At 65.3% G+C, this 56,969-nt stretch carries 53 protein-coding genes (2 of these 53 only partly in view); 26 read left to right on the top strand and 27 right to left on the bottom strand.

Features of this window, described 5'->3' with window-relative positions:
• Positions 1-1,924 carry the 3' portion of a flagellar biosynthesis protein FlhA gene (gene flhA / locus AC0Z35_RS11270; protein ID WP_120154990.1) on the top strand. The gene continues 194 nt to the left of window position 1, outside the view, so the window shows 1,924 of its 2,118 coding nt (coding positions 195-2,118); its start codon lies off the left edge, out of view; its stop codon occupies positions 1,922-1,924.
• The gene (flhF, locus tag AC0Z35_RS11265; protein ID WP_485131977.1) at positions 1,924-5,169 is read left to right on the top strand and encodes a flagellar biosynthesis GTPase FlhF; all 3,246 of its coding nucleotides are present in this window, start codon (positions 1,924-1,926) and stop codon (positions 5,167-5,169) included. Before flhA ends, flhF begins: the two co-directional genes overlap by 1 nt.
• Positions 5,170-5,364: 195 nt before the next feature.
• Here flhF and AC0Z35_RS11260 read toward each other — a convergent pair whose 3' ends face one another.
• The 3 genes from AC0Z35_RS11260 to flgA form a co-directional block, all read right to left on the bottom strand.
• Positions 5,365-5,844, bottom strand: coding sequence for a flagella synthesis protein FlgN (locus tag AC0Z35_RS11260; protein ID WP_046807750.1), 480 nt, complete (start codon positions 5,842-5,844; stop codon positions 5,365-5,367).
• A 37-nt stretch (positions 5,845-5,881) separates the two neighbouring features.
• Positions 5,882-6,175: a flagellar biosynthesis anti-sigma factor FlgM gene (flgM, locus tag AC0Z35_RS11255; RefSeq protein ID WP_046807748.1), complete on the bottom strand. Its 294-nt coding sequence runs from the start codon at positions 6,173-6,175 to the stop codon at positions 5,882-5,884.
• 127 nt (positions 6,176-6,302) lie between these two features.
• The gene (flgA, locus tag AC0Z35_RS11250) at positions 6,303-7,019 is read right to left on the bottom strand and encodes a flagellar basal body P-ring formation chaperone FlgA (protein ID WP_485131976.1); all 717 of its coding nucleotides are present in this window, start codon (positions 7,017-7,019) and stop codon (positions 6,303-6,305) included.
• 177 nt (positions 7,020-7,196) lie between these two features.
• Here flgA and flgB point away from each other — a divergent pair, with 177 nt between their 5' ends.
• From flgB to AC0Z35_RS11150, 20 genes are all read left to right on the top strand, one after another.
• Positions 7,197-7,604: a flagellar basal body rod protein FlgB gene (flgB, locus tag AC0Z35_RS11245; protein WP_006219042.1), complete on the top strand. Its 408-nt coding sequence runs from the start codon at positions 7,197-7,199 to the stop codon at positions 7,602-7,604.
• Between the two features lie 22 nt (positions 7,605-7,626).
• Positions 7,627-8,046, top strand: coding sequence for a flagellar basal body rod protein FlgC (flgC, locus tag AC0Z35_RS11240; RefSeq protein ID WP_046807746.1), 420 nt, complete (start codon positions 7,627-7,629; stop codon positions 8,044-8,046).
• 20 nt (positions 8,047-8,066) lie between these two features.
• Positions 8,067-8,765: a flagellar hook capping FlgD N-terminal domain-containing protein gene (locus AC0Z35_RS11235; RefSeq protein WP_046807745.1), complete on the top strand. Its 699-nt coding sequence runs from the start codon at positions 8,067-8,069 to the stop codon at positions 8,763-8,765.
• Positions 8,766-8,834: 69 nt separating this feature from the next.
• Positions 8,835-10,304: a flagellar hook-basal body complex protein gene (locus tag AC0Z35_RS11230; protein ID WP_485131975.1), complete on the top strand. Its 1,470-nt coding sequence runs from the start codon at positions 8,835-8,837 to the stop codon at positions 10,302-10,304.
• Between the two features lie 33 nt (positions 10,305-10,337).
• Positions 10,338-11,099 (top strand): flagellar basal body rod protein FlgF, encoded by a 762-nt coding sequence (locus AC0Z35_RS11225; protein ID WP_046807743.1) that lies wholly within the window; start codon positions 10,338-10,340, stop codon positions 11,097-11,099.
• A gap of 64 nt (positions 11,100-11,163) precedes the next feature.
• Entirely contained in the window at positions 11,164-11,949 is a 786-nt protein-coding gene (gene flgG / locus AC0Z35_RS11220; RefSeq protein WP_006219047.1) for a flagellar basal-body rod protein FlgG, read from the top strand.
• Complete coding sequence (locus AC0Z35_RS11215) at positions 11,949-12,638, top strand: flagellar basal body L-ring protein FlgH (RefSeq protein WP_046807742.1); 690 nt, start codon at positions 11,949-11,951, stop codon at positions 12,636-12,638. The genes flgG and AC0Z35_RS11215 overlap by 1 nt, the downstream gene beginning before the upstream one ends.
• Positions 12,639-12,640: 2 nt before the next feature.
• Complete coding sequence (locus AC0Z35_RS11210; RefSeq protein WP_046807741.1) at positions 12,641-13,777, top strand: flagellar basal body P-ring protein FlgI; 1,137 nt, start codon at positions 12,641-12,643, stop codon at positions 13,775-13,777.
• A gap of 5 nt (positions 13,778-13,782) precedes the next feature.
• On the top strand, positions 13,783-14,760 hold the full coding sequence (gene flgJ, locus AC0Z35_RS11205; RefSeq protein WP_046807740.1) for a flagellar assembly peptidoglycan hydrolase FlgJ: 978 nt from the start codon (positions 13,783-13,785) through the stop codon (positions 14,758-14,760).
• A gap of 73 nt (positions 14,761-14,833) precedes the next feature.
• Entirely contained in the window at positions 14,834-16,507 is a 1,674-nt protein-coding gene (flgK, locus tag AC0Z35_RS11200) for a flagellar hook-associated protein FlgK (protein WP_046807739.1), read from the top strand.
• Positions 16,508-16,552: 45 nt separating this feature from the next.
• A complete protein-coding gene (gene flgL, locus AC0Z35_RS11195; protein WP_046807738.1) occupies positions 16,553-17,812 on the top strand; it encodes a flagellar hook-associated protein FlgL in 1,260 nt (419 codons plus the stop codon).
• A 143-nt stretch (positions 17,813-17,955) separates the two neighbouring features.
• A complete protein-coding gene (locus AC0Z35_RS11190) occupies positions 17,956-19,956 on the top strand; it encodes a methyl-accepting chemotaxis protein (RefSeq protein ID WP_485131974.1) in 2,001 nt (666 codons plus the stop codon).
• Positions 19,957-20,066: 110 nt separating this feature from the next.
• Positions 20,067-21,932, top strand: coding sequence for a methyl-accepting chemotaxis protein (locus tag AC0Z35_RS11185; RefSeq protein WP_485131973.1), 1,866 nt, complete (start codon positions 20,067-20,069; stop codon positions 21,930-21,932).
• A 29-nt stretch (positions 21,933-21,961) separates the two neighbouring features.
• Entirely contained in the window at positions 21,962-22,429 is a 468-nt protein-coding gene (locus AC0Z35_RS11180; protein ID WP_046807735.1) for a hypothetical protein, read from the top strand.
• A gap of 138 nt (positions 22,430-22,567) precedes the next feature.
• Positions 22,568-24,298 (top strand): methyl-accepting chemotaxis protein, encoded by a 1,731-nt coding sequence (locus tag AC0Z35_RS11175; RefSeq protein ID WP_046807734.1) that lies wholly within the window; start codon positions 22,568-22,570, stop codon positions 24,296-24,298.
• A 352-nt stretch (positions 24,299-24,650) separates the two neighbouring features.
• Entirely contained in the window at positions 24,651-26,246 is a 1,596-nt protein-coding gene (locus AC0Z35_RS11170) for a methyl-accepting chemotaxis protein (RefSeq protein WP_120155000.1), read from the top strand.
• Between the two features lie 84 nt (positions 26,247-26,330).
• Positions 26,331-28,928 (top strand): type VI secretion system Vgr family protein, encoded by a 2,598-nt coding sequence (locus tag AC0Z35_RS11165; protein ID WP_485131972.1) that lies wholly within the window; start codon positions 26,331-26,333, stop codon positions 28,926-28,928.
• On the top strand, positions 28,925-30,637 hold the full coding sequence (locus AC0Z35_RS11160; protein WP_485131971.1) for an esterase/lipase family protein: 1,713 nt from the start codon (positions 28,925-28,927) through the stop codon (positions 30,635-30,637). Before AC0Z35_RS11165 ends, AC0Z35_RS11160 begins: the two co-directional genes overlap by 4 nt.
• Positions 30,634-31,833 carry a T6SS immunity protein Tli4 family protein gene (locus AC0Z35_RS11155; protein ID WP_485131970.1) on the top strand — a complete coding sequence of 400 codons (1,200 nt, stop codon included), beginning with the start codon at positions 30,634-30,636 and terminating at the stop codon, positions 31,831-31,833. Before AC0Z35_RS11160 ends, AC0Z35_RS11155 begins: the two co-directional genes overlap by 4 nt.
• A 110-nt stretch (positions 31,834-31,943) precedes the next feature.
• Complete coding sequence (locus AC0Z35_RS11150) at positions 31,944-32,894, top strand: T6SS immunity protein Tli4 family protein (protein WP_485131969.1); 951 nt, start codon at positions 31,944-31,946, stop codon at positions 32,892-32,894.
• 97 nt (positions 32,895-32,991) lie between these two features.
• On the opposite strand, the gene fliR is transcribed toward AC0Z35_RS11150, so the two are convergent.
• From fliR to fliF, 13 genes are all read right to left on the bottom strand, one after another.
• Entirely contained in the window at positions 32,992-33,780 is a 789-nt protein-coding gene (gene fliR, locus AC0Z35_RS11145; RefSeq protein WP_046807478.1) for a flagellar biosynthetic protein FliR, read from the bottom strand.
• 34 nt (positions 33,781-33,814) lie between these two features.
• Positions 33,815-34,084, bottom strand: coding sequence for a flagellar biosynthesis protein FliQ (gene fliQ, locus AC0Z35_RS11140; RefSeq protein WP_006219058.1), 270 nt, complete (start codon positions 34,082-34,084; stop codon positions 33,815-33,817).
• Between the two features lie 16 nt (positions 34,085-34,100).
• A complete protein-coding gene (gene fliP / locus AC0Z35_RS11135) occupies positions 34,101-34,892 on the bottom strand; it encodes a flagellar type III secretion system pore protein FliP (RefSeq protein WP_082134665.1) in 792 nt (263 codons plus the stop codon).
• A 27-nt stretch (positions 34,893-34,919) separates the two neighbouring features.
• A complete protein-coding gene (gene fliO, locus AC0Z35_RS11130) occupies positions 34,920-35,243 on the bottom strand; it encodes a flagellar biosynthetic protein FliO (protein WP_006219060.1) in 324 nt (107 codons plus the stop codon).
• A gap of 12 nt (positions 35,244-35,255) precedes the next feature.
• Positions 35,256-35,822 carry a flagellar motor switch protein FliN gene (gene fliN / locus AC0Z35_RS11125; protein WP_046807477.1) on the bottom strand — a complete coding sequence of 189 codons (567 nt, stop codon included), beginning with the start codon at positions 35,820-35,822 and terminating at the stop codon, positions 35,256-35,258.
• A complete protein-coding gene (gene fliM, locus AC0Z35_RS11120) occupies positions 35,815-36,822 on the bottom strand; it encodes a flagellar motor switch protein FliM (RefSeq protein WP_485131968.1) in 1,008 nt (335 codons plus the stop codon). Before fliM ends, fliN begins: the two co-directional genes overlap by 8 nt.
• Positions 36,823-36,824: 2 nt before the next feature.
• Positions 36,825-37,442: a flagellar basal body-associated FliL family protein gene (locus AC0Z35_RS11115; RefSeq protein WP_104145628.1), complete on the bottom strand. Its 618-nt coding sequence runs from the start codon at positions 37,440-37,442 to the stop codon at positions 36,825-36,827.
• Positions 37,443-37,612: 170 nt separating this feature from the next.
• On the bottom strand, positions 37,613-38,995 hold the full coding sequence (locus AC0Z35_RS11110; RefSeq protein WP_485131967.1) for a flagellar hook-length control protein FliK: 1,383 nt from the start codon (positions 38,993-38,995) through the stop codon (positions 37,613-37,615).
• A gap of 24 nt (positions 38,996-39,019) precedes the next feature.
• Positions 39,020-39,469, bottom strand: coding sequence for a flagellar export protein FliJ (gene fliJ / locus AC0Z35_RS11105; protein WP_046807473.1), 450 nt, complete (start codon positions 39,467-39,469; stop codon positions 39,020-39,022).
• Positions 39,462-40,895 carry a flagellar protein export ATPase FliI gene (gene fliI, locus AC0Z35_RS11100; protein ID WP_485132135.1) on the bottom strand — a complete coding sequence of 478 codons (1,434 nt, stop codon included), beginning with the start codon at positions 40,893-40,895 and terminating at the stop codon, positions 39,462-39,464. The genes fliJ and fliI overlap by 8 nt, the downstream gene beginning before the upstream one ends.
• A 62-nt stretch (positions 40,896-40,957) precedes the next feature.
• A complete protein-coding gene (gene fliH / locus AC0Z35_RS11095) occupies positions 40,958-41,701 on the bottom strand; it encodes a flagellar assembly protein FliH (protein ID WP_046807472.1) in 744 nt (247 codons plus the stop codon).
• Positions 41,694-42,704 carry a flagellar motor switch protein FliG gene (fliG, locus tag AC0Z35_RS11090; protein WP_046807471.1) on the bottom strand — a complete coding sequence of 337 codons (1,011 nt, stop codon included), beginning with the start codon at positions 42,702-42,704 and terminating at the stop codon, positions 41,694-41,696. Before fliG ends, fliH begins: the two co-directional genes overlap by 8 nt.
• Positions 42,694-44,373, bottom strand: coding sequence for a flagellar basal-body MS-ring/collar protein FliF (gene fliF / locus AC0Z35_RS11085; RefSeq protein ID WP_219992260.1), 1,680 nt, complete (start codon positions 44,371-44,373; stop codon positions 42,694-42,696). Before fliF ends, fliG begins: the two co-directional genes overlap by 11 nt.
• 320 nt (positions 44,374-44,693) lie before the next feature.
• Here fliF and fliE point away from each other — a divergent pair, with 320 nt between their 5' ends.
• Positions 44,694-45,026: a flagellar hook-basal body complex protein FliE gene (gene fliE, locus AC0Z35_RS11080; protein WP_046807469.1), complete on the top strand. Its 333-nt coding sequence runs from the start codon at positions 44,694-44,696 to the stop codon at positions 45,024-45,026.
• A 97-nt stretch (positions 45,027-45,123) separates the two neighbouring features.
• On the opposite strand, the gene AC0Z35_RS11075 is transcribed toward fliE, so the two are convergent.
• The 7 genes from AC0Z35_RS11075 to AC0Z35_RS11045 form a co-directional block, all read right to left on the bottom strand.
• The gene (locus AC0Z35_RS11075) at positions 45,124-45,924 is read right to left on the bottom strand and encodes a flagellar brake protein (RefSeq protein WP_104145631.1); all 801 of its coding nucleotides are present in this window, start codon (positions 45,922-45,924) and stop codon (positions 45,124-45,126) included.
• Positions 45,925-45,948: 24 nt separating this feature from the next.
• Complete coding sequence (locus AC0Z35_RS11070; protein WP_485131966.1) at positions 45,949-46,290, bottom strand: EscU/YscU/HrcU family type III secretion system export apparatus switch protein; 342 nt, start codon at positions 46,288-46,290, stop codon at positions 45,949-45,951.
• Positions 46,290-47,633 carry a flagellar hook-length control protein FliK gene (fliK, locus tag AC0Z35_RS11065; protein ID WP_485131965.1) on the bottom strand — a complete coding sequence of 448 codons (1,344 nt, stop codon included), beginning with the start codon at positions 47,631-47,633 and terminating at the stop codon, positions 46,290-46,292. The genes AC0Z35_RS11070 and fliK overlap by 1 nt, the downstream gene beginning before the upstream one ends.
• Entirely contained in the window at positions 47,630-47,986 is a 357-nt protein-coding gene (locus tag AC0Z35_RS11060; RefSeq protein WP_104145683.1) for a flagellar protein FliT, read from the bottom strand. The genes fliK and AC0Z35_RS11060 overlap by 4 nt, the downstream gene beginning before the upstream one ends.
• A gap of 47 nt (positions 47,987-48,033) precedes the next feature.
• Positions 48,034-48,462 (bottom strand): flagellar export chaperone FliS, encoded by a 429-nt coding sequence (gene fliS, locus AC0Z35_RS11055; protein ID WP_046807466.1) that lies wholly within the window; start codon positions 48,460-48,462, stop codon positions 48,034-48,036.
• A gap of 19 nt (positions 48,463-48,481) precedes the next feature.
• On the bottom strand, positions 48,482-49,870 hold the full coding sequence (fliD, locus tag AC0Z35_RS11050) for a flagellar filament capping protein FliD (protein WP_046807465.1): 1,389 nt from the start codon (positions 49,868-49,870) through the stop codon (positions 48,482-48,484).
• A gap of 144 nt (positions 49,871-50,014) precedes the next feature.
• Positions 50,015-50,392, bottom strand: a complete 378-nt coding sequence (locus AC0Z35_RS11045) for a flagellar protein FlaG (protein WP_046807464.1) — start codon at positions 50,390-50,392, stop codon at positions 50,015-50,017.
• Positions 50,393-50,535: 143 nt separating this feature from the next.
• On the opposite strand from AC0Z35_RS11045, the gene AC0Z35_RS11040 reads away from it, so the two are divergent.
• Positions 50,536-51,273: an IclR family transcriptional regulator gene (locus AC0Z35_RS11040; RefSeq protein WP_046807463.1), complete on the top strand. Its 738-nt coding sequence runs from the start codon at positions 50,536-50,538 to the stop codon at positions 51,271-51,273.
• 25 nt (positions 51,274-51,298) lie between these two features.
• On the opposite strand, the gene AC0Z35_RS11035 is transcribed toward AC0Z35_RS11040, so the two are convergent.
• The 4 genes from AC0Z35_RS11035 to AC0Z35_RS11020 form a co-directional block, all read right to left on the bottom strand.
• Positions 51,299-52,465, bottom strand: coding sequence for an acyl-CoA dehydrogenase family protein (locus AC0Z35_RS11035; RefSeq protein ID WP_046807462.1), 1,167 nt, complete (start codon positions 52,463-52,465; stop codon positions 51,299-51,301).
• Positions 52,465-53,697: a CaiB/BaiF CoA transferase family protein gene (locus AC0Z35_RS11030; RefSeq protein WP_485131964.1), complete on the bottom strand. Its 1,233-nt coding sequence runs from the start codon at positions 53,695-53,697 to the stop codon at positions 52,465-52,467. Before AC0Z35_RS11030 ends, AC0Z35_RS11035 begins: the two co-directional genes overlap by 1 nt.
• Positions 53,694-54,665 (bottom strand): Bug family tripartite tricarboxylate transporter substrate binding protein, encoded by a 972-nt coding sequence (locus AC0Z35_RS11025; protein WP_219992265.1) that lies wholly within the window; start codon positions 54,663-54,665, stop codon positions 53,694-53,696. Before AC0Z35_RS11025 ends, AC0Z35_RS11030 begins: the two co-directional genes overlap by 4 nt.
• Before the next feature lie 71 nt (positions 54,666-54,736).
• Positions 54,737-55,153 carry a cupin domain-containing protein gene (locus AC0Z35_RS11020; protein ID WP_319300999.1) on the bottom strand — a complete coding sequence of 139 codons (417 nt, stop codon included), beginning with the start codon at positions 55,151-55,153 and terminating at the stop codon, positions 54,737-54,739.
• 164 nt (positions 55,154-55,317) lie between these two features.
• Between AC0Z35_RS11020 and folC the strand changes: the two genes are divergently transcribed.
• Both folC and AC0Z35_RS11010 read left to right on the top strand, forming a co-directional pair.
• Positions 55,318-56,628 carry a bifunctional tetrahydrofolate synthase/dihydrofolate synthase gene (gene folC, locus AC0Z35_RS11015; RefSeq protein ID WP_485131963.1) on the top strand — a complete coding sequence of 437 codons (1,311 nt, stop codon included), beginning with the start codon at positions 55,318-55,320 and terminating at the stop codon, positions 56,626-56,628.
• A gap of 63 nt (positions 56,629-56,691) precedes the next feature.
• Positions 56,692-56,969 carry the 5' end (the start) of an SPOR domain-containing protein gene (locus AC0Z35_RS11010; protein ID WP_046807480.1) on the top strand. The gene runs 574 nt beyond the window's last position, so the window shows 278 of its 852 coding nt (coding positions 1-278); the start codon lies at positions 56,692-56,694; the stop codon falls past the right edge of the window.

Here is a 56,969-nt window from a genome sequence, read left to right as displayed (position 1 = left end):
GCTGGACTTTGCCGCCTTTCCGGCCGTGCTGCTGTTTGCAACGTTGCTGCGCCTGTCGCTGAACGTGGCGTCCACCCGCGTCGTGCTGCTGCACGGCCACACCGGCCCCGACGCGGCGGGCAAGGTGATCGAGGCGTTTGGCCACTTCCTGGTGGGCGGCAACTTTGCGGTCGGGATCATCGTGTTCGTGATCCTGACCATCATCAACTTCATCGTTATCACCAAGGGTGCGGGCCGGATTGCCGAAGTGGGCGCGCGCTTTACCCTGGACGCGATGCCCGGCAAGCAGATGGCCATCGACGCCGACCTGAACGCGGGCCTGATCGGCGAAGACGAAGCGCGCAAGCGCCGCGCCGAAGTGTCCCAGGAATCCGACTTCTTCGGCTCGATGGACGGCGCCAGCAAGTTCGTGCGCGGTGACGCGATTGCGGGCCTGCTGATCATGGTGATCAACGTGATCGGCGGCCTGATCGTGGGCGTGGCCCAGCACGATATGTCGATGGCCGAGTCGGGCCGCGTCTACACGCTGTTGACCATCGGTGACGGCCTGGTCGCGCAGATTCCGGCGCTGGTGATTTCGACGGCGGCCGGTGTGGTGGTGTCGCGCGTGTCGACCGACCAGGACGTTGGCCAACAGATCATGAGCCAGCTGTTCTCGAACCCGGCCGTGCTGTTCCTGACGGCCGGCATCATCGGCATCATGGGCCTGATCCCCAACATGCCGCACGTGGCGTTTCTGACGCTGGCTGGCGCGCTGGGCTACGGTGGCTGGGCCTTGCACAAGCGGCGCCTGGCGGCCGCGCAAGCCGCCGAAGTGGTGCCGCCGGCCGCGATCACACAGGCGCAGGCGGCAGCCGCCGAAGCCAGTTGGGACGACGTTTCCATGGTGGACCAACTGGGGCTGGAAGTGGGCTATCGCCTGATCCCGCTGGTGGACCACGCGCAGAACGGCGAGCTGCTGCATCGCATCCGCAGCCTGCGCAAGAAGTTTGCGCAGGACGTGGGCTTCTTGCCGCCTGTCGTGCACATTCGCGACAACCTGGAGCTGAAGCCCAACGATTACCGCATCCTGCTGTCCGGTGTGGAAGTGGGCCATGGCGTGGCGATGCCGGGCCAGTGGCTGGCCATCGACCCGGGCGGCGTCACCATCCAGATCAAGGGCACGCCCACCACCGATCCGGCGTTCGGCTTGCCGGCGCTGTGGATCGACGGGGGCTTGCGCGATCAGGCGCAGGTGGCCGGTTACACGGTGGTGGACGCGGGCACGGTGGTGGCCACGCACTTGAATCACCTGATGCACCGCCACGGTTCGAACCTGCTGGGCCGTCAGGAAGTGCAGCAGTTGCTGGACCGCATCGGCCGCGACGCGCCCAAGCTGGTGGAAGACCTGGTGCCCAAGACGCTGTCGCTGACGGCGTTGCAGAAGGTGCTGCAAGGCTTGCTGTCGGAAGAAGTGCCGATCCGCGACATGCGCACCATTATCGATACGCTGTCCGAGCACGGCCCGCGCCTGGCGGCGCAGGCGGCGGCCACGGGCGGTCAACCCGACATCAACGAACTGATCATGCTGACGCGCCGCTCGCTCGGCCGCGCGATTACGCAGCAGTGGTTCCCGGGCGAAGGCGAGTTGCGGGTCATTGGGCTGGACGTGAAGCTGGAACGCGTGCTGTCGCAGGCAATGACGACCAGCGGTGGCCTGGAGCCCGGCCTGGCCGACACGCTGCTGCGCGAAACGCAGGCGGCGGTCGAGCGCCAGGAAGCGCAGGGCAATGCGCCGGTGCTGCTGGTGTCGCCAGTCTTGCGCGCGCCGTTGTCGCGCTTCCTGCGCCACCATTTGCCGCAGCTGGGCGTGTTGTCGAATACGGAAATACCGGATGAGCGCATGGTCCGCGTGACCGCGCTGATCGGCGGGAGTAATGGGTAATGAAGATAAGCCGCTTTGTAGGCGCCAATAGCCGTGACGTGATGCGCCAGGTGCGCCTGGCCCTGGGGCCGGACGCGCTGATCGTATCGAACCGCAGCGTGGACGGCGGGGTGGAAGTGCTGGCCACGTTGGACGGCGCGTTCGAGGATTCTGCGTCGGACACGCCGCAACGCGATATGTCGTCGCACGCTGGGGCGTCCGGAGCGGCGGCTGCCGCGCCTTCGGATTCGCGTCCGCAGGGGCCGGCGGTCTCACCCTACGGCGCGCAGCCCACTGCACCTTACGGCGCGCAGCCCGCCGCACCTTATGGCGCGCAGTCCCCCGCAGCTTATGGCGCGCAGCCCGCTGCAGCTTATGGCGCGCAGCCCCCCGCAGCTTATGGCGCCGCGCCCGAGCGGCAAGAAGCGCGCCCCTACACGGCGGCGCCGCCCGCCATGCCGCAACCCGGCTACACGACCCCGTCGCGTTCGATTGCCGCGTATCAATCGGCATTTGCATCGTCGGCCCAGCCGGAAGAAGAAGGCTCGCCCGCTGAGGCAAGTGCGGCAGCGATGCCGTTGGCGGCGTCGTATCCCACGCCGCTGCAACCCGCGACTGCGCAATCGTCGGCCGCGCAACCTGTTGCTTCGCAACCGGTTTCCACGCCGGTCACCCCGCTGGTAGGCGCCGCGACCCGCGTCGAGCTGCCGGCCTTGGCGCCCGCCCGTCCAGGCGCGCCGACGCACGCCACGCCGATGGCTGCCGCGTCGCCGCTCGCTGCGACTTCCGCCGCGATACCCGCCGCGATACCCGCCGCGTATTCGCCCGCATCGTCGGCCCTCGCGCATGCCGCATCGTCGGCCAATGCACCCGCCGCTTATGCGCCCGTCTCATCCCCGGCCGCCGCACCCGCCGCGTATGCGCCCGCTGCCTCCCCGGCCGCCGCACCCGCCGCTTATGCGTCCGCTGCATCCCCGGCCGCTGCACCCGCCGCGTATGCGCCCGTCTCATCCCCGGCCGCCGCACCCGCCGCATCTTCGACCACCGCGCGCGCCGCGGTCACCGCAGCCGCTGCGTCCGCACCCGCGCCGTCCATGGCGCGCATGCCGGATGCGCCGTTGCGTCAGGCACCGCCGTCGTTGCCTCCGGACACCACGGCCGGCTTGCAGGACGCCATCAGCGCCTTGCGCGGCGCGCTGGAAACGCGGATGGACGGACTGCTTTGGGGTGGTCGCCCCGGCGCGACTCGTGAAGCCGCCGCCGCCGCGCTGTTCCGCAGCCTGCTGGATGCCGGGTTCAGCACAAAGCTGGTGCGCACGCTGGTGGACCGCCTGCCGCAAGGGCTGTCGTCCGACGCCGCGCAGGCGTGGGCGCGCAATGAACTGGTTACCCACCTGCCCGTGGTGGCCTCGGAAGACGAATTCCTGGCCGGCGGCGTGTACGCGCTGGTCGGCCCGACGGGCGTCGGCAAGACCACCACGCTGGCCAAGCTGGCCGCCCGTTGCGTAGCCCGCGAAGGCCGCGATCAGGTCGCGATGTTGACGACCGACCTGTTCCGGATCGGCGCATTGGAACAATTGCAGATCTACGGCCGCCTGATGGGCGTGCCCGCGCATTCCGTGCGCGACGCCGGCGAACTGCGCCGCATTCTTGCCGAACTGGGCAACCGCAAGATCGTGCTGATCGACACCACCGGCATCAGCCAGCGCGACCGCCTGGTGGCCGAGCAGGCCGCGATGTTGACCAGCGCCGGCAAGCCCGTGCGCCGCCTGCTGGTGCTGAACGCCGCCAGCCAGGGCGACACGCTGGACGAAGTGGCGCACGCCTATCGCAACGGCGTGGGCGAAGACGTGGCCGGCTGCATCATCACCAAGCTGGACGAAGCCACCCGCCTGGGCGCGGCGCTGGACACGGCCATCCGCCACCGCCTGCCCATCCACTACATGTCGGTGGGGCAGAAGGTGCCGGAACATATGGAACTGGCGCGCGCCGACGTGCTGATCGACCGGGCCTTTGCCATGGTCGAGCGCGCGCGCGCCCTGTACACGCCCAGCGAGGCGGACCTGGCGTCGCTGGTGCCGGCCGCGCGCGAGGCCGATGCCGTTGATCCTGCCCGCCGCCGCCAATTGCTGGCCTCGGCCATCCTGCGCCCGCAAGGCGGGTCGGCGTCGATCGCCGCCGCGCAACATCTGGACGACACGATTGCCATGCTGGACAGCGACCCGGCCTGCGTACAAGCCCGGGCGTCGTGGCGCGAGTATGTCGGCGACGGCGCGGGCGCCAGTCTGGCGGCCTTGGGTGGCGACCCGCTGGCCATGGTGCGACGTGAATTTTCGGCCACCTGCAACCGCCATCTGCTGGCCATGCATGGCAAGACCAGCATGAAAGGCGAAGGTTTGCCGGGTGGTGTGTTGATGGGGTCGCTGCTGATGAGCGACCGTGGCGTGGCCCTGGCCGCGCCCGCGCAGCAGCTGGCGTTGGCCCACGGCATGTTGACCTCGTTCGCGCCCGGCGCGGCGGGTCTGGCGGATGCCGGCCCGGCGCTGCAAGCGCGCGTGCGCTGGCTGGGCGAACAGCTGCCGCGCCTGCCGATGGTGCATCTGCTGGAGGCCGGCACGTCGGCCTTGTGGCAGTCGTTAAGCGAGCAGGGCGCCTCGTGGGTGGCGCGCTTCCCGGGCGGCATGCGCGTGGTGCAGGACGAATGCCCGACCAATCTGAATGCCGTCGGCAAAAGCGTGGGCTATCTGCCCGTGGGCCAGCCTGGCGACATGCCCGGTTTGACGCGCGAGCAGGGCGGCCAGACCGTGCCGCTGGCGCTGTGGGCCTCGGGCACCGAAATCAGCCTGCCGGGCCGCTCCGAAACCGCGCCGATCCGCCTGGTCTGCGCGCGACTGATCGATACGGTCAGTGGCGAAATTGCCGCACAGCTGTTCGGGCTGACCAACTTGCCCGCGTCCCAGGCCGACGCCGCCACCGTCGCACGCTGGCTGGTATTGCAGGACGAAGCCAAGGCCGGCTTCCGCTACATGGCCAACGCCTGGCAGGCGCTGCCCGCCGTCGACGGCGCCCACACGCTGGCGCGCCAGTCATTGATGGCCGGCCAACTGGGCGCGGCCTGCTGGCAGATGGCGCATTCGCCGTCCGCCGCCGTCGTGCGCGGCCCGCTGTCCGGCATCATGGGCTCGGAACGCAAGCTGTCTGGCCGCCTGCTGCCCGTGGCGATCCTGAAAATGTTCGCCATGCTGGAGATGGCCGCGGGCGGCTGAAGTCCAGGGCCGAAGCCAAGGCAAAGCCCCAGCGCCCCAAAGCCCCAGAGCCCCAGAGCCAGGCTCAAGCCCAGCCGAAGCCCCGGCACTCCTGTCCAGCAAAAAGCGCGCGGTATCCCGTCAGGGATCCCGCGCGCTTTTCACGAGAATTCGCGTATTTTGGCGCGCATGCCGCGCCAGGGACTATACGCCGGATCAGCCGGCGACGATCGGTTTGCGATTAGGCGCGCCGCGCGCACCTCGGCCGTACGCGTCATAGGTCGCATTCTTGCTGCCTGCGCCGTTCACGTCGCGCAGCGCGTCCAGCGACTGCTGCGTGTAGCGCAGATGCACATCGATCAACGCCCCATTGCGCAGGTTGATCTCGTTGGCCGATGCCGACTTGGTCAACAGCGCCTGCCAGATCCCCGACAACTGCGGATGCAGCACGGCAGCCTGCTCGGTGCCGGCGTGGCCGATGGGCAGGCCGATTTCGGCCAACAGGCCGTCGCGCGTGCCGCTCAGGTCAACCAGCTGCTGTGCCACGCGCGACTTGCGTTCGGTAATGGCTTGCAGCGCGCCGACGTTGCCCGGGCCGACCAGAACCTCGGTCTCTTCTTCCAGAATGGCTGAAAACTCGGTAATCAGCGCGTCTTCCTGACGCATGCAGGCCTGGAGGGAGTCGACGGGGTTCATGGTCATGCTTCGAAGGAGGACAGGGCGGTGGACGGGATTACTTCAGCAGATCGCGCGCACTGGCGATCAGGCTGTCGGCAATGCGGCCGGTATCGATCTTCAACTGGCCCGAGGCAATGGCGGCACGGATGGCAGCCACGCGCTCGACGTTGATGTCGTTCGAACCGTCTTGCAGGGCCAGCATCTTGCGCGACGCCGAACTCAACGCCACTTGCGAGCTGCTGGAGCCCGAGGGGGTGCTTGCGCCATAGGCTTGCGCAACCGCGGAATCCGGGCGCTGGCTCACGGCGTCGGCCGAAAGGGGCCGGTTGGTGGTCGAATTGATTTTCAAGGTTTTCTCCGCAGGGCGTCCTGGGTCGGTTTGCGACGGATACGCCTACTATTGTCTCTGTAACGACAGGGCCGGAAGGAACTTTAGGGCAGCTTGCCCAATGGTGTCGCGCGATTTGTAACAGACCCTACAGTTGTATTTCCACCAGACCCGCGTTACGCACCACACCGCTGACCACCTGGCCGCTGGCGGTGCGCACCTGCACCGTGGCGCCCGGCGCTGCATTGTCCAGTGCCTGCCCTTCGCTACTGACCACGAATCCGTTGCCGCGCGCGTTGATCCGAACGTTGGCGCCCCGCATGACCGACTGCGCGTTGCGCAGCGACGAGCCACGCACCGGCTGGCCGGCGTTGATGCGGTAAGCGGCCGACATGCCCACGACCGTTTGCGGGTCCGTGATGGCACCCGGCGGCAGCGACACCAGGTCGCCGTCCCGGGGGGAAAGGTCGTCCGGCGTCAGCGCCTGGCCCGCCGCGATCATGCGCGAAGCGACGTAATAGTACCCGGGCACGCTGACAGTGGCCTGCACATACGTCGTCCAGGGCTTGGGCGCGTTGCATCGCACACCCACCGTCATGCGCGAGCGCAGCTTCATGCCCGACGGCATAAACGGGGACATGGCGTCGCAGGGCGCCAGGCGGTCCACCCTGGGCGGGTCGATCGCCACCGAGGGCTGCCCGGGCAGGCCGGCCAATTGTTCAAGCAGATAGCCTTGCGCCGCGTTGACGATGGCCTCGGGCGGCTGGCTGGCGGCGTCTTGCGCCAGCGCGGCTTCGTTGCCTGCCAATGCCAGGACAAGAAGGCCGCTTGCGCGCGCGAGGAGAAGTCGTGCGGAGATTTTCATGATGACTGAATTGTAAGAGTCCGAGCCGCTTGGCAATACGTGAATTGGATGAGAAATGGCGGGTTATTTGGCTGATTGTGTTTCACCGTCGGCCCCTATGATTCCGTCATCCAATGGGATAACGGTGCGTCCGAAGTCCCGTGCTCTATCCGTATTGCAACGCACGAAGGCGCCACGATGCTAGACAGGCTTAACGAAGATTTCCGGTTCTACCAGCAGGCTTTGGGACTGCGCGCGCAGCGCCAGGAAGTGTTGTCGTCCAACATCGCCAACGCCGACACGCCGAACTACAAGGCCCGCGATTTCGACTTCAAGACGGCGATGCAGAACGCGATGGAAGATTCCAAGCGCCTGGCCGATACGTCGTTGACGCTGACCTCCGCGCGCCACATTCCGGCCAAGGCCGTGTCGCAGGGCCCGACGGACCTGCTGTTCCGTTTGCCTTACCAGCCCAGCATGGACGGCAACACGGTGGACATGGACATCGAACGCGTGCAGTTCGCCGACAACACCTTGCACTACCAGAGCACGATGCAAATGATCTCCGGCCGCATCCGGACCATGCAGACCGCCATTCAGGATTGATCCATAAAGGGAGCAACAGGCAATGTCCTTGTTGAGCATTTTCGATATCGCCGGTTCGGCGCTCAGCGCGCAGTCGCAGCGCATGAACGTCACGGCCAGCAACCTGGCCAACGCCGACAGCGTGGTGGGCCCGGACGGCCAGCCGTATCGCGCGCGCCAGGTTGTATTCCAGGTCAACCCGGCCGCCGGCCAGGCCATGGGGCAGGAGATTGGCGGCGTGCGCGTTGCCGGCGTCATCCAGGACCCGTCGCCGCTCAAGCAGATCTATGACCCCAAGCATCCGCTGGCCGACGCCCAGGGCTACGTCAGCATGCCCAACGTCGATCCCGTGGCCGAAACGGTCAACATGATCGCGGCGTCGCGCTCGTACCAGGCGAACGTCGAAGTGCTGAACACCGCCAAGTCCTTGATGCAAAAGACGTTGACCATCGGTCAATCCTAATTTCCGCTCAGAGTGAATCCATGACCACCGTCGATCAAAACACCAGCACCACCGGCTTGGGCCTGGCCCAGGCGGGCGCCGGCAGCTCCATTACGTCGCAGGGCCTGCAAGACCAGTTCCTGAAGCTGCTGATGACGCAGCTGCAGAACCAGGATCCGCTGAACCCGATGCAAAACGCCGAGCTGACCTCGCAGATGGCGCAGATCGCAACGGTGGAAGGCATCACCAACCTGAAGAGCACCATCCTGGCCATCAGCGGCCAGATCGATGTGTCCCAGTCGATGAACGCCGTGTCGATGATCGGCAAGGGCGTGTTGATCCCGGGTTCCAAGGTCAAGGTCGGCGTGGACGGCGACAACGCCGCCGAGCGCGTCGTCACCCCCTACGGCCTGGATCTGCAAAGCGATGCGCAGAAGGTCCAGGTTCGTATCGCCGACGCGAACGGCGCCGTGGTGCGCACCATTGAAATGGGCGAACAGAAGACTGGCGTCTACACCCTGAACTGGGATGGCAAGAACGACGGCGGCGTGGCATTGGAGCCGGGCGCTTACACCGTGTCCGTGCTGGCAACCGACGGCGACGGCAAGAAGGTGAACGCGGAAGTCCTGAGCTACGGCCAGGTCAAGAGCGTGGCTTACTCGACGAACGGACTGCGTCTGGACCTGGGCCTGGAAGGCCAGACCAGCATGTTGGACGTGCGCAAGGTTATCGGCGCCTGAACCGGGCGGATTTGAATCGATGCCGGCGCACGGGCGACGGCTCCACATCATTAATTAGCGAGAGAAAACATGGGCTTCGGACAAGGACTAAGCGGCTTGAACGCCGCTGCGCAGAACCTGGACGTGATCGGCAACAACATCGCCAACTCCGGCACCGTCGGCTTCAAGTCGGCCACGGCCTCGTTTGCTGACGTGTACGCCAGCTCGCGCGTGGGCCTGGGCGTCAAGGTCGCCGCCATCAACCAACGCTTCACCGTCGGTACGGTGCAGGGCGGTGGTGGCGAATACGACATCGCCATCGACGGCGCCAAGGGCATGTTCCGCCTGACGGACACCAGCGGCGCGGTGATGTATTCGCGCAATGGCGAATTCCTGGTCGACAAGAACAACTTCATCGTCAACGCGCAGGGCTACCGCCTGACGGGCTACCCCGCCGGCGCCATTGGCGCCAACCCGGTCGAACTGCAACTGCCTACGGCCAACGTGGCGCCGCGCGCCACCGCCACCGGCACGACCGTGGCCAACCTGGACGCCAACGCCAAGGTGGTTTACCCGGTTGATACCGTCACGGCCCCGGCCGTCGACGGCAGCGTGTCCCTGGGCGGCACGGCATATACGTTCACCCGCGATCCGCTGGGTGCACTGGTCTGGTCGGGCGCCACGCCGCCGGCCAACACCTACGGCACCGCGCCGAACACGGTCACCATCGATGCCACGGGCGCCATCACGGCCGGCGACATCAGCCAGATCCCCGGCTACGTCAACTACACCGCCGCCGTCACCGAAATCGGCCGTCCGTTCGACCCCACGGTGTCCAACAGCTACACCAACGCGTCGCCCATGACGGTGTTCGATTCGCTGGGTAACTCGCACCAGGTGATGCAGTACTTCGTCAAGCGCCCGGCGGATGCCGCCGGCAACAGCGTGTACGACGTCTACTACACGATGGACGGCCAGGCCATGGCGCCCACGACCGAAGCGGGCGGCGTCTGGGGCACCCCCCAGCAGTTCACGTTCAACAAGGCCGGCGCGCTGACCAGCGCCCCGGTCGTGACCTTGAGCTTTGCCCAGCCCGGCGGCACCACCACGCCCGCCGACCCCATCAGCATCGCCATGAACTACACCGGCACCACGCAGTACGGCAGCAACTACAAGCTGGTTGCCAAGCCCGACGGCTACACCTCCGGTGAATTCAGCGGCATCAACATCGGCGGCGACGGCAGCCTGGTGGCCAGCTACACCAACGGTGAAACGCAAGTGGTCGGCAACATCGTGCTGGCCGACTTCGCCAACTTGCAAGGCCTGCAACCGGTGGGCAACAACGCGTGGACGGAAACGTCCGCCTCGGGCCAGCCGATCCTGGGTCAGCCGGGCACCAACGGCATGTCCAAGGTGGTGGGTCAGGCGACGGAAGCGTCCAACGTCGACATGAGCAAGGAACTGGTCAACATGATCATTGCCCAGCGCACCTACCAGGCCAACTCGCAAACCATCAAGACCCAGGACGAAATCATGCAAGTCCTGATGAACCTGAAGTAAAGCTGGCTCGCGACGACACCGACGGAATAGGCAATGGACAGAATCATCTACACCGCCATGAATGGCGCGGCACGTATCACTGAGCAGCAGGCCGCGATTTCGAACAACATGGCCAACGTGAACACGACGGGCTTTCGCGAGCAGATCGCGCTGTACCGCTCGGTTCCCGTGACGGACGGAGTGAGCCTGCCCACGCGTGTTTCGACGGTGGCCTCGACCCCGGGCAACAGCTTTGAAATGGGCAACATGCAGACCACGGGCCGCGACTTGGACGTGGCACTGGCCAGTGAGAACGGCTGGATCGCCGTGCAGACGCCGCAAGGCGAAGCCTATACGCGCGGCGGCAGCCTGCAAGTGGGCATCAATGGCCTGTTGCAGACCTCGCTGGGCCAACCGGTGCTGTCCGACCAGGGCGGCCCCATCGATGTGCCCGACCAGGCCTCGCTGACGATCACGTCCGACGGCACCATCACGGCCATCGGCGCCGGCGACGGCCCGAACAATATTCTGAACCTCGGTCGCCTGAAGCTGGCCAACCCGAACAACGCGCAACTGGTGCATGGCGACGACGGCGTGTTCCGCCTGGCGCCGGTCAATGGCCAGCCCGCGCCGCCCGCGCCGGCGGACCCCAGCCTGCGCCTGTTGTCCGGCGTGCTGGAAGGCAGCAACACCAATCCGATGAAAGCGATGGTGGGCATGATTGAAAACGCCCGCCGCTTCGAGCAGCAGATGCAGGTGATCCAGCAGTCGGACCGTAACGCCGAACGCGCCAACGGCATCTTGTCCGTCAGCTGACTCGGCCGCTGATTCAACCCAAATTTCGCGCGCGGCGCTGCCGCGGCACCAGGAGTACTTCATCATGATGCGTTCGTTGTGGATTGCCAAAACGGGCCTGGAAGGTCAACAGACCTCCATGGACGTGATCTCGAACAACTTGGCCAACGTTTCCACCAACGGGTTCAAGCGCGGCCGCGCCGTGTTCCAGGACTTGATGTACCAAACGCTGCGCCAGCCCGGTGCGCAAGTCGGCGACGCCACGCAACTGCCGTCCGGCCTGCAATTGGGCACGGGCGCCCGCGTGGCCGCCACCGAGCGCATCCACACCGCCGGCAACCTGAACAACACGGGCGGCGAAATGGACATCGCCATCAACGGCCGTGGCTTCCTGCAAGTCGAACTGCCCGACGGCACCCAGGGCTACACCCGTGACGGCGCCCTGCAACGCGACCAGAACGGCCAGCTGACGACCGTCAGCGGCTACGTCATCCAGCCGCCCATGAACGTGCCGGACAACGCCTTGTCCATCTCCATCGGCAAGGACGGCATCGTCTCGGTGACCCAGCCCGGCGCCGCCGGCGTGAACGTGCAGATCGGCCAGTTGCAGATCGCCACCTTCATCAACCCCACCGGCCTGCAAAGCATCGGCGAAAACCTGTATCTGGAAACAGATGCATCGGGCCCCGCCAACCTGCTGCAACCCGGCGTGGACGGCGCGGGTTCGATCATGCAGAACTACGTTGAAACGTCCAACGTGAACGTGGCTGAGGAACTGGTCAACATGATCACGACCCAGCGCGCCTACGAAATGAACAGCAAGGCCGTCAAGACCTCTGACGAGATGCTGGCCCGCCTGACCCAACTGTGATGCCCATGTCTGTCCTGCGTCTGGTATTCGCTGCGGCGCTGGCTATGCTGGCGGCCGGTTGCGCCATGATCCCGCCCGAGCCCATCGTGACCGGGCCGACCACGGCCGCGCCGCCGCCGCCGCCCATGCCGATGGCGCAGCCGACGGGCTCGATCTATCAACCCACCACGTACGGCAACTATCCGTTGTTCGAGGATCGTCGTCCGCGCAACGTGGGCGACATCGTCACCATCGTGCTGAACGAACGCACCAATGCGTCCAAGAACGTGGCGACGAATACGAACCGCACCGGATCGGCCACGCTGGGTATTGCCGCCGCCCCGTCCTTCATGGACAGCTGGGCGGGCGCCAACCTGAACACCGACGCCAAGGGCGGCAACGTGGCGCAGGGCAAGGGCGACAGCACCGCCAACAATGCCTTTACCGGCACCATCACCACGACGGTCGTGGGCGTGATGTCGAACGGCAATTTGCAGGTGGCTGGCGAGAAGCAGATCGCGATCAACCGCGGCAGCGAATACGTACGCTTCGCCGGGGTGGTCGACCCGCGCTCCATCACCGGCACGAACACCGTGTCGTCCACGCAGGTGGCCGACGCCCGCATCGAATATCGCAGCAAGGGCGTCATGGACGAAGTTCAGACCATGGGCTGGCTGCAACGCTTCTTCCTGCTTGCTTCGCCGTTCTGACCATGACAAAACCCACCTCCATATCCGCCATGCTGTCCCTGTTCGCCCGTGTGTGCGTGGCGGTAGGGCTGGTGGCCGGCGCCGGCGCGGCGCACGCCGAGCGGCTCAAGGACCTGGCCTCGATCCAGGGCGTGCGGGGCAACCAGTTGATCGGCTACGGCCTGGTCGTGGGCCTGGACGGCAGCGGCGACCAGGTTCGCCAGACGCCTTTCACGCAGCAAAGCCTGACCAACATGCTGTCGCAGCTGGGCATCACTGTGCCCGCCGGCAGCAACATGCAGTTGAAGAACGTGGCGGCCGTCATGGTCACCACCACCTTGCCCGCGTTCGCGCGGCCCGGCCAGACGCTGGACGTGGTGGTGTCGTCCATGGGTAACGCCAAGAGCCTGCGCGGCGGCACCTTGCTGATGACCCCGCTCAAGGGCGCGGACAGCCAGGTCTACGCCATCGCCCAGGGCAACATCCTGGTCGGCGGCGCGGGCGCATCGGCCGGCGGCTCCAGCGTGCAGATCAACCAATTGAACGGCGGCCGCATCAGCGCGGGCGCCATCGTCGAACGCGGCGTGCCCACCACGTTCTCGCGCGACGGCTATATCCACGTCGAACTGAACAACACCGACTTCGGCACCGCGCAGAACGTGGCGCAGGCGCTGAACCGCAAGTTTGGCCAAGGCACGGCCACCGCGCTGGACGGCCGCGTGGTGCAGGTGCGCACGCCCATGGAGCAGTCCTCGCAGGCGCGCTTCCTGTCGCAAGTAGAAGACTTGCAGGTGGCGCGCGCGCCCACGGTGGCCAAGGTCATCATCAACGCCCGCACCGGTTCCGTCGTGATGAACCGCACGGTCATGATTGAAGAGGCGGCCGTGGCCCATGGCAACCTGTCGGTCATCATCAACCGCCAGAACCAGGTGTCGCAACCGGACACCCCGTTCACGGAAGGGCAGACCGTGGTGGTGCCCAACACGCAGATCGAAGTGCGCCAGGACAACGGCTCGTTGCAGCGCGTAAGCACCAGCGCCAACCTGGCTGATGTGGTCAAGGGCCTGAATGCCCTGGGCGCCACGCCGCAGGACCTGCTGGCCATCTTGCAGGCCATGAAAAGCGCGGGCGCCTTGCGCGCCGAACTGGAAATCATCTGACGGCCATGGCGATTACTCAAGATGCGGCAAGCGGCGCGGGCCGCCAGGAATCGGTCTTTGACATGGGCCGCTTGTCGGACCTGAAGCGCGACGTCAAGAAAGACCCCGCCGGCACCGAGCAGCAAAAGCAGGTCGCCAAGCAGTTCGAAGCCCTGTTCCTGCAAATGATGGTCAAGCGCATGCGCGAGGCCACGCCCAAGGAAGGCCTGTTCGATTCGCAGCAGACGCAAATGATGCAGTCCATGGCCGACGAGCAATTGGCGCTGCACCTGGCTTCGCCCGGCATCGGCCTGACGCAATCCATCCTGTCGCAGATGCAGCAAGGCAAGCCGGCGGACATGTCCGACGAGGCGGTGCGCGCGATCGGGCAGGGCGGCGACCTGGACTTCCGCACGGGCGGTTCGCGCGAGGTGTCGGCACTGCTGAACGTGATGCGCAACAACCGTCCCAGCGACCGCGCGCTGGCCGCCGCCGAAGGCGCGCCCGAGCACGTGGTGGACTTCGTGTCGAAGATGTCGCGCGCGGCCAACCTGGCGTCGCAGCAAAGCGGCGTGCCGGCTCGCCTGATCATGGGTCAGGCAGCGTTGGAATCGGGCTGGGGCAAGCGCGAAATCAAGCACCCGGACGGCAGCACCAGCTACAACCTGTTCGGTATCAAGGCAGGCGCAAGCTGGAACGGCAAGGTCGTCAACGTGCTGACCACCGAATACGAAGGCGGCGTTGCCAAAAAGGTGACGCAGCCGTTCCGTGCCTATTCCTCTTACGAGGAATCGTTCTCGGACTACGCCCGCCTGATTGGCAACAGCCCCCGCTACGAGGCCGTTACCCAGGCGCGCAACGAGATCGACGCGGCGCGCAAGATCCAGGACGCGGGCTACGCAACCGACCCGCGTTATGCACAAAAACTGATCGGCATCATGGGCCAATTGCGCGGCGCGGCCTCCAACGTGGAAATTTCTCGCCAGATGTTGGAAGGACTCTAAATTTGGACGATCTCCTGCCGTTATTGGAGTATCCAGAAATATCAGCTGCGGTTACATACGGGGCATTGTCAGCATGAACTTGTACAAAACAGCGCTGGGCGGGCTGAACGCCGCCCAGGCCGGCCTGGCAACCACCAGCCACAACATCAACAATGCCACCACGGTCGGCTACAACCGCCAGCGCGTCCTGACCTCGACCGCCGGCGCCCAAGCCACCGCCAACGGTTACATCGGCCGCGGCGTGCAAGTGGACACGGTTGAGCGCAGCTACGACAGCTTCCTGTACAAGCAGCTGGTCGGCGCGCAAGGCAGCGGTGCGCAATTGCAGACGCAGTTTGCACAGGTGTCGCAGATCAACAATCTGTTCGCCGACCGCACCGTGGGCATCGCCCCGGGCCTGACCGATTTCTTCACCAGCATGAACACGGTTGCCAGCAAGCCTGCCGACCCGGCGGCCCGCGCCGACCTGCTGGGCAAGGCCAACAGCCTGACCACGCAGATCCGCTCGGCCTATTCCGAGATGCAGAACCAGCGTGAAGGGCTGAACACGCAGATCACCACGACGGTCGATCAGGTCAACAGCTACCTGAGCCGCATCGACGACCTGAACACGCAGATTTCTCTGGCGGCGGGCAAGGCCAATGGCAGCCCCCCCAACGACTTGCTCGACCAGCGCGACCAGGCGGTGTTGGAACTGAACCAGATCGTGGGCATCACCACCTACGAGCAGGGCAACAAGATCAATATTTCGTTGACCAAGGGCGGCCAGTCGCTGCTGTCGGGCACGACGCTGTATCCGCTGCAAGCGGTGGCCTCGTCCAAGGACGCCAGCCGCACGGTCGTGGCCTACACGCTGCCGGCCGGTTCGGGCAAGACCGTCGCCGTTGAAATGAACGACAGCGACGTCACGGGCGGCAGCCTGGGCGGCCTGTTGCAGTTTCGCGCGACGTCGCTGGACACGATGCAGAACCAGCTGGGCCAGATGGCCGTTGGCCTGGCACTGTCGTTCAACGAGCAACACAAGCAGGGCCTGGACCAGAACGGCAACCCGGGCACCGACTTTTTCAGTATCGGCTCGCCCACGGGCGTGCCCAACACCGCGAACAAGAGCAACGCGCAGCTGACCGGCCAGTTCACCACGTTGAACAACATCAACGCCAAGGACTACGAGATCTCGTTCGACGGCACCAACTACCAGGTGCTGCGCATGCCGGAAGGCGCGCGCGTGTACAACGGCCCCGCGACCGGCACGCCGCCGAACGCCACGCTGAACCTGGACGCCGAGATGGGCGTGACGCTGACGATCGACGCGCCGCCGCAAGCCGGCGACAAGTGGTCGCTGTCGCCCACCCGCGATGCCGCGCGTGACATCAACGTGCTGATCACCGATCCGGAAAAAGTGGCCGCGGCCGACGCCGATGGCGGCGACGCCAACGGCAAGAACGCCCTGAAGCTGGCGCAACTGCAAAGCGCCAAGGTGTTGGGCCACGGCACGATGAGCACGACGGACATGTTCGCCCTGGTGGTGAACACGGTGGGTGTGCAGACCGCCCAGGTGAAGACGGCCGCCACGGCGCAGGCCAACCTGATCAAGCAGACGACGGCTGCCCAGCAGGCGGTGTCGGGCGTGAACCTGAACGAAGAATACGTCAGCCTGTCGATCTATCAAGAGCAGTACCAAGCCAGCGCCCGCATCATCGATGTGGCCAGCACCGTGTTCGACACGCTGTTGGGCCTGCGCGGCTAAGGCGATCTTTACTGTGATGACTAAAAAGCAATTCGGAGTTGGACCATGCGCTTGAGCACCTCGATGATGTACGCGAACGGCCTGAGCGGCATTATGGCTCAGGAATCCGACATGAACCGCCTGGTTGAACAGGTCGGCAGCGGTCGCAAGTTTCTGACGCCCGCGGACGATCCCCTGTCGGCCTCGCTGTCCATCGGCGTGGCGCAGACCAAGAGCATGAACAGCACGTACGGCATGAACCGTGACACGGCCATGACGAACCTGGGGCAGGAAAGCAACGTCCTGGAGTCCATCACCACCGCGTTGCAGGACGTGCGCACCCGCGTCATCCAGGCCGGTAACGGCACGTTTGCCGACAGCGACCGCCAAGCCTTGTCGACCGCGCTGAAAAGCGCCCGCGACGCACTGCTGGGCCTGGCGAACAGCACGGACGGCAACGGCCAGTACGTGTTCTCGGGCTATCAGGGCGGCGTGGTGCCTTACTCGCAGGACACCACGGGCAAGATCGTCTACAGCGGCGCCACCGGCGAACGCACGGTGCAGGTGGACCAATCGCGCCAGTTGTCCACCAGCGATCTGGGCAGCGATGTGTTCGGCCGCGCCAACCCCGGTTCGCAGGCTTACGTCAGCACCGCCGCCAACGGCAACACCGGCACGGCGCAGTTCAGCACGGTGTCGGTCACGCCGGGTTCGGCCAACATCGGCAAGAATTTCCAGGTCCAGTTCGAAGCGGACCCCACCACGGGCAGCATGGGCTACCGCGTCACCACGACGGACCCGAATGCCAACCCGCCCGTGCCGCCCGTCGTCACGCCCGCGCCGCCCGCCACCGCCACGCCCTATACCGATGGCGCGGCCATCGACTTCGGTGGCGTGTCGGTTGTGATCAAGGGCACGCCGGCCAACGGCGATGTCATCAATGTCGAGTCCGTGCAGTCGGCGGACCTGGATATGTTCAACACGCTGGACAGCCTGATCAAGGTGCTGGATTCGCCGATCGCCGGTGATGAAGTTGCCCTGGCCAAGCTGAACAACGAACTGGCCACGGCCAACAAGAAGTTGTCGAACAACTACGACAACGTCCTGACCGTGGCGGCTTCGGTCGGCGCCCGCATGAACGAGCTGGAAGCGCTGGACGCGACCGGCACGAAGAAGGGCCTGACGTATTCCAAGACGTTGTCGGACCTGGAAGATCTGGATTACTACGCCGGCACCAGCCAGCTTGCCTTGCGCCAGGTGGCGCTGCAAGCCGCGTCCGGCGCGTTCCTGACCATCCAGGGATCCAGCCTTTTCAGCCGCAAATAAGCGGCAGGTTTTCCAGGCCGGGCCAGGATAGGGCTTGAGCCTAGTGCGCCACTCTCGGACGCTTCCGGTCAAGGGCCGGGGCGTCCGTGGTTGCGTTCAGGGTAGGTTGTGTCGTTTCACGTTGCTTAACGCTCGGGTATTTCATGCTTGTCAATTTGAAAGTCCGCACCTGTATCGTCCTGGTGCTGTTGCTCTTCACGGCCGCCATGTTCGCGTCGAACGGCGTGGCGTGGATGGGTCTCAATTCCAGCAACGCCAAGCTGGAACAGGTCAATGACGCCTATTCCAATCAGGCGACCCAGCTCAATCGCGCGTACGCCGCATTCCTGCGTGGCCGCTTGCTGCTGGCCAATTCGCTGATGGACATGCAGCAGGGCAAGACCGAGCAGGCCACCTCGCAGGCCAAGCGCGCAGACGCGCTGATGCAGGAAGGCAACCAACAGCTGGACGCCTTCCGCAAAAACCCCCGCATGCCGGGCTCGGACGCCGTGGTTCAAAAGCTGGAAGCCGGCTACAAGCAGTTCGAAGACGTCTACAAGCGTCAGGCCGCCGCGCTGGCGAACCTGGCCATTCAAGATTATCTGGACCTGAACGATGCCGGCGGCGCCGCCAACACGGCGTTCCGCGAAGGCGTGTATGGCGTCTTGCAGTTTGTCGATGCGCGCACTGACGAATTGGTGGTGCAGGCCGAGGTCGACCACCGCATCTCGCGCACGGTCACCATTGCACTGCTGGCCATTTCGCTGCTGTTGGCGCTGGGCTGCTGGCTGTTCATCAACCGCACGGTGCTGCGTCCGCTGCATCAGGCGGGCGAGCACTTCGACAAGATTTCCGGTGGCGACTTCACCGGCCGTATCGACGTGCGCAGCACCAATGAAATCGGCCAGCTGTTTGCCGCCATCAAGCGCATGCAGGAAAGCCTGACGCGCACGGTGGCCACGGTGCGCCGTGGCGTGGACGAGATCAACGTGGGCGCGCGGGAAATTTCCGCCGGCAACACCGACCTGTCCAGCCGTACGGAACAACAGGCCGCCTCGCTGGAAGAAACCGCTGCGTCGATGGAGCAACTGGCGTCCACCGTCAAGCAGAACGCCGACAACGCACGCCAAGCCAATCAGCTGGCTGCCAGCGCGTCGGACGTGGCCGAGCGCGGTGGTTCGGCGGTGTCGGAAGTGGTCAGCACGATGCAGGGCATTTCCGCCAGCTCGCGCAAGATCTCGGAAATCGTTTCCGTCATTGATGGCATCGCGTTCCAGACCAACATCCTGGCGCTGAACGCCGCCGTGGAAGCGGCGCGCGCGGGTGAGCAGGGCAAGGGCTTTGCGGTGGTGGCGGGCGAGGTGCGCTCGCTGGCCCAGCGCAGCGCGCAGGCCGCCAAGGAAATCAAGGGCTTGATCGAAGACTCCGTCAACAAGGTTGGCGCGGGTTCGCAGCAGGTGGAACGCGCCGGCGCGACGATGCAAGAAATCGTTGCCTCGGTGAAGCGCGTGACGGACATCATGGGCGAGATCTCGGCCGCATCGGAAGAACAATCCAGCGGCATCGACCAGGTCAACCGCGCCGTCTCGCAGATGGATGAAGTCACGCAGCAGAACGCGGCGCTGGTAGAAGAAGCGGCCGCTGCGGCGGGCTCGCTGCAAGAGCAGGCCCAACGCCTGGCGGAAGCCGTGGCGGTGTTCAAGATCAATGCGGGCGAAGTCATCGAAGTGCCGGCGCGTCAACTTGCCGCGCAGCAAAGCGCGCCGCGCGTGTCGCCGCCGCAATCGCCGCCGCAAGCTTCCACCCACGCCTCGGCCCACGCCCGAGCATCGACCCCGTCATCGTCCGCCCCTCGCGCCTCTGCCGCGCGCCTGGCCACGCCGATGCCGGCCGCTGCCGAACCGGCAACGCAAGAGTCGGACGACGAATACGAAGCGTCGACGCAGCCCGCACCCGCCCCGGCGGCCGCGCCTGCGCCTGCGCCGCGCAAGACCCAGGTGGCGCGCCCCAAGCCGGCGGCTACCGCCGCCACGGTGGTGCGCCCGTTGCGCCGCCCGGCGACGCGCGCTGATGGCGCCGGCGCGGGCGGAGCGGCAACGTCTCCCTCCGCGCCCGCCGCCAGCCGCCGTCCGCCGCCCGCGGATGATGATTGGGAGTCCTTCTGACGCAACCCACGTCAGTGCATTGAACAGGCAGTCGATTACGAACAGTACCCCCCCTTTACGGACCGGCGGCCACAGCGTGCCGCCGGGACGACTACCGGAACTCTTGGAACATGTTTAGCAATCTGAAGGTGCGCACGGGCTTGATGCTCGCTCAGTTGGCAGTTGCCCTGGCCGCACTGGTTGCAATTGGTTTGGGCTGGAACAGCATGCAGGCCAGTGCTGTCACGATCAACGCGCTGGATTCGCTGAGCGTGCAGCAAAGCAATCTGATCAAGGACGCGTACACGCAGATGTTGCGCGCCACGATCCGTGCGGATATCGCCGCTGCGCAACGTGCGGCGGGCGACGCGAACGGCGCCGCCGACAACTCGCGCACCGTGCAGCAACTGATCGGCGATGCGAACAAGAAGATGGAAGCGTTCAAGGCCGTGCCCAAGCTCACGACCATGGGCAAGACGGCGGAAGGCGAGCTGATTGCGACGTTCAACGCCTTCTCGGGGGCCTTGCAGGCCATGATGGGCGCGCTGGACAAGGGCGACGCCGCGACGTACCTGACGCTGAAGAACACCAAGGCGGGCGCCGCCAGCGGTGCTTTTTTCAAGCAGCTGAGCGATTTCGCCGGCAACATCAATACCTTCAGCGAACAAGAAGTGCAGGCCGCGCGCTCGCAGGCGTCCACGATGACGTTTGTGTACCTGGGCCTGGCCGCGTTGATCCTGGCTGTGTCGCTGGGCGCCTTCCTGTTCATGAACCGCGTCATCCTGCGCCCCTTGCGCGCCGTCAGCGAGAGCTTTGACAAGATCGCGGGCGGCGACCTGACCGTGCGCGTGGAAGCCACCTCGTCCAATGAAATTGGCCATTTGATGGCGGCGGTCAAGCGCATGCAGGAAAGCCTGACGCGCACCGTGTCGGCCGTGCGCCGTGGTGTAGACGAAATCAACGTGGGCTCGCGTGAAATCTCCGCTGGCAACACGGACCTGTCCAGCCGCACCGAGCAGCAAGCCGCTTCCTTGCAGGAAACCGCCGCGTCGATGGAGCAGCTGGCATCTACCGTCAAGCAGAACGCCGACAACGCGCGCCAGGCCAACCAGTTGGCGGCCAGCGCGTCGGACGTGGCGGAGCGGGGCGGTTCGGCGGTGTCGGAAGTGGTCAACACCATGCACGACATCTCAGCCAGCTCGCGCAAGATCTCGGAAATCGTGTCCGTCATTGATGGCATCGCCTTCCAGACCAACATCCTGGCGCTGAACGCCGCGGTGGAAGCGGCGCGTGCGGGCGAGCAGGGCAAGGGCTTTGCCGTGGTGGCGGGCGAGGTGCGCTCGCTGGCGCAGCGCAGCGCGCAGGCCGCCAAGGAAATCAAGGGCTTGATCGAAGACTCCGTCAACAAGGTTGGCGCGGGTTCGCAGCAGGTCGAACGCGCAGGCGCGACCATGCAGGAAATCGTCGCGTCGGTGAAACGCGTGACGGACATCATGGGTGAGATCTCGGCGGCCTCGGACGAGCAGTCCAGCGGCATCGACCAGGTCAACCGCGCCGTGTCGCAGATGGACGAAGTGACGCAGCAGAACGCGGCGCTGGTGGAAGAAGCCGCCGCGGCGGCCGGTTCGCTGCAAGAGCAGGCCGAACGTCTGGTCCAGGCCGTGGCCGTGTTCAAGATCAATGCGGGTGAAGTCATTGAAGTGCCGGCTCGCCAGCTGGCGCAGCAGCAACCGCAGCGTCGCGCGCCGCGCGTGGCCGCACCGGCTGCCGCGTCCGAAGCGCCCGCCGAAGCGCCGGCACCCGCGCGCGCCGCGCCGGCCGTGCGCCTGACGCATGCCACGCGAGCCAAGCCGGCCGCCTCCGCTGAAGGCGCCACCGCGACACGTCCGGTGCGTCGTCCGGCACCGCGCGCCGCCGCCCCGGCAGGTGAGGCCAAACCGGCCCCCGCGCCGAGCCGCCGTACCGCGCCGTCCGACGACGACTGGGAATCTTTTTGATGCCGGCGCAGCCGGCGAACAGGTAAGGTATGCGAGGCTATAGACATCTTCTGGCGGCCGCCGCCATCGCGTTGTTGCTGGGCGGCTGCGCGGCCACGGGTCATAACTTTGATCCGGGCAAGCTGGGCACCCTGACCCCGGGCCAGACGACGCTGGAAGAAGCCTCGCGCGCGCTCACCGCGCCGCCTGACAAGCTATACAGACAGACCGACGGCACGCAGCTTGCCCTCTGGTCCTTCAAGATCACGTTTGTCGCCGATGGGCTGTACAGCCGCAAGGAAGCGCTGTTGCAGTTCGGCCCGGATGGCCGCTTGATGCGGCTGGTCGACAGCACCAATATTCTGCTGGAACCTTGGGAACGCCAGAAGTTGCTGGGCCCCGCGCCCATGCCCGACGTGCGTCAGGACTGGGCGCAGCCCGTGGCCGAACCCGAGGTCCAAACCATCTACATACCTGGTCCGGGCGAACCGGCCGTGTTGGCGCCGAAAGGCAAGTAGCGCTGGAAATCCGGTAGAGAGCATTGCGGCTCACGCCGCAATGTACGTCGCCTTGAATGTACCCGCCGTGTAACAGGGCGTGTCCACAAGGTGGTTTTTCATTTGGTCAGAGCAGTTCCTGAGGGATGGGGAAATAATATGGAAGCGAGTCTCGAATCCGGCGCAAAGGCCGGCAAAGGCGGCAAGAAAAAGGCCGCGCGCGCACCCAAGGTGAAACGCAAGCTACGGCTGCGCGACGCCCGCGTCGGCACGATGCTGCTGTGGGTCATGGCGTTCTTCGCGATCTTGATCGCGGCCGTCGGCGGTCTGGCGGCATTCTTCTTGCAGCACAATTACGAGTCCATCCGCGAAGTCAACGCGCTGACCGAACGCGCCAAGCAGGTCGAGGTCATTAACAGCGACATGCTGCGCGCCCGCGTCAGCCTGATGGTGGCCGCGCGCCACTTGCAGGAATCGGGCTGGGGCAGCGGCGAGAACTCGGCACGCGATGCAGCCGCCGCGCTCAAGGGCGCCACGGACCTGCTGACGGGCGTGCGCAGCCGCTTCTCGGACTTCCAGAAAAACATGCTTCAGGACGACACCGGCCGCCAACTGTCGATGAACCTGGTGCGCCGCTACCGCTCGTACATTGACGACGGCGTCGACACGATGGTCGAAGCCCTGCGCAGCGAAGACTATTCAACGTTCTACATGGTGAACAACGAATATGGCACGCCGCGCAGCGCCGCCTTCATCGAGGCGATCAGCGACTTCAGCAAGTACATCGGCGACCAGCAGCAAGCCACGATCGACCAGGCCGAAGCCAACTTCAACCGCGCCATGGTTGCCGTGGGTGTCGCCGTGGGCCTGGCCCTGCTGTTGATGGTGTTCTGCCGCATCCTGTTCGGCCGCCTGGTGGTGCGCCCCTTGGTGGAAGCCGGCCAGCACTTCGACAAGATCGCCGCCGGCGACCTGACCAGCCGCGTGGAAGTCAAATCGCATAATGAAATCGGCCAGCTGATGGCTGCCGTCAAGCGCATGCAGGAAAGCCTGTCGCGTACGGTGGCGACGGTGCGCCGTGGCGTGGACGAGATCACCGTGGGTTCGCGCGAGATCGCGGCCGGCAACACCGACTTGTCCAGCCGCACGGAAGAGCAGGCGGCATCGCTGGAAGAAACCGCCGCGTCGATGGAAGAACTGGCATCTACCGTGAAGCAGAACGCCGACAACGCACGCCAGGCCAATCAATTGGCCGCCAGCGCGTCGGACGTGGCCGAGCGCGGTGGTTCGGCGGTGTCGGAAGTGGTCAGCACGATGCAGGGCATTTCCGCCAGCTCGCGCAAGATTTCCGAAATCGTGTCCGTCATCGATGGCATTGCATTCCAGACCAACATCCTGGCGCTGAACGCCGCCGTGGAAGCGGCGCGTGCCGGCGAGCAAGGCAAGGGCTTTGCGGTGGTGGCGGGCGAAGTGCGCTCGTTGGCTCAGCGCAGCGCGCAGGCCGCCAAGGAAATCAAGGGCTTGATCGAAGACTCGGTGCACAAGGTTGGCGCCGGTTCGCAGCAGGTCGAACGCGCCGGTGCGACGATGCAGGAAATCGTCGCGTCGGTAAAGCGCGTGACGGACATCATGGGCGAAATCTCGGCCGCATCGGAAGAACAATCCAGCGGCATCGACCAGGTCAACCGCGCCGTCTCGCAGATGGACGAAGTGACGCAGCAGAACGCGGCGCTGGTGGAAGAAGCGGCGGCTGCCGCCGGTTCGCTGCAAGATCAGGCGCATCGTCTGGCCGAAGCCGTGGCGGTGTTCAAGATCAACGCGGGCGAAGTCATTGAAGTGCCCGCGCATCAACTCAGCGGCTACGCGTCGCCGACGTTGACGCAGGGCTGATCGCCACCGACTTCCCGCCGGGGCACGCCTCGGCGGGAACGTCATGCTGGACGGCGTCACGATGCAATGTCGTGACGTTGCAATGCTGTGACGTTGCCATGCTGTGACGTCGCCATGCTCCGACGTGCCCGCGCCCAAGCGGCGAATTAATACGCACGTTAAGTTTTCGAAAATAAGTCCGTTAATAACAATAACGCCTGGGGAAGGGCGGTGAACAGTGTTTGACGATAGGGCGGCGCTCGCGGCGCGTCCATCGGACAAACCGGGCGGGGACAGGTTTATCCGGGGCGTTAGGGCCGGTTTGCTCGCTGCTAATCATTCGCTGCTCTATAGATGTCACTGGAGACTAGCTGTGCGCGTAAACCTACCCATCAACGATGTGGAAACCAAGCTGCGCGAGGATCAGTACCTGATCTCGCGCACCGACACCAAGGGCCGCATCGTTTACGCGAACCCGGCTTTTGTCGAAGTCAGCGGATTTACCCGCGAAGAACTGATCGGCAAGCCGCACAACATCGTGCGCCATCCCGACATGCCGCCCGAAGCCTACGCAGATCTGTGGGAAACGCTGGAAGCCGGCGAGTCGTGGTTGGGCCTGGTCAAGAATCGTCGCAAGGACGGTGGCTACTACTGGGTGCTGGCCAACGCCACGCCCATCGTCGAGAACGACGAAGTGGTGGCGTATTCGTCCGTGCGCGTGCGCCCGTCCGACGAACAGATCGAGATGGCAGAAGATCTCTACGCCCGCATCCGCGAAGGCACGGCACGCGGCGTCCGCATCAAGCGCGGACGGCCGGTGCGCGCTGGTTGGCGGCGTGGCTTGGACGTGATCGCGTTTCCGTTCCGGCGCAGCGTGCGCAGCCGTATGTTCCGTCATGCCCTGGTGTCCGCGGGCATCGTGGCGGGCGCGGGCGCCTATGGCCTGCACGCCAATTGGGACAGCTTGGGCGTGTGGGGCGCCGGCCTGGGTTGCGGGGTGATCGCGTTGGGCGTGATGGCCATTTTTGGCATGGGCTGGAGCTTGTCGCGGTCGCTGCTGGACCCGATGCAGGATGCCGCCAACATGGCGCGCCAGGTTGCCGCCGGCAATCTCACCACGCAGATCATCGCGGACTCGGATGACGAAGTCGGCAGCTTGAAGTTCTCGCTGGAAGTCATGCGCAAGAGCCTGATCGGCATCGCGCAGGACGTCTATCGCGGCATTGAGGGCACGACGCATGCGGCCGTGCACATCGCGCGCGGCAACCAGGAACTGGCCGGCCGCACGGAAGGGCAGGCGTCTTCCTTGCAGCAGACGGCCGCCAGCATGGAGCAGCTGACGTCCACCGTGCGCCAGAACGCGGACAACGCACGTCAAGCCAACCAATTGGCGGCCAGCAGCATGGACGTGGCGCGGCGCGGTGGCGTGGCGGTGGGCCAGGTGGTGGACACCATGCACGGCATTTCGGCCAGCTCGCGCAAGATCGCCGACATCGTCAGCATCATCGAAGGCATTGCGTTCCAGACCAACATCCTGGCGTTGAACGCTGCCGTGGAAGCGGCCCGCGCCGGTGAAACCGGCAAGGGTTTCGCGGTGGTGGCGGGCGAAGTGCGCAGCCTGGCGCAAAAGAGCGCGCAGGCGGCCAAGGAGATCAAGGGGTTGATCGAGGATTCCGTGGACCGCGTGTCGGAAGGTTCGGCGCAGGCCGAGCAGGCGGGCGCGACGATGGAAGAAATCGTGGCCGCCGTCAATCGGGTCACCGACATCATCGGCGAGATCTCGCAAGCGTCCCAAGAGCAGTCCAGCGGCATCGAGCAGGTCGATACCGCCGTGTCGCAGATGGACGTAATGACCGTGCAGAACACGGCGCTGGTGCAGGAACTGGGCGGTGCGGTGATGCAGCTGGGCACGCAGTCCGGCGCGCTGCGCGAGACGATTCGCGTCTTCCGCCTGACAGGGCAGCCGTAGCCTTTTTCGTAAGCCTCCTATAGACGCGCGGCGCCTACGCTGCGCACACTGGCCCCTCTCATTGGATTCGTCCTGGAGGGGCCAGTGTCTTTGCAGGCGCACATTTATCGTTTTACGTTCACGCCCGCCAGTGGCGCGGCATTCGACGTCATTGAATTCACGCTGGACGAGGCGCTGTCCGAGACGTATCGGCTATGCGTGGAGTTGTCCAGCTTTGATCCCGCGGTGGATTTCGGCGCGCTGCTGGATCAGCCGGCGCTGTTCACGATATGGCGCGGGGCGGTGGCTGTGCGGCACGTGCACGGCGTCGTCACTGAATTTGTCCAGGGCGACACGGGCTTTCGGCGCACGCGGTATCGGCTGGTGCTGGAACCGTCATTGGCGCGCGCCGCGCTGTGTTCCGATTGGCGCATCTATCAGCATCTGTCCGCGCCCGAGATCCTGGCTGACGTCATCAAGCGGCAGGGCATTACCGACTACGAACAGGTGACGACGCAGGAACACCTGCCGCGCGAATATTGCGTGCAGGCCGGCGACACGGACTTGGCGTTTATCGGCAGGCTGGCGGCCGAGGAAGGCTATTTCTATCGCTATGCGCATTCGGAGCATGGGCACCGTTTGATTCATGGCGACCGGATTTATATCCACGGCGAGATCGCGGGCGGGCCGGTGGTTTACAACCCGATGCCGGGAGGCGATCAGGCAGAACCCGCGTTGCATCGGCTTTCTTATGCCGAGCGCGTGCGCACCGCCGTGCAGACGCAGCGCGACTACACCTACACGCATCCGCGCTACAGCCAGGAACATTCGCCGGTTGCATCGGATCTTTCTCATCAGGATGCCCGCTACGAACGCTACGACTATCCCGGCCGGTACAAACGCGATGAGGCGGGTCAGCCGTTTACCCAGACGCGCTTACTGGGCCGCCGCCGCGATGCGCGCGTGGCACTGGTCGAAGGGGATGACGCGCGCTTGATTCCTGGCGTGGCGTTCGATCTCGTGGGCCATCCTCGTGAAGACTGGAACCATGGTTGGCGACCCGTGCGGATGCAACATCGGGGCGTGCAGCCTGCCAGCCAGGAAGAAGACGGGTTCGGAGCCGAATACGGTCAGCAAGGCGGGCTGGATCATGGCCCGATGCACCGCTCGGAATATCGCCCGGAGCACGGCACACAATACCGCTACACCGCTGAACTGGTGCCCGACAACGTCGATTGGAAACCCGAGCCCTTACCCAAGCCGCGTATCGACGGCCACCAGATGGCGACGGTGGTCGGCCCGCCCAATGAAGAAATCTATTGCGACGAATGGGGCCGCGTCAAAGTCCAATTCCCGTGGGATCGCGTAGGCGAGCACAACGAACATAGCTCGTGCTGGATTCGCGTATCGCAGAACTGGGCCGGTGCGCAGTGGGGCCACATGGCGATACCTCGCATCGGACAAGAGGTCATCGTGCAATTCGCAAACGGCGACCCGGACCAGCCGCTGATAATCGGCAGAACTTTCCGAGCGACCAATCTGCCGCCCTATGAACTGCCGCGCCACAACGTCCTGAACACCATCAAGAGCAAGGAATTCAGGGGCAATCGCGCCAACGAATTGCGGCTGGATGACACGTCCGCACAGATCAGCGCGGCGTTGATGAGCGAACACGGCGATACACAGCTGCATCTGGGGTATCTGACGCATCCGCGTCCCAGCGGTGGGCAAGCTCGCGGTGAAGGGTTCGAACTGCGCACGGATGAACACGGTGCCTTGCGCGCGGCGAAGGGATTGTTGCTGACGGCCGAGACGCAACTGCACGCCAAGGGCGGGCAGTTGGATAGATCCGATATCGTCGCGGCTTTGCAAGTGGCGCTGGAACTTGCCCGCAACCTGGGGGATTACGCCGAGAAGCATGAAGGCATTACCCACGACGCCCAGCCGCAGCAATCCCTGTCGGATGCGGTGCGCGACCTGGGCCACGGCGCCAATAACCAGTCGGACGGTAACGGCCTAGGCGACGTTGGCGCCATCGCGCTAAGCGCGCCAGCCGGCATCGCCGCCGCCACGCCGGCCGGCATCGTGATGTCGGCCGGTGGCAATGTGGACAGCGTCGCGCAGCAGCATCAGCAGGTCAGCGCGGGCGACAAGATCGTGCTGAACGCGGGCGGCGATGTAGGCCTGTTCTCGCAAAGCGGCGCGCTGCGCCAGATCGCGCATCAAGGCGAAATGCTGCTACAGGCGCAGCACAACGCCATCCGCATCCAGGCCGATCAAAGCGCGGAAATCACGTCCAGCCAACAACACGTGCTGGTCGCCGCCGACAAGCACATCACGTTGCTGTGTGGCGGGGCGACGATCAAGATCGCCGACGGCAACATCGAACTGGGCATGCCGGGCACGTTTACGGTGAAGGCAGCGCAGCACGTTTTTTCGGGGCCAAGCAGCGCGTCGATGGAATTCAACACCTGGGACGCAACGCCCTTCGACGACGCCTACGTCGTGCGAGACGCCGCCAGCCTAGAGCCGCTGGCGCACACCAAGGTGGAATTGCGCCGGGGTGACGGCGCCATCTTTCAGGTGGTCACCGACGCTCAGGGCCGCCTGCCCATGCAGCAGGATCTGTTGATGGACCTGGTCAGCATGCGCACCGTGTCGGCTGATTCCGACGCACAAGACAATCGCAAGGAAAACGCATGAAGCCGATGCTGCCCGATGACGAGGTGCTGATTCCGTGTACACGCGACGACCTGGGCCGGCGAGTGTATTCAACACGCCTGACGCCGACGGAAGACAAGCGCGACAAGGTGCTGCTTTGCTCCGTGCCGGCGCCGATACCGGTGGTGTTTCTGCCCGGGATCATGGGTACGAATTTGCGCAATAAAGCGACCAAGGCGTCGGTATGGCAACCGCCAAATACCAGCTTTTCAATCGCCGATATCTTTGGGCTGATTGCCGCGATCTTTACCTGGTGGAGCCGGGGTCCAAAGGTGCGTCAGAAGCTGCTGGATCCGGCGGCCGTCGAGGTGGACGGCAGCGGCCCGATCAGTCTGGGCGATTCTGGGCTAAACGCCGACGCGGCACGACGACGGGGGTGGGGCAGCGCTCACAAGATGTACTACCACCCGTTCCTGGCCCGCCTGGAACAACTGCTGGACAACATCTATCGAGCGCGAAAAATTCAAAAGTGGTGGAACGAAGAAAGCCTGCGCGACCCCGCGGAATACGGCGAGGAACGGGGCCAGGTCACCGCGCTGACGGAAGGCGAATTAATGCACGCCGGCAAATACCAGTTCGACGTCTGGTGCGCCGGCTACAACTGGCTGCAATCCAATGCGGATTCCGCAGCAGACATCCGCGACTACCTCGAAAACACGGTGCTAGCCCATTACCGCGACGAAGGCGGCGTCAGCGCCGAGCAAGCCGACAGCATGAAGGTGATCCTGGTCACGCACTCGATGGGCGGCATCGTCAGCCGCGCGCTGACTCAGTTGCAGGGGTACGACCGCGTGCTGGGCGTAGTCCACGGCGTGCAGCCCGCCAGCGGCGCACCAGCGGCCTATCACCACATGCGCTGCGGTTACGAAGGCGCGGTTCAGATCATCCTGGGGTCCAACGCCGGCGAGGTCACCGCAGTCGTGGGGCGTTCGCCGGGCGGCCTGGAATTGCTACCCACGACACAGCACCGAGGCGGCATGCCATGGCTGTTCCTGCGCGATGCCAAGGGGCAGGTGTTGAAAGACGCAGCCGGTGTTCCCCGCGCCTATCCGCAACGCGGGAATCCGTACGAAGAAATTTATAAAACCGAAGCGTGGTATGGCTTGGTGCCGGAGCAGAACACGAAGTATTTGAATATGTTGGAGAAGTCGGAGGGATCGGCGATTGACTTGGATCTGCGGAAGACCTTCAAAATCCAACTGGATCAAGTTGCCAAATTTCAAGGTGCCCTGGCGGCCGGAGGCTATCACCCCCACACGTATGCCCATTACGGGGCCGATGATGGATTGCATAGTTGGCGCGAGATTATCTGGCAAGGCGATCCCACACCCTTGGAAATATTCGGTGCCAAGCCTCGCGACGATGGCAATGGCAGCTACCAGGGTTGGTTCGAACGCAAGCTCCCCACTTTGATCCCTACGACGCCGGCTTGGACTGCTCAGGGCCAGGACACTCACGGCAGTGGAGGAGATGGAACCGTGTCAACAGATTCCGGCCGGCTGCCGGGAAGAAGCGGCATAAAAGCAAGTTTCCGGCACGGCAGTAAAGGCTACGGCGACTACAACAAAGACGAGGGTTACGAACACGCAGATAGCTATGTTGATGAGCGCGCTCAATGGGCGGCGATATTCAGCATCATAAAAATTGCGCAGCTCGCAAACTGGCATCCTTCTGACAAGGGGGTGACATGACCCACCAAAGTCGAGCGTTGATTGCTATTGGCTTGGCGGCTTCCCTGATGCTCTCCGGCTGCTCCTCCTTTTCAACTCACTCTCGGAATGTCGTCGTGAAAAAAGACGAATGGATTACGCACTGCTTTGGTCGGTATGTTATCGACCTTCCACCGGATGCTGTCGTTAGGCCAAGTTATAAGCTGTGGGGTATCCAGCTGGAATCACTCAAAGGTCCGGCATCGGCGCTTGATGACGTCATTAATGTTCGAGAGCGTGAATTGAAAGCGCAACCTCACTTGAAATCAGGTGGGACCATGTTCGTTCGTCGAGTTGCGCTTAGCCCGACCTCAACGGGTCTTTATTCTTGGTACGTGGACTTTAGCGACGAGGCTTATCTTCTAGACACCTACGCTGTTGCTGAGCCTGCCGGCCGAGTCTTCCGCCTAAAAGTTCCGATATCACCTGACCGCGAAGAGCGCGCGATGCAACGCGCAAAGACCTGGACCAGCAACCTGCGTTCACGCGAACCGCTTGAAATTCCGACCGACCCCGGCTTCTGCATCGACGGCGGCTTCATCGCCGGCAGCGCATTCCAAGTCGAAGAGTTCGAGGTTGGCGTGACCTTCCCCAATCATCCCGGGGCGCAATTTCTATTCCGCTCCAGCACTGGCGCCGAAGAAAACCGCTTGCTGGAAAGGATGGGCGGCTTCCTGATGGGCGTTGCCAAGCTAGTCGCGGGCATGACCACCTTGCGCAAAGGCGAGCGCAACATCGGCCCGATCCAGGCGGAGGAATACGCCACGGCGGGCAGCCAGGAAGGACAGCGGCTTTACTCTTTTACCTGGGAATCGCAGGGCAAGGATGACTCGATCACCGAGCCCAATCTAGCCGCGCAATTGGGTGTCCTGGAGCGCAACCGCGACAACCAAGGCAACCCGCCACCGCCCGCGTTTGCATCGGACGCGGAGGCCGTGGCGTTATGGGACGCGATCGTCGAATCGATTCGCTTGCGCCCCGGCGCGGCGGGCGCGTCGTCAAGCCAGGGCAATGCGAGCACGGGGATGACGGCGGTGTCCGGCACGCCTTGCCCGTGGCCTGGCATCTGGAAGTGCGACGGCGCGGCGCAGGAACCTGAGCAGACCTTCATGCATGGCCAGATTTTGCCGCTGGTCGACGGGCGTGTAGTGCCGTGGCGGCTGGTCAAAGCGTTCTGATAGGCAGCGATATGAGTCCTGTGTTTCGAGCATTGATTGCTGCTGGCGTGGCGGCTTCCCTGGCGCTGTCCGGTTGCTCCGCTTTCCCGACTCCATCTCGGAGCTCCACCGTGAACAAAGAAGGATGGAACACTCACTGCTTTGGTCGGTATGTGGTCGACCTTCCTGCGAATGCAGTTATCAGACCCAGTTACAGGCTGTGGGGTGACCCGCTGAAGTGGATGACAGAACGGGCTTCTGCACTTGGCGAGGTCCTTGCTGCAAGAGAGCGTGATCTCAAGGCACAGCCGCATCAAAAGAGTAACGGCAGTTTGTTCTTACGTCGCATAGCCTTCGGTCCCGACGCGATGGGACTCTCTTCCTGGTACGCGGACTACAGTTTGGAGGCCTATCGCCTTGAGACCTATGCGGTGGCGCAGCCGGCGGGACGGATTTTGCGGTTGGAGCATCTTGTATCGCCCGATCGCGAAGAGATGACTTTTGGGTACGTAAGAAACTGGACCAGCAACCTGCGTTCACGCCAACCGCTGGAAATTCCGACCGACCCCGGCTTCTGCATCGACGGCGCCTTCATCGCCGGCAGCGCATTCCAAGTCGAAGACTTCGAGGTGGGCGTGACCTTTCCCAACCATCCCGGCGCGCAATTTCTATTCCGCTCCAGCACTGGCGCCGAAGAAAACCGCTTGCTGGAAAGGATGGGCGGCTTCCTGATGGGCGTTGCCAAGCTAGTCGCGGGCATGACCACCTTGCGCAAAGGCGAGCGCAACGTTGGCCCGATCCAGGCCGAGGAATACGCCACGGCGGGCAGCCAGGAAGGACAGCGGCTTTACTCCTTTACCTGGGAATCGCAAGGCAAGGATGACTCGATCACCGAGCCGAATCTAGCCGCACAACTGGGCGTCCTGGAGCGCAACCGCGACAACCAAGGCAACCCGCCACCGCCCGCGTTTGCATCGGACGCGGAGGCCGTGGCGTTATGGGACGCGATCGTCGAATCCATTCGCTTGCGTCCCGGCGCGGCGGGCGCCTCGTCAAGCCAGGGCAATGCGAGCACGGGGTGACGGCGGCGTCCGGTACGCCTTGCCCCTGGCCTGGCATCTGGAAGTGCGACGGCGCGGCGCAGTCCTACCAACCCGCCAGCATCACAGGGTCAAGGCCCTACCGGCCCGCCAACGCATCCACCACGCGGCTCATTGCGCCCAACCCGGATTCGAATAGCGTTTCCAGGAACGGTCCCGCGTGGGGAAGCACCACCGTCAGCACGGTGACGCCGATGATGAGCGTGACCGGAAAGCCGACCGAGAACACGGACAGTTGCTGGGCGGCGCGGTTCAGGATGCCCATCGCCAGGTTGATGGTCAGCAGCGCGCAAATCAGCGGCAGTGCCAGCAGCAGGCCGGAGACGAAGACGGTCTTGCCCCATTCCACCACGACGCCCCAGCCGTTCTGGTGCAGCTGGATCGCCGCTACCGGCAGCGTGTCGAAGGATCGCACCAGGGCGGCCAGCACCAGCAGGTGGCCGTCCAGGGCCAGGAAGGTCAGCATGGCCACCATGTTGAACAGGCGCGACAGCACAGCGGTGTTGGCACCGGCGCTGGGGTCGAAGAACGAGGCGAACGACAAGCCCATTTGCAGGCCGACGAATTCGCCGGCCGTCTGCACGGCGGCGAACACGATGCGCATCGTGAAGCCCATGGCGATGCCGATCAGCACCTGCTGCATCACCATCCACAGCCCGGCATACGAGCCCGGTGAGATCGGCGGCATGGGGTCCAGCGCGGGGCTTACCGCCACGGCCAGCACGAAAGACAGGCCGACCTTCACCTTGACGGGAACGGCGGATTCCGAGAACAGCGGCGCGGTGCCGATCAGCGCCAGGATACGCACGAAGGGCCAGAGAAACTGGCCGATCCAGCCGTTGAGCTGTTCGAGCGTGAAGGCGATCATGGGGAGACGTCCGGGGCCGGGCGGCGCGGGCCGCTCAGGACACCAGCATGGGAATCTGGCCGATCAGCTGCCGGATGTAGTCGACCATGACGCCGATGAGCCACGGGCCCAGCAGCACCAGCACGCCGCACATGGCCAGCAGCTTCGGAATGAACGACAGCGTCATTTCGTTGATCTGCGTGGCGGCCTGGAAGATGCTGATGACCAGGCCCACCACCAGCACCACCAGCAGCAGCGGGCCGGCCATCGCCAGGACGATCTTCATCGCCTGGTAGGCCATGGTCATGACGGTTTCCGCGGTCATGGCGATTGCTCCGGCGTTATTGGTAGAAGCTCTGGGCCAGAGAGCCCATCAGCAGGTTCCAGCCATCGGCCAGCACGAACAGCATCAGCTTGAACGGCAGCGCCACGGTCACGGGCGGCACCATCATCATGCCCAGCGCCATCAGCACGCTGGCCACCACCAGGTCGATGATCAGGAACGGGATGAAGATCGTGAAGCCGATCTGGAACGCCGTCTTCAATTCACTGGTGATGAAGGCGGGCACCAGGATGCGCAAGGGCACCTGCGATGGGTCTTCCAGCGCGGGCTGCTTGGCCAGGTTGGCGAACAGCGACAGATCGTTTTCGCGGGTCTGGTGCAGCATGAACGTACGCAGCGGACCGGCGGCGCGTTCCACGGCGGTCTCGAACTGGATTGACCCTTCGGACAAGGGCTTGTAGGCGTCGGCGTAGATCTTGTCGAACACCGGCGACATCGTATAGAAGGTCAGGAACAGCGCCAGCCCGATCAGCACATGGTTGGGCGGCGACATCGCCGTGCCCATCGCGCTACGCAACAGGCCCAGCACGATGATGATGCGGGTGAAGCCCGTCATCATCAGCAAGGCGGCCGGCAGGAACGACAAGGACGTCATCAGCAGCATCGTCTGCATGCTGAGCGAATACGTCTCCGAGCCGTTGGGGCCGGGGGTGGCCGTCAGGGCGGGCAGGGTGGCCTGGGCGACGACTCCGGCGGGAAAGAAGGCCAGGCCCAGCACCGCGGCGGCGGCCAGCAGGGGCAGCGCGCGCGGGCGAGCAGGCAGGAGTGTCGTGCGAGAGAGAAAGCTCATGGGTGTCGCAAAGATGCGCGTGTCGCGCTAGCGGCGCTTGAGCGCCTGGCCCAGCTTGGCCGCGAAGGCCGCGGCGGGCAAGGGCGAACCCTCCGGCATCTGGCCGGCGGGCAGGGTATGCAGCGTGGTGAGCTGGTTCGGGCCTACGCCCACCACCAGCCAGGTGTTGTCGATTTCAACGACGACGATGCTCTGGCGCGCCCCAACGGGCAGGCTGGCCACTTGCTTGAGCAGGTTGCCGCCGCCGCGCTGGGTCAATCCGGCCCGCCGCGCCAGCCAGGCCGATACCAGGATGGCGGCCACCACCAGCACCAGGCCGATGATGACGCGCAGCAGGGCGGATTCAGTCATGGCGCCGGGCTGCTAGCGGCGGTTGTTCAAGCGGTTGATCCGCTCGGACGGGGTGATGATGTCGGTCAGGCGGATGCCGTACTTGTCTTCCACAACCACGACTTCGCCTTGGGCGATGAGGTAGCCGTTCACGAAGATGTCCATCGGCTCGCCGGCCAGGCCGTCCAGCTCGACCACGGAACCCTGGCCCAGCTGGAGCAGGTTCTTGATGGTCAGGCGGGTGCGTCCCAGTTCAACCGTCAACTGGACGGGAACGTCCATGATCAGGTCGATGTCGGTACCGGTGCCGCTTGTGGCGCCGGCCAGCGGCTTGAACACCGACTGCGCCGCCGATTGCGCGGCGGGGGCAGCGGGGGCAGCGGCCGGTGCGGGAGCAGCCGGTGCCGGCGCGGGCGCCGGTGCCGCAGCAGCGGGAGCGGGCGCCGAGGCGGTTTGTTCAGCCATCGCGGCCGCCCAGTCGTCCTGCGGCTTTAAGCCGTCGGCTTGCGTGGGCGGGTTGGCGCGGGATTGTTCGGCGAGCGCGTCGGCCCAGTCGTCGGCCGGGGACGAGCCGGAGCCAGGCTCGTTCTTGTCAGTCATGGTCGGGGGCCTCGTTTGAATCGGTATCGTAGGTAAACATGTTCTGTACGCGTAGCGCGTACTGGCCGTTGAAGACGCCGTAGCCGCATTCCATCAGCGGCACGCCATCCACATTGGCAATGATGGTCTCGGGCACGTCCACGGGAAGGACGTCGCCCACCTTCAAATTCATCAGTTCGCGGATCGAGGACGGGATGCGCGCAAATTCCGCCACCACGTCGATATCGGCGCTGCGCACCTGGCGCGACAGCTGCTGCGACCAGCGCTGGTCAACTTCTTCCAGCGTGGTTTCCTGCAGCGGCCGCGTCAGCAGATCGCGCACCGGCTCGATCATGGAATAGGGCAGGCAGATGTTCAGGTCGCCGCCGGTCGCGCCGAATTCGATATGGAACGAGGTGACGACCACCACTTCATTGTTGCCGGTGATGCTGGCGAACTTGGTGTGCATCTCCGAGCGCACGTACTCGAATTCGATCGGATAGACGGGGTCCCAGGACTTGCCGTAGCTTTCCAGGGTCAGGTTGAGCAGGCGCCGGATGATGCGCTGCTCGGTCGTGGTGAAGTCCCGGCCTTCGACGCGCGTGTGGTAGCGGCCATCGCCACCGAACAGGCTGTCGATAACCAGGAACACCAGGTTCGGGTCATACGTGAACAGTGCCGTGCCACGCAGCGGCTTCATCTGAATCATGTTCAGATTGCTGGGCACGGGCAGGTTGCGTTCAAAGTCCGCGTACTTCTGGATCTTGATCGAGCCGACGGTAATGTCGGCGCTGCGGCGCATGAAGTTCAACAGCACGTTGCGCATATGCCGCGCAAAGCGTTCGTTGATGAGCTCCAGCGTTTGCATGCGGCGGCGCACGACGCGCTCGGGCGAGCTCAGGTCGTAGGCACGCGCGCCATCATTGGAGTTCGGGGCCGCCGACTTGCTATCGCTCTCGCCGGTAACGCCGGCAAGCAGCGCATCGACTTCGTCCTGCGAAAGAAATGCCTCGTAGGCCATGCTTATTGCACCACGAACGCCGTGAACAGTACGTCGGTGACATACTGGCCGTCGGGCAACGGCGAGAACGGACGGTTGACCGCGACCTTGATCGCGTTGGCCATGTCGGTCTTGCCTTGCTGGGTCTGCACGCCGGTGGGCGATTGCGACGACAGCACCATCAGGATGCGGCTGCGCACTTCAGGCATGTACTTTTCCAGGCGCGTGCGGGTCTGCTCGTCGCTGACGCGCAGGGTCAGGCCCACGTGCATGATGCGTTCGGTGTCGGCGTTTTGCAGCGTGACGGTGAATGCTTCGATGGGCACGAAGATCGGCGCGGGCACGGCGATGGGGCCGGCGGGCGGCGCAACAAACGTGGTCGGGGTGGCTTGCGGGCCTTGGCCGGGCTGACCCGGCTGGCCGGGTTGGCCGGGCTGGCCGCCGGGCACCTGGCCCACGCCCAATTGCACGGCAGCGCCGGCGGGCGGTTGCTGCATGCGCTGCGTGATGAACCAGGTTGCGCCGGCGCTGGCGCCTGCAACGATGAGCAGGACCAGAAGGCCCAGCAGCAGGCGAAGGACGCCGATGCCGCCGGATTTCTTGGCGCCCGACGGCGCGGTAATAGGTTTGGTAGTCGCCATCTCGGTTTCGATGCGTATTAAGCCGCTGGTGAAAACGGATTCTTAGTGGATGAAAGCATTCTGCCCCAAAGTGCGTCTCGCCTTGGAGGCGAAAAACAGGGCGAAAGCCGCGTATCTCAAGCTATTGCTGCACCGCCCGCTTCCGTTGCCGGTCGCGGGCCGCGTGTTTATCAGGCAAAGGTGTCGACCAGTGCGTTGGCGTTGCGCGACACCGTCACGGTGGGCGCGGCGATATCGGCCGATGCCTCGGCAACCGCCGATCCATTGCCCGACTGCCGATGCGATCCGCCATTGCCTTGTTGCTGTGCGAATTCCTGCTGCGCGGCCTGTTCGCCCACGCTGGTCTGGCCCAGCGAGATACCGGCTTGCGCCAGCGCCTGTTGCAGTTGCGGGATCGCGGTTTCGATGGCCTGGCGCACGGAGGCATGCGCCGACACGAACGACGCGCTGGCCACGCCATCCGACAGGTTCAGGCTGACGCGCAAGGGGCCCAGGTCGGGCGGGTCCAGGCGCAACTCGGCGGTCTGCATGCCCTGGCGCGCGTTGGTGCTCATCATGACGACCTGCTGGCCCAGCTCGGTGCCCCAATGCGTGCCGCCAACGGGCGTGGCGACCTGCATCACCAGCGGTACGGCCGGCGGGGCGATGGCGGCCTGGTTCACGACCGGCGCGGCCTGGCGCTGGCTGGCGGCGGCAAGCGCCTGGGCCAGGTTGTCCTGCGGCGTGGCGCCATGTTGCGGCGCCTGGAATTGCTGCGCGGTGCTATTCAGGGCTGCCGTCAATTCCTCTTCGGTGTGGGCGGGCAACGTCGTCGTGTGCTCGGCGGCAGCGGCGTGCGTGTCGCGCGCCACGCGCGGCAAGGGGATCTCGGGCGCCAGACGCGGCGCATCGGCCTTGGCCGTGGTGGGCGCGGCGGGCTTGGCGGCCGGCGCGGCGTCCGCTGCCGGGGGCACGGCGCTGCCCGGTTTGACGGCGCTGGTCAGGATGGGTTGCGCGGCCTGGGCGTCGCGCGCGGCGGTGGCAAGAGCAGCTTCGGCCTGGACGGCGGTGGCGGCAACCGGCGTGCGCGGGGTGGCGGGTGCATCGGCGGCGGTCAGCGCGGCGGTCAGGATGGCTGCGCCGTTGCTCATCGCGGTGGCGGCGGACTCGGCGGTGCCGCGTGCCAGCTGCACCTGTTCGGCGGCCTGCGCCGCCAGTTCCAGCGTTTGCTGCGGCAGCGCGGCAACCGGCTGCTGCGCGGCGGCCACGGCCAGCGCGCCGGCTTCGGCCGACGTGGCGGTCTTTACGGCTTCATCGATGGCGCCCGAGGCGGCCGATTCGGCCTTGCCGGCGGCGTCGTTGCCGGCGTCACCGGCGTTTGCATTCTTGGCGGGCGTTTTGGCGCCGTTGTTTGCGGGGCGCGAATCGGCGGACGGCTTCGGGCGCTGCTGGGCCAGCACGTCGGAAAAGCTCGGGCCTTTCTTGTTCGCGGGTGCGGACTTGGCACCCAGCGCGTCGGCGATGGACGTGGGCGCAAAAGGCGCGACGGTGGGCAAGGGCAGGGGAGCGGTCATCTGGGGCTTCCTGTTAGGTATTGCTTAATGCATCCCGGCCTGGCGCTGGACCAGGCGGGCGGAATATTCATCATTGGCGCGTTGTTCGCGGCGCGATTCCACGACGGCCTGCGCGCGCAGTTCGCGCTGCGCCAGGGCGTCGTACGAGCTGAGCTTGCGCTTTTCCTGTTGCCAGTACTGGCGGCCCTTGGCCAGGTTGTCATCGGCCTGGCGCAACACCGCCTGCTGCTGGCCGATGGCGTCGTCCAGGGTGCCGATAAAGCGCTGGTAGTTGTGGCAATCGCTGGCCGACATGCCGGTCGTCATGGCCTGTTGCAGACGTTCCAGGTAGTCCTGGCGATAGTCGCTCAACATACCCAGCTGGCGCTCGGCGTTGGTGCGTTCGGCGCTGAGGCGGCCCAACAGGCGCGCGGCTTCGTCCGTGCTTTCCTTGGCCAGGTTGATCAACATGTCCAAGGGCAATTGGCTAGGCATAGGTGTCCCTTAACTCGAAACTGGCGCGCAACTGGTTGACGGCTTCGTCGTAGCCGATGTTCTCGCCGATGTCTTGCTGCAAGAAGGCTTCCAGGCGCGGATAGCGGGCGATGGCTTCGTCCAGCTGCGGATCGTTGCCCGCCGCGTAGGCGCCCACCGCGATCAGGTCGCGGTTGCGCTGGTAGCGCGACAGGTTCTGCTTGAAGCGACGCACCACGGCGAATTGCTGCGGCGTGATCAGCGACGTCATGGCGCGCGAGATCGACGCCTCGATATCGATGGCGGGGTAGTGGCCGGCTTCGGCCAGATGGCGCGACAGCACTACGTGGCCGTCCAAAATGGCACGGGCCGAATCGGCGATGGGGTCTTGCTGGTCGTCGCCTTCGGCCAACACCGTGTAGAACGCGGTGATGGAACCGGCCTTGCCGGACGGCCCCGGTGCACCCATGCCGGCGCGTTCGACCAGCATCGGCAGCTTGGCGAACACCGACGGCGGGTAGCCCCTGGTCGCGGGCGGCTCGCCGATGGCCAGCGCGATTTCGCGTTGGGCCATGGCGTAGCGCGTGAGCGAATCCATGATCAGCAAGACGTCCAGCCCCTGATCGCGAAAATGCTCGGCCAGGCGGGTGGCATAGGCCGCGCCTTGCAGGCGCAGCAGCGCGGACACGTCGGCGGGCGCGGCCACGACGACCGAGCGCGCCAGGCCCTCGGGGCCCAAGTTGTGTTCGATGAATTCCTTGACTTCGCGGCCGCGTTCGCCGATCAGGCCCACGACGATGACGTCGGCCTTGGTGTAGCGGGCCATCATGCCCAGCAACACGGATTTACCCACGCCCGAACCGGCGAACAGGCCCATGCGCTGGCCGCGTCCCACCGTCAACAAACCGTTGATGGCGCGCACGCCCGTGTCCAGCACGGTGTCGATCGGCGCGCGCGACAAGGGGTTGATGGGCAGCGCGGACAAGGGCGCGAGTTCGGCGCCGGTCAGCGGGCCCAGCCCGTCCAGCGGGCGGCCCGCGCCGTCCAGCACGCGGCCCAGCAGCGCGTTGCCCACGGGCAGGTGGCGTCCCAGCTGCGGCTTGGCATTGCCATTCAATTCGGCCTTGCGCGGCAGCGGAATTGCGCGTTGCACGGGCGGCTCGCCGGGCACGACGCGCGCGCCGGGCGGCAGGCCGGAAATATCGGCTTGCGGCATCAGGTACAGGGTGTGGCCATCAAAGCCCACCACTTCGGCATCGGCCCAGTGATCGTGGCCGCGCGCGATTTCAATGCGGGCGGCCGCGCCCACGGGCAGGCGCAGGCCGGTGGCATGCAGCACCAGACCGGTGGCGCGGGTGATCTTGCCGCTGACCAGCCAGGGGTCGGTGGACGCCGCGCGGATCGAACCGATCTCAAGCTGCGTCTTCCAGCGGTCCAGCACCGGCACCGTGCTCGCGGAGGTCGCGGGCACGGTGGGTTGGGCGGTCTGCGCCGAAGCCTGATCGCCGTTCACGCCGGGTCCTCCCACGACACGTTGCGGCCCAGCGAGGCCGCCACGCGGCGCCAGCGGGTTTGCAAGGTGGCGTCGATATCGCCAAAAGGCGTTTCGGCACGGCAGCCGCCGCGCGCGATGGACTCATCGGCCAGCACGCGCCAATGGCCTTCTTTCAGTTCGTCCGCCAGGTGCAGGCGGATCAGCTCGATGTCTTCGGGGTTGGCCCACAATCGCATCTGGCCGCCGGCCGACGGGTTGATGTGCAGCACATCGCGCACGGCGGCAATCACGGTGTCGGGTTGTTCGGACAGGGTGGTGCGCACGACCTGCTGCGCAATGTCCAGCGCCAGCGTCAGCAGGCTCTGGCCCATCTTTTCTTCCAGCGCGCCCACGGACGCGGCGCAGGCTTGCACCAGCGCGTTCAAGCGCTGCGCTTCCTCCGCGCCTTGCTGGCGCGCCTGGGCCAGCCCTTCGGCGTAACCCGCTTCGCGGCCCGCGGCGTACCCTGCTTCGTGGCCCGCCTGCTGGCCGGCTTCAACGCCGGCCGCATGGCCCTGCGCGTAGCCTTCCTCGCGACCTTCGGCCATGGCCTGGGCGCGCAGCTGCGCCATCACTACCGCGGGGTCCGGACCGGGATCGGGTTCCGGTTCGGGCTCCGCTTCGACGGTCGCCGGCTCGTCGAACGACAGCATCTGCCAGCGCCGCCAGGCGGCACTGCGCGAGATGAGCGTCGTCGCGCCGTTGTCCGCTTCAGACATACGCGTCGTCTCCGGAATTGCCCAGCACGATCTGGCCGCTCTCGGCCAGGCGGCGGGCGATTTGCAGGATTTTCTTCTGCTCGCCTTCCACCTTCGACATGCGGATCGGGCCTTGCGCTTCCAGGTCCTCGCGCAGCATTTCGGCGGCACGGCTGGACATGTTGCGCAGGAACTTCGCGCGCAGCTCTTCCTGGGCACCCTTGAGCGCGACCATGAGCGTGTCGTTGTCGATTTCCTTGAGGATGAGCTGGATGGCGCGGTCTTCGACGTCCAGCAGGTTGTCGAACACGAACATCTCGTCGATGATCTTTTGCGCCAGGTCGTTGTCGCGTTCGCGCAGGCTGGCCACGACGGTTTCCTCGTCCGAGGAATTCATCATGTTCAGGATCTCGGCCGCGGTGCGCACGCCGCCCATCTTGCTGCGCTTGGCGCCTTGGCCGGCCAGCACGGAATTGAGCACTTCGGTCAGTTCGGACAGGGCAGCCGGCTGCACGCCGCCAAACGTGGCGATGCGCAGCATGACGTCGTTGCGCAGGCGGTCGGTCAACAAGGCCAGCACGCCGGCCGCGCGGTCGCGCTCCAGGTGCACCAGGATGGTTGCGATGATCTGGGGATGTTCGTCGCCGATCAGTTCGGCCACGGTGTTCGGATCCAGCCAGTTCAGCGCGTCGATGCCGCTGCCGCCGTCGCCAGCTTCCAGAATGTCTTCGATCAGGCCGGCCGCGCGGTCGCTGCCCAGCGCCTTGGTCAGCACGCTGCGGATGTAGTCGTCCGAGCCCAGGGTGACGGCCATGAACTGGTCGGCTTCCTGGCGGAATTCTTCCAGCACCACGGCCACGTCGTTGCGCGTGACCTGCTTCAGGCTGGCCATCGCGCCGCCCACCTGCTGCACTTCACGCGCGCTCAGGTACTTGAAGACCTCGGCTGCGGCGTCTTCGCCCAGCGACATCATCAGGACGGCGCTGCGCGTCATGCCGTCCATCGGAGTGGAATCATTTTTCATCTTTGCTCATCCAGGTGCGCAGAACCATCGCGACGGCGCGCGGATCCTTGTTGGCCATCGTGCGGGCGCGTTCCAGGTTGTCTTCGTAACGGCTGAGTTCCTTGCTGCGGGCGGCGTCCTGGGCCTCGCGAGCGGCTTCCTGACGCTCGGCTTCAGCCATTTCCGGATCCACCGGCGGGTACAGGTACTCGGTGACCGAGCGGCGAATCTTGCGATACAGCCAGAACGCAACCACCAGACCCACCAGCCACGCCAGGATCGTCTTGAACAGGGCAATCATTTCCGGATCGCGCCACATCGGCAGCGGCGGCGGGCCATCGTTGAACTGGCTGTTGACCAGGTTCAGCGAGTCGCCACGCGTTTCGGAATAGCCCATGGCTTCACGAACCAGGTTGGTCAGCTTGTTCAGTTCTTCGGGCGGCAGGGCTTGCGGCTCGCCGTCCTTGTCGCGGATGTAGTTCACCACCACAGCCACCGACAGGCGCTTCAGGTTGCCCACCGGCTGCTTGATGTGGCTGATGGTGCGGTCCACTTCATAGTTGGTGGTGGCGTCGCGGCGCTCGTTCAGGTTGGCCGTGGCCGCCTGGGTGCCGGTCTGCTGTTGTTGTTGCTGCTGTTGCTGGGCGCCGGCCGCGGCGGGCGGCTGGCCCGGGCGCGGCGGCTGCTGCGCGGGCGGGTTGGCCAGCGGCGCTTGCGCGTTGGGAGGCGCCTGGTTCGACAATGCACCCGGCACGCCCTGAGCGGGGCTGACGCCGCGCTGGGTGGAATCGCTGGTTTGCTGGCTGCGCACGGCGGCCTGGCCAGGTTCCTGGTTCGGGCGGTAGACCTCGGAGGTTTCTTCGCGGCGGGCGAAGTCCACGTCGGCGCTGGCTTGCGCGTGCACGTTGCCGGGGCCGACCAAGGGGTTCAGGATCGTCAGAATGCGTTCGACGGTGCGCTGTTCCATTTCGCGCACGAAGCGCATCTGGTCGGCGTCCATGCCGCGTCCTTCGCCCAGCGGCGCGGACAGCAGGCGGCCGTTCTGATCGACGATGGAGACGTTCTCGGCGGTCAGCTCGGGCACGCTGGAAGCCACCAGCCACGAAATCGCCGAGACCTGCGCGTCGCTCAGGCTGCGGCCCGGGTAGACATTCAGCAGCACGGACGCGGTGGGCGCCTGGCGTTCACGCACGAACAGCGACTGGCGCGGCATGGCCAGGTGCACGCGGGCGTGCTGCACGGTATTCATGGCTTCGATCGAACGGGCCAGCTCGCCTTCCAGACCGCGCTGGTAGTTGATCTGTTCCGCGAACTGGCTGGCGCCGAAGCGGGCGTTGTCCATCAGCTCGAAGCCGACGGAACCGCCGCGCGGCAAGCCTTGCGACGCCAGTTGCAGCCGGGCGTCGTAGACGCGGTCGGCCGGTACCAGCAGCGCAGTGCCCGTCTCGTTGTAGCGGTAGGGCACGTTCATGGTGCCCAGGGCCGTAACGATGGCACCGCCGTCGCGGTCGTCCAGGTTCGAGAACAGGACCTTGTACTTGGGCTCGCTGCTCCACATCACCGCGGCGATGATCAGCGCGACGACGGCGGCCGCCGCGCCAAGCAAGACGGGCTTGGGCAGTGCGCGGACCTTTTCCAGCACAGGGAACTTCGCCAGCAGCGACGAACTCAGAGTGGCCTGCTGATTCATCGACGGCTCCCGCTGGCTGCGCGGCGCAAGGAAAAGGACTTCATGTCTGGGTAGGGCAGATTACACATGCAACGTGCTTCTGGTCTGGGGAGAGCCTGGATTATTGCCGTTGGGTCGACAATCCCAATCGATGAAAACAGCCGGTTTTTGGCGTTACTTATCCTCTATGTCGATAGCGAATGGGCGGATCCGGCCCCGGCTATGGGCATTCGTTGAAATGTCGGGGTTTTTGGCGGTTTTTAATCGCTATGGGTGCGCGCGATCGGCGGTACGCTTTGCGGCAACATTGGCGAATCGCCCCACCAGCAAGGAATCAGGTAATGGCTGTATCAGGCTTGAACGGCATCGAAAGCATGCTCCAGCAGATGCGCACCGTCGTGAGCAAGGCGGAAACCGGCAATCTGGCCGCCGGAGAATCGGTCGGCCAGCCCGACGGTTTTGCCGCCGAGTTGCAGCGCTCGATCCGCCGCGTGACGTCGGCGCAGAATGCCTCGTCGGCGCAGGCGAAGGCCTTTGAAATGGGCGCGCCCGATATTTCGCTCAACGATGTGATCATCGACATGCAGAAAGCCAGCCTTGGCTTTCAGACGGCGGTGCAGGTGCGCAACAAGCTGGTTGCGGCCTACAAGGAAATCTCGTCGATGGCCGTGTAAGACGGGTAAGCCGGGTAAGTCGTCTAACGGCGGCGTCGATTTGAAAAGGCCTTTCCACTGGAAAGGCCTTTTTGCTTTTTGGCGCGGGGCTGCCGGGTCAGTTGCGCTGCGCGCCTTTCTCCAGACGCCACACCACTTTTTGCAGCCAGTTTTCCTGGCGCGCGTCCAGGTTCAGGAACACCGCGCCCACGTGGCTCATCGGCGGTTCGCCGGTCAGCGACAAATGCCGCGGCGCTTCGTCCGGGCTGTCGGGCTGGACCATCGGCTGGCCGGAAATCGGGTAGACGTTGCGCACTTCCAGGTTGGCGCTGAGCTTGCCCAGATCGCCGAAGTCCAGCTGCACGTCTTCCATGACGGTGCCGCGCTCGGGCAGGGCGGGCACGGCCAGCCCGGCGCGCAGGCCCACGCCGTCAACGGAAATATCGCGCACGGTGAAGCTAAAGGGGCGGGCCTTGGGTTCGGGCAGCCACGTGGCCTGGCATTGCCCCGCGCCGGTAACCAGCGAGGCGCGGAACATCTTGCGTCGCTGGATGCGGGCCAGGCGATCGGGAAACGGTGACATCAACGCCGCGCTGCCGTCATCGAAATGAATAACCTCGGGGCGCTGCACGCGAAAGCGGATCTGCACGCCGCCATAGGCGGTGGCGTGGAAGTGGAACGTCGTGCCGCTTAACAACCCCATGCTGTCCGACTGTTCGAAGTCGGCGCCGGCGTAGTCCCGGGGCCGCCAGAAGAACTGGCGCGTCTGCTTGTCGGCGCCCAGCACCAGCACCGCCATCTCGCGGTCGGCGGCGTCGCGCACCAGGATGTGGCTGTCGGGGTGCGTCAGCTCGAACAGGGCGGAACGCATGTCTTCCGGCCGGGTCAGCAGGAATTCCGGGTCGCTGGCTTCCAACACGATGGTGGTCCTTAGAAAGTGGGGTCAGGCGGGCGGCGCCGCTTGGGGAAGCTCGCGCGATTCCAGGCGATACAGCCAGGCCAGCAATTCTGCCACCGCTACGTACAGTTGGGGAGGAATATGTGCGTCCAGATCCACTTGCATGAGCAAGCCGACCAATTCCCGGGACTCATGCACATACAGGCCGTTTTCCTCGGCGGCGCGCACGATGGTGTCGGCAAGCTGGCCGTAGCCCTTGGCCACCACGCGGGGCGCGCCGTCCTTGTCGTCGTAGGAAATGGCGACGGCGGCATTGCGGTTGGCGTTGGGGCCGGCATTGGGGCCACCATTTTGGCCGCCGTCCTCGGAATAGGAGATGTTGCTCATCAGAAGTCGGTCGGGATGACGGGGCGCGGGTCCGTCACGCTGACCGCCAGGTTGCTCAGCGTCAGGCCGGCGGCCAACAGGCGCGAGCGCAGCTGGTCGGACGCATCGTTGATTTCACCGGCGGCCAGCGGCGCGACCAGTTGCAGGACGATCTGGTCGCCTGCCAGGTTCAGGCGGGCGTCCACCAGCCCCAGGCGCGGCAGGTCCAGCTTCAAGCGCGTGGCCCAGGTGGGCGTGGCCGAATCCGGGTCGCCGCCGTAGGGGTCGCGTTCTACTTCCCATTCCATCGGCGTGCCGGGCCAGGCTTCGCCTTGCCAGGTCAGCGACTGGTTGGCCAGCACGTCCAGCTGTTGGCGCACCAGCACGGTCAGGTCCTGGTGGATGCCGGCTATGGGGGTGCCGGAAGCCGGGCTGGTCGAGGATCCGGTGCCCGTTGCCGCGTCGCCGCCGCCGGCCGCGCGGTTGGCGGCGGGCGCATCGGCGCGGTTGCGCGCCAGCGTCGCGTTCTGCTGGGCGGGGTCTTTGGTCAGGTTGGCCTGGGGCTCTTTTTGCAGCGCGTCCGGGTTGGTGCGGCCGAACACCATGTCGGTCAGGTGCGATTCGTAGAACAGTCCGCTGGTCTGCAAGGCCTGGCGCAGCGCCTGTCCCAGCAGGCGTGCCGACGGGCCCCCGGCGGCAAGCGCGGCATGGGCCGCGGCGTCGGCGCCGCGCGTGGCGGCCGTGTCGGCGTGGCCGGCGGGGCGGGTGGCCTTGGTGCCGGCGGCCGCATCGGCGCCGGACGTCGCGGCGGAGGGGGCGGCTGTGTTCGTGGCAGCGCCCGTCTGCGGGGCGCCCGGCAGCGTCTGCGCGGCTTGTCCGGGCTGGGCGGCCTGGCCGTTCGCGGGCGCGGGTTGGGATCCCGCTTGGGCGGGGGCTTGCTCCGCCGCGCCGCCATTGGCGTTCCACAGCGGGGCGCGTCCCTGGACGGCGGGCGCGGCCTCCGGAAATTGCGCCAGCAAGGCAAGAATCGTGCGGGCGGTGGTGCCCAGCGTGGTCGGCGCGGACGCGGTGGTGTCGCTGCTGGTGACCAGCCCGCGCGCGGCCAGCGCCAGTGCGGCGGCGGTCTTGGCGTCGACAACGGTATTCTGGCGGTCGCCTCGGGCGCCGCCAGTTTGTATGCCTTGCCGGGGATCGCGGGTGGACCCGTCCGACGACCCGGGCTTTTCCGGGCCGCCAGGCTGGCTGACGGCGTCCGGCCGGGCGCCTGAAACCTGGTTGGCATTCGCGGCGGACATCGTCGTGCCAAGCACGGCGTCCAACCGCTGCACCAGGACGTTACCGAGTGCGGCGGGACCGACGCTCATTCTTCAGGCGCCTGCTGGTATCCGTAGGCCGACAGCAGCGTCTGCTGGCGCTTCATGCGCCCCAGCAGTTCGCCCAGGCGGGCCAGTTGAGGAATGGCCAGATCACGCGTCAGCGCGTCGTTTTCCAGGATGCGCACCAGCAGGTCGTACTTCATGGCGCGCGTGGCTTCGTCCAGCGGCGCCTTTTGTTCGGTCTGACGCAGGCGTTCGACGCGTTCGCAGTATTGCTGGCCGTGAACCATGGCCAGGTCCCAGTCGCCGGCCTTGGCGGCGGAAAGCATTTCCCCCGTGATGTCAGCAATCTCCTGGTAGTTTTCCAGGATGGAGGGAGGGGACTGGGTAAGGGACGTCATGGAAATCTCGGGCGTGCGCAGGCTGGCTAGGGACATGGTTCTGGCCATTACGGCTCCATGCCGCCGGCAGGCCGGTCGATGGAAGTCTGCCAGGCCTCGGCCAGGTCGGCCAGCAGGCGGTCGGCAATATCCAGCTGTTCGGCATCCGCCTTCAGGTTCGCCGTCAGCAGCGTGCGGATGATGTAGTCGTACAGCAGGGCGAGGTTGGCGGCGATATCGCCGCCGGCCTCCATATTAAGCCCCGTCTTCAGACCTTCATCGACGATCTTGATCGCTTTCGAGATGGCGGCGCCGCGCTCGGCGATCCGGCCTTCGTTCAAATGGATACGTGCCTGCCCGATGGCCGCCCGCGCACCCAGATACAGCAGGGTGATCAGCCGCTCCGGGCTTGCGCCCAGGACTTGCGTTTCCAGACCGATATCGGCGTAGGAACGAACAGAATAAGACCCTGAGGGCCGTCGGGCGGCATACGTCATTTAATGCATCTTCTATAAGTTACTTGTTGGACTTATTCATTGCCTCAAACTGCTGGGTCAGGTACGCGCCTGTGCTTTGCATCTTCATGTAGAAGGTGTCCAGCGCAACAAACTGCGAGCGCATCCGTTCGATTTCAGCGTCGCTGGACGCCTTGGCGCGTGCCTTCTGCGCATCCACGGCAGTGATGGACTTGGCCAAGCCGTCCTGGCGCGTCTTGAGCGAACCCGTCGAACCCAGCACGTCCTTGAGGGCGGCGTCGATGTTCTTGGCCAGGCCGTTTTCGCCGGTCAGCAGCTTGGTGACGTCTGCCGGGTTTTCCGTCAGGGCCTTGGTCAGCTTGGTCGTGTCCAGCTTCAATTCGCGGGCGGTGGCATCCGTGGTGATGCCCAGGTCGGCCAGCGATTTCAGCGTGCCGTTGCCCAAGACGCCTTGCAGCGCGCCGGACAGGGCGGATTGGATCGAACGCGTCGTACCGTCGCCGGTCAGCGGCTGGTTGGTGGCGGCCTTGGCGTCGAACGACGTCAGGTTCTTGATCGTGGTTTGCAGCGTCTTGTACTTGGTGACGAAGTCCTGCACGGCCTTGCTGGCGACCGAGGTGTCGGCTTCCAGCTTCAGCGTGATCGGCTTGTCGGCGTCCGTCTTTTCAGCCAGGTTCAACGTGATGCCGTCGATGGCGGTCGAAATGTTGTTCGAACCGCTCTTGACCGGGATGCCGTTGATGATGACTTCGGCGTCCTGGCCCTTGGTGGCCGTCATGCCGCTGGTGACGCCGCCGGCGTCGGTGCTGAAGGTCAGGATGTCTTTCAGCGACTGGTCGCCGTTAACGGTAATGGACTTGACCGATGCCTTCTCGCCCGTGTCGCGCGCGGTCAGCATCAGGAAGTTGTTGCCATTGCCGTCGTTGATGACCGTGGCGCGCAGGCCGGTCTTGTCATCGGCGTTGATGGCTTTGACGATCCCGTTCAGCGACGTGTCGTCTTTCAGGTCGACGGTACGCTTGGTGCCGTCGGCCAGTTCGATTTCAAACGTGCCGGTGGCGCCGTTCTGGGCCGTGCGGTCGGCAATGGCCGACGATTGCAGGCTTTGGGCACGCGCCAGGTTTTTCACTTCGATGGTGTACTCGCCAGCCACCGCGCCTTCCGCGGCCACGGTGGCCGTCAGGGCGGAACCGCCGGTCACGCTGCCCTTGATGGCAGCCATCGTTTCGGTCTTGCCCAGCACGGCGGCAGACGACTGAAGGGCTTCCAACGCGCTTTGCAGCTGCGAGTAAGCGTCGATACGGGTTTGGTAGCTTTCGGCGCGGGTCGTGTAGACCGACAGCTTTTTCGTCTCGGCGTCTTGCAGGTCCGACAGGATCTTTTCCAGCGGCAAGCCGGACACGGACCCAAGGTTGGTAATAGAAGCCATGTGAAATTCCTTCCTAGCGATGCGATTCTGTCAAAAATATGATGCCGGCGATTGGCCGGGTAAGGGCATAAGGCGGGCCTAATTCGGGGTTTCCCTCACGAAATGGCGCCAACTTGCATGGAAAACACCGTTTTAAAGGGTCACCTACGCGGAAGTCTTGATGCCGTTGCCTTGCATGTTCACGATCATTTTGGCGATTTTCAGCACGGTTTCGCTGGGGATCGTGCGAATGACATCGCCCGATTCCGCGTCCACCACCGACACCACCACCTGATGCACGTTCGGGTCTATCTCGAACTGAAGCTGAGTCGACCACGCCTTCATCTGGTCGTTGATTTCGTCCAGCGCCTTGTCCAGCGGCAGCTTCTGCGAATCTGATTGGTCCGACGTGGCACTGTCGGAGGCGCCGCTGTTCGTGGCGGCGGCCGCGGGCGTCACGCTCACAGCCGGTTCGGCTGCGACGGGGGCCAACACGGGCGCAACGGGTGCGAACGTAGCGGGGGCTAGGGGGGTTACGGCCATGATCACTCCAGCGGCGATGTGGGCGTCTCGGAGGAACGCGCTGTTTTCAGGGAATTCTCAGCTACGATTACGGCACCTTTGCAGGGAACTTTAGCCCCCGGCGGGGCTGGGTCTTTCACGTGCTAATCAGTTTGGATCGGGCAATGAGTGTCAAGACGGCGCTGCGAGTCATCGAAATCATCGAAACCTTTGCCCGCGAAAAGCGCGCGTTGCCCTTGTCGGAGCTGGCTCGTCTGCTGGATGTGCCGGTGTCCAGCTGCCTGGCGCTGATCCGCACCTTGACCGGGCTGGGCTACCTGTACGAAACGGGGCGGCGCCAGGGGTACTACCCCACCGGCCGGCTGCTGGCCATGGCGCAACGCATCGCGCGTGCCGACCCCGTGCTGGATCGCGTCTACCCCAGCCTGGCCGAATTGCGCGACGCCACCCGCGAAACCGTTGTTTTTGCCAAGCTGACGCAGGACGGCCGCGTGGTCTATCTGGACGTGCTGGATTCGCCACATACCATCCGATACGCGCCCGTTGCCGGTGAGTTCAAGGACGTACATGCCAATTCGCTGGGCAAAGCCTTGATGTCGCTGATGGATGAATCCGCGCGCCATGCCGTCCTGGCCGGCACGCCGATGACGCGCTACAACGAGCGCACGCTGGTCACCGCCGAGGCACTGGAAGCTGATCTTCAGCGCTCGCGGCAACGCGGCTGGTTCATGAACAGTGGGGAATCGATCGCCGACGTGGGCGCCATTGCGTGGCCCGTCACGCTGTCGGGCGAGCACTATGCGATTTCGGTGGGCGGCCCGATCTACCGGATCGAGCCGCAGCAAGAGGCGTATGCGCGCATCCTGCGGGCGGCCTGCACGGCCCTGGAACAGCAGGCCTGACGGGGCGCGGGCCCCGCCCTGATCCTTAATACGACTTCGGCAGCCCCAGCACCTTTTCGGCGATAAAGCACATGATCAGCTGCGGGCTGACGGGCGCAATGCGCGGAATGAAGCTTTCGCGCAGCAGCCGTTCCACGTGGTATTCCTTGGCGTAGCCCATGCCGCCCAGCGTCATCACCGCCGTCTGGCAGGCGTTGTAGCCGGCTTCGGCCGCCAGGTATTTGGCCGTGTTGGCGTAGGGGCCGCAGGGCAGGCCGGCGTCGTACAGGCTGGCGGCCTTGAACACCATCAGGTCGGCGGCCTCCAGCTGCATCCAGGCTTGCGCAAGCGGGTGCTGGATACCCTGGTTCTGGCCGATGGGGCGGCCGAACACGGTGCGTTCGCCCGCATACTTCACCGCCCGGTCCAGCGCCGCGCGGCCAATGCCCACGGCTTCCGCCGCGATCAGGATGCGTTCGGGGTTCAAGCCGTGCAGGATGTATTCAAAGCCTCGGCCTTCTTCGCCAATGCGGTCGGCCACCGGGATGCGCAGGCCGTCGATGAACAGCATGTTCGAGTCCACGGCCTTGCGCCCCATTTTCTCGATTTCACGCACCTCGATCTTTTCGCGGTCCAGGTCCGTATAGAACAGCGACAGGCCCTGGGTGGGTTTGTCGACCTCGGACAACGGCGTGGTGCGCGCCAGCAGCAGCATTTTGGTGGCAACCTGCGCCGTCGATATCCAGATCTTGCGCCCATGCACTACATATTCATCGCCCTGGCGCACCGCCCGGGTCGACAGCTTGGTGGTGTCCAGCCCGGCATCGGGCTCGGTCACGGCGAAGCAGGCTTTCTCGCGGCCGGCGATCAGTGGTTCCAGCCAGCGGCTGCGTTGTTCGTCACTGCCGAAGACCACCACCGGATTCAGCCCGAAGATGTTCATGTGCACGGCGGACGCGCCGGTAAAGCCCGCGCCGGACGCGGCGATGGTCTGCATCATCAGCGCGGCTTCCGTCATGCCCAGGCCGGCGCCACCGTATTCCTGCGGCATGGCGATGCCCAGCCAGCCGTCGCGGGCCAGATCGGCATGCAGCGGCTCGGGAAAGCCGCCTTCGCGGTCGCGTTCCAGCCAGTATTCGTCGGGGTAGCGGTCGCAGATGCGCGAAACGGCGTCGCGCAGCGCCAATTGGTCGGGGGTGAAAGCAAAGTCCATCAGTCGTTTCCGTCCTGGGTAATGCCACGGGCGAGCAGGTCGTCGATCCGGGCGTCGTCGTAGCCGGCCTGCGCCAGCACCTCGCGGCTGTGCTCGCCCAGTCGGGGGGCGGGCCGGCGCAGCGATGTCGGCGTGCCTTGGTAATGGCCCAGCGGCGCGGGGGTGCGCAGCGGGCCTTCGCTGGGGTGGTCGATGTGGCGGATGAAGTCGGTGGCGGCCAGGTGCTCGTCTTGCAGCAGGTCGTCCACCGTGTACAACTGCGAGGCCGGGATGTCGGCCCCCGCCATCGCTGCCAGCCAGTGGTCCGTGGTGCGGGTGCGAATCACGTCTGCCACGAAGGCGTAGACCTCGCTGATGTGCGCCGCCCGCGCGCCATGCGTGCAAAAGCGCGGGTCCTGGGCCAATTCCGGCTGCTCGATCAGCTTGAAGAAGTTGCGCCAGTGCTTGTCGTTGTAGATCAGCAGGCACAGATAACCGTCGGCCGTGGCGTAGGGCCGGCGGTGCGGCGCCAGCAGCCGGGCGTAGCCGGTGGGCCCCAGCGGCGGTTCAAAGGTCGCCCCGCCCAGGTGATCGCCCAGCACCAGGTGCGCCATGCCTTCAAACATCGGGATCTCGACCTGTTGGCCGCGCCCCGTGGTCTTGGCGTGCAGCACGGCCGACACCAGGGCGATGCCTACGTGCAGGCCCACCGCGCGGTCCGCCAGCGTCAGCGGCGCATAGCGCGGCACGTCGCCGCTTTGCTGGGCCGACAGCGCCGCGATGCCCGTCTGCCCCTGGATCAGGTCGTCGTACGCGGGCCGGCCGGCGTAGGGGCCGGCCTCGCCAAACCCGTAGGCGCCCAGGTAAACGATGCGCGGGTTGCGCGCGGCCACCGCCTCGTACGACAAGCCCAGCCGCGCCATGGCTTGGGGCCGGATGTTGTAGAGCAGGGCGTCGCAGCTTTCCGCCAGCTTCAAGCAAGCCGCCAGGCCCTCGGGCGTCTTCAGGTCCAGCACGATGGACCGCTTGTTGCGGTTCAGGTGCAGGTACAAGTTGCCCATGCCCGGATTGCGCATGGGGCCCACGGCGCGCATGTTGTCGCCCGCGGGCGATTCCACCTTGATAACGTCCGCGCCCAGGTCCGCCAGCGTCTGGGTGGCGTAAGGGCCCATCACGACCGAGCTCAGGTCCAGGATGCGCACGCCGGCAAGCGGGCCGCCGGCGGCGGCATCAGTGGATGAATGCGGCGTCATTGTTGTTGGATCCCCGCGTCTTTGATCAGCTTGCCCCACAGGTCGCGCTGTTCGCTGACGAACGTGGCGAAGTCCTGCGGCGTACCCGAGAAGGCGTCGAAACCCAGGCCCGCCAGGCGCTTCTTCACGTCGGGATTGGTCACCACTTTGTTGATCGCGGCGTTCAACTTGGCGACCACCTCGGGCGGCAGGCCGGCCGGGCCGAAATAGCCGTTCCAGGAATTCAGGTCAAAGTCCTTCACGCCCGCCTCGGCCATGGACGGCAGGTCCGGCACGATGGCGCTGCGCTCGGCGGTGGACACGGCCAGGGCCCGCAGTTGACCGGACTGCACGAACGGCAGGCCGGAAGCCAGGTCGGTGAACATGAAATCCACCTGCCCACCCACCACGTCGGTCAGCCCCTGCGGCGTGCCCTTGTACGGCACGTGCAGGATGTCGATCTTGGCGCGGTCGGCCAGCGTTGCGCCCGCGACGATGCCCGTGCTGTTGCCGCTGGCATAGGTGATGCGGCCCGGGTTTTTCTTCGCGTCGGCCACCAGTTCGGCCACGTTCTTCCACGGCCGTTTCGGGTTCACGACCAGGATGAAGGGCAGGTTGCCGCCGCGCGCGATGGGCGTGAAATCCTTGACGGGGTCGTAGGACACGTTCTTCATCAGCCAGGGGGCCGCCGAGTGCGACGTATTGGTGGTGACGAACAAGGTGTAGCCGTCCGGCTTGGCGCGCGCCACATAGCTGGCCGCGATGGTCGCGTTGGCGCCGGGCTTGTTCTCGACGACGATCTGTTGGCCCAGGATGGTCGACAGCTCCTGCCCGAAGATGCGGCCGACGGCATCGGTGCCTGAACCGGCCGGGAACGGCACGATCAACGTAATGGGTTTGTTGGGGTAGTCGGCCGCCTGCGCCAGGGGCGCGGCCAACAATGCCGCGCCGCTGAGCAGGGCGGTACCGAATAGACGGAAGGGGTGCATGGGTTGTCTCCAGTTTTTATAGATAGGAATGCAAGCGCGGCTCTGCGTCCGCTGCCTGGTGCCGCGCCGCGTCAAGCGGCGGGCGAGGGCGCCGGAAAGTCCCGGATCACGCGGTCGGGGGATTCTTCGTACGGAGGGGTGTAGATCACCAGCAGCCTGGCGGGCTCGTCGCTGGTCACGGTAAATACGTGGGGGATGTCGGGCGGGAAGTAGCAGCAGTCGCCCGCCACCATGTCGGCCGTTTCGTCCGCCACCTGCGCGCGCGCGGTGCCGGACAACAGATAACAGACCTGTTCGATGCCCGGATGCGCATGCGGCAGCGCGCCCTGGCCTTTTTCAATCACGCCCAGCAGCACTTCCACGCCACGCGCGCCGACCGTCTCGGGGCTGATCAGCCGGCGGTTCAAGGTGCCGGTGTGATTGGCGGGGTGATAGCCGGGGATGTCGGCTTCGCGAACCAGCCAGCGGGGGGGTGAAGATTGCGTCATGTTCGTCCGTCTAAGTTTTCATACGTAAATTCATTTTCACGTATGCGAAAAACATCGGCAAGCGCTTTTTCGGAACCGATACCGTGGCGCGCCCTAGGGGATTAGGGAAAACACCGGGCACCGGCTGCTAAAATCCTGGCCTGATCTCCTCTCTCGGCCCCGACATGTCCCCCGTTTCTTCGCCTGACGCTTCCGCCACCCTGTCCGACTGGCTCCAGTACCTGGAATCCATACACGCCACCGCGATCGACATGGGCCTGGACCGCGTGCGCGACGTGGCCGCCCGCATGGGGCTTGAGCTGTCGGGCGTGAAGTTCGTGGTGGGCGGCACCAACGGCAAGGGGTCCACCTGTGCCATGCTTGAAGCCATCCTGCTGGCTGCCGGCTACAAGGTCGGGCTGTACACGTCGCCCCACCTGATCGACTTCAACGAACGTGCCCGCGTCAACGGCCAGATCGCCTCGGACGCCGAGCTGATCGCGCAGTTCCAGGCGGTCGAAGCGGCGCGGGGCGAGGTTTCGCTGACCTACTTTGAATTCACCACGCTGGCCATCCTGCGGCTGTTCTCGCAAACGCGGCTGGACGCCATCGTGCTGGAAGTGGGGCTGGGCGGGCGGCTGGACGCCGTCAATATCGTCGACGCCGATTGCGCCATCGTCACCAGCGTAGACCTTGACCACACCGACTGGCTGGGCGACACCCGCGAAAAAATCGGCTTCGAAAAGGCCCACATCTATCGCGCTGGCCGTCCGGCCATTTGCAGCGATCCGGTGCCCCCGCAATCGCTGCTGGACCACGTTGAAAAAATCGGCGCGGATCTCTGGCTGTTCGGGCGCGACTACAACTATTCCGGCGACCGCCAGCAATGGGCGTATGGCGGGCGCGAACAGCGCCGCAGCGCGCTGGCGTACCCGGCGCTGCGCGGGGCCAACCAGCTGCTGAACGCGTCCGCCGCGCTGGCCGCGCTGGAATCGGTGCGCGACCGGCTGCCGGTGCAGCAGCAGGCGGTGCGGCTTGGGCTGCTACAAGCCTCGCTGCCGGGCCGCTTCCAGATTCTGCCCGGTCAGCCGTCGGTGATCCTGGATGTGGCGCACAACCCGCATGCCGCGGCCGTGCTGGCGCAGAACCTGGACAACATGGGCTTTCATCCCTACACCCACGCGGTGTTCGGCATGCTGAACGACAAGGACCTGGCCGGCGTCATCGCCAAGCTGGGCTCCCGCATCGACCACTGGTATTGCGCAGGGCTGCCGGGGCCGCGCGGCACGTCGGGCCAGGCGCTGGCCGACAAGGTGGCCGCCGCCTTGCCGCCACCGCCCGCGGGGGCGGAAAGCCCCAGCATCGCCGCCTTCGACGATCCCGCGCAAGCCTACGCGGCGGCGCGCGAACGGGCGGTCGAGAATGATAGAATCGTCGTGTTTGGGTCGTTTCTCACCGTGGCCTCGGTTTTGCAGGCTCTGGGTCGCAAGGCATAGGCAAAACGGGACATGGCGGCCCGCCGCCATATTGCCGCAAGGCGCCGCAAGGAATTCTCTTCCATGGGTTTTTTCAATCGCAAAGATCCTGCCGACCAGGCGCAGTCCTCTAAACGGGCGGCAGTGCCTAGCGAGGTTCAGGCTGCGCAGCTGCGCGGCCGTGCGCGGCGCAGGTTGGCAGGCGCCGTCGCCTTGGTGCTGGCGGCGGTCATCATCCTGCCCATGGTGCTTGATTCGCAACCGGTGCCGGTTGCCGACAACATTCCCATCCGCGTGCCGGACCGCAACACACCCTTCCAACCGCAGGTAAGCGAGCCGCAGGCCGCCGGGTCCGGTGCTGC

The organism is Achromobacter sp. 1L-A-4-B-C2 (assembly GCF_057291955.1).
The sequence above is the reverse complement of the archived record's forward strand: the minus strand, read 5'-3'. Positions and strand labels throughout refer to the sequence as shown.

Excerpts from the sequence above, each read along its gene's own strand:
- AC0Z35_RS11160 (WP_485131971.1), top strand. The coding sequence starts at position 28,925 with ATGAAGCCGATGCTGCCCGATGACGAGGTGCTGATTCCGTGTACACGC.
- fliD (WP_046807465.1), bottom strand. The coding sequence starts at position 49,870 with ATGGCTTCTATTACCAACCTTGGGTCCGTGTCCGGCTTGCCGCTGGAA.
- fliJ (WP_046807473.1), bottom strand. The coding sequence starts at position 39,469 with ATGCCTAGCCAATTGCCCTTGGACATGTTGATCAACCTGGCCAAGGAA.
- flgA (WP_485131976.1), bottom strand. The coding sequence starts at position 7,019 with ATGAAAATCTCCGCACGACTTCTCCTCGCGCGCGCAAGCGGCCTTCTT.
- AC0Z35_RS11230 (WP_485131975.1), top strand. The coding sequence starts at position 8,835 with ATGGGCTTCGGACAAGGACTAAGCGGCTTGAACGCCGCTGCGCAGAAC.
- AC0Z35_RS11185 (WP_485131973.1), top strand. The coding sequence starts at position 20,067 with ATGTTTAGCAATCTGAAGGTGCGCACGGGCTTGATGCTCGCTCAGTTG.
- fliQ (WP_006219058.1), bottom strand. The coding sequence starts at position 34,084 with ATGACCGCGGAAACCGTCATGACCATGGCCTACCAGGCGATGAAGATC.
- AC0Z35_RS11225 (WP_046807743.1), top strand. The coding sequence starts at position 10,338 with ATGGACAGAATCATCTACACCGCCATGAATGGCGCGGCACGTATCACT.
- fliO (WP_006219060.1), bottom strand. The coding sequence starts at position 35,243 with ATGACTGAATCCGCCCTGCTGCGCGTCATCATCGGCCTGGTGCTGGTG.
- fliG (WP_046807471.1), bottom strand. The coding sequence starts at position 42,704 with ATGAAAAATGATTCCACTCCGATGGACGGCATGACGCGCAGCGCCGTC.
- flgL (WP_046807738.1), top strand. The coding sequence starts at position 16,553 with ATGCGCTTGAGCACCTCGATGATGTACGCGAACGGCCTGAGCGGCATT.
- fliE (WP_046807469.1), top strand. The coding sequence starts at position 44,694 with ATGGCTGTATCAGGCTTGAACGGCATCGAAAGCATGCTCCAGCAGATG.
- AC0Z35_RS11020 (WP_319300999.1), bottom strand. The coding sequence starts at position 55,153 with ATGACGCAATCTTCACCCCCCCGCTGGCTGGTTCGCGAAGCCGACATC.
- AC0Z35_RS11070 (WP_485131966.1), bottom strand. The coding sequence starts at position 46,290 with ATGAGCAACATCTCCTATTCCGAGGACGGCGGCCAAAATGGTGGCCCC.
- fliF (WP_219992260.1), bottom strand. The coding sequence starts at position 44,373 with ATGAATCAGCAGGCCACTCTGAGTTCGTCGCTGCTGGCGAAGTTCCCT.
- AC0Z35_RS11260 (WP_046807750.1), bottom strand. The coding sequence starts at position 5,844 with ATGAACCCCGTCGACTCCCTCCAGGCCTGCATGCGTCAGGAAGACGCG.
- AC0Z35_RS11155 (WP_485131970.1), top strand. The coding sequence starts at position 30,634 with ATGACCCACCAAAGTCGAGCGTTGATTGCTATTGGCTTGGCGGCTTCC.
- AC0Z35_RS11115 (WP_104145628.1), bottom strand. The coding sequence starts at position 37,442 with ATGGCGACTACCAAACCTATTACCGCGCCGTCGGGCGCCAAGAAATCC.
- flgG (WP_006219047.1), top strand. The coding sequence starts at position 11,164 with ATGATGCGTTCGTTGTGGATTGCCAAAACGGGCCTGGAAGGTCAACAG.
- AC0Z35_RS11025 (WP_219992265.1), bottom strand. The coding sequence starts at position 54,665 with ATGCACCCCTTCCGTCTATTCGGTACCGCCCTGCTCAGCGGCGCGGCA.
- AC0Z35_RS11175 (WP_046807734.1), top strand. The coding sequence starts at position 22,568 with ATGGAAGCGAGTCTCGAATCCGGCGCAAAGGCCGGCAAAGGCGGCAAG.
- AC0Z35_RS11215 (WP_046807742.1), top strand. The coding sequence starts at position 11,949 with ATGCCCATGTCTGTCCTGCGTCTGGTATTCGCTGCGGCGCTGGCTATG.
- AC0Z35_RS11210 (WP_046807741.1), top strand. The coding sequence starts at position 12,641 with ATGACAAAACCCACCTCCATATCCGCCATGCTGTCCCTGTTCGCCCGT.
- AC0Z35_RS11060 (WP_104145683.1), bottom strand. The coding sequence starts at position 47,986 with ATGACGTCCCTTACCCAGTCCCCTCCCTCCATCCTGGAAAACTACCAG.
- AC0Z35_RS11190 (WP_485131974.1), top strand. The coding sequence starts at position 17,956 with ATGCTTGTCAATTTGAAAGTCCGCACCTGTATCGTCCTGGTGCTGTTG.
- fliR (WP_046807478.1), bottom strand. The coding sequence starts at position 33,780 with ATGATCGCCTTCACGCTCGAACAGCTCAACGGCTGGATCGGCCAGTTT.
- fliS (WP_046807466.1), bottom strand. The coding sequence starts at position 48,462 with ATGACGTATGCCGCCCGACGGCCCTCAGGGTCTTATTCTGTTCGTTCC.
- fliH (WP_046807472.1), bottom strand. The coding sequence starts at position 41,701 with ATGTCTGAAGCGGACAACGGCGCGACGACGCTCATCTCGCGCAGTGCC.
- flgJ (WP_046807740.1), top strand. The coding sequence starts at position 13,783 with ATGGCGATTACTCAAGATGCGGCAAGCGGCGCGGGCCGCCAGGAATCG.
- AC0Z35_RS11110 (WP_485131967.1), bottom strand. The coding sequence starts at position 38,995 with ATGACCGCTCCCCTGCCCTTGCCCACCGTCGCGCCTTTTGCGCCCACG.
- AC0Z35_RS11180 (WP_046807735.1), top strand. The coding sequence starts at position 21,962 with ATGCGAGGCTATAGACATCTTCTGGCGGCCGCCGCCATCGCGTTGTTG.
- AC0Z35_RS11235 (WP_046807745.1), top strand. The coding sequence starts at position 8,067 with ATGACCACCGTCGATCAAAACACCAGCACCACCGGCTTGGGCCTGGCC.
- AC0Z35_RS11045 (WP_046807464.1), bottom strand. The coding sequence starts at position 50,392 with ATGGCCGTAACCCCCCTAGCCCCCGCTACGTTCGCACCCGTTGCGCCC.
- folC (WP_485131963.1), top strand. The coding sequence starts at position 55,318 with ATGTCCCCCGTTTCTTCGCCTGACGCTTCCGCCACCCTGTCCGACTGG.
- flgK (WP_046807739.1), top strand. The coding sequence starts at position 14,834 with ATGAACTTGTACAAAACAGCGCTGGGCGGGCTGAACGCCGCCCAGGCC.
- AC0Z35_RS11040 (WP_046807463.1), top strand. The coding sequence starts at position 50,536 with ATGAGTGTCAAGACGGCGCTGCGAGTCATCGAAATCATCGAAACCTTT.
- flhF (WP_485131977.1), top strand. The coding sequence starts at position 1,924 with ATGAAGATAAGCCGCTTTGTAGGCGCCAATAGCCGTGACGTGATGCGC.
- fliK (WP_485131965.1), bottom strand. The coding sequence starts at position 47,633 with ATGAGCGTCGGTCCCGCCGCACTCGGTAACGTCCTGGTGCAGCGGTTG.
- fliP (WP_082134665.1), bottom strand. The coding sequence starts at position 34,892 with ATGAGCTTTCTCTCTCGCACGACACTCCTGCCTGCTCGCCCGCGCGCG.
- AC0Z35_RS11030 (WP_485131964.1), bottom strand. The coding sequence starts at position 53,697 with ATGACGCCGCATTCATCCACTGATGCCGCCGCCGGCGGCCCGCTTGCC.
- fliN (WP_046807477.1), bottom strand. The coding sequence starts at position 35,822 with ATGACTGACAAGAACGAGCCTGGCTCCGGCTCGTCCCCGGCCGACGAC.
- AC0Z35_RS11035 (WP_046807462.1), bottom strand. The coding sequence starts at position 52,465 with ATGGACTTTGCTTTCACCCCCGACCAATTGGCGCTGCGCGACGCCGTT.
- flgC (WP_046807746.1), top strand. The coding sequence starts at position 7,627 with ATGTCCTTGTTGAGCATTTTCGATATCGCCGGTTCGGCGCTCAGCGCG.
- fliM (WP_485131968.1), bottom strand. The coding sequence starts at position 36,822 with ATGGCCTACGAGGCATTTCTTTCGCAGGACGAAGTCGATGCGCTGCTT.
- flgB (WP_006219042.1), top strand. The coding sequence starts at position 7,197 with ATGCTAGACAGGCTTAACGAAGATTTCCGGTTCTACCAGCAGGCTTTG.